Here is a 56599-nt window from a genome sequence, read left to right as displayed (position 1 = left end):
TGCTTGTCGGGCCGCTGGGGATCTGGATCGGCAGCGGCATCTCTGCGCTGGTCTACACCATTCACGGCTATCTGGGCTGGCTCTCAGTCGCCATTATGGGCGCACTCTGGCCGCTGCTGGTGATGACCGGTATGCACCGCGTTTTTACCCCTACTATCATTCAGACCATCGCTGAAACCGGCAAAGAGGGCATGGTGATGCCGTCAGAGATTGGTGCCAACCTCTCGCTTGGCGGCGCGTCGCTGGCAGTCGCGTTTAAAACCAAAAACCCGGAGCTGCGTCAGACCGCTTTTGCCGCCGCCGCCTCTGCCATTGTCGCCGGTATTTCCGAGCCGGCGCTGTACGGTGTGGCCGTGCGGCTGCGCCGTCCGCTGATCGCCAGTCTGATCAGCGGTTTTATCTGCGGCGCGGTGGCCGGCATCGGCGGACTCGCCAGCCACTCTATGGCCTCACCGGGCCTGTTTACCAGCGTCCAGTTTTTTGATCCTGCTAACCCCATGAGCATTGTCTGGGTGGGCGGCGTTATGGTGCTTTCCGTGGTGGTTTCATTTGTGCTGACGCTGCTGCTCGGCTTTGAGGATATTCCTGTTACCACACCAGCAGAAAAGCCGCAGCCGGCCACCGGCAATGTCGCCATCCCTACCCGTTAATGATTGAGGTTTTTTATGTCTGACACGCCATTCCCGGCCGGTTTTTTATGGGGCGGCGCTTTAGCCGCCAACCAGTCTGAAGGAAGTTACCTGGCCGATGGTAAAGGGCTGACCACGGTGGATATGATCCCACACGGCGCTAACCGTATGGCGGTTAAGCTGGGGCTGGAGAAGCGGTTTACGCTGCGCGAAGAGGAGTTCTATCCCAGCCATGACGCTATCGATTTTTATCATCGCTATAAAGAAGATATCGCGCTGATGGCTGAGATGGGCTTTACCGTTTTTCGTACCTCTATCGCCTGGAGCCGGCTCTTTCCCGACGGCGATGAGCTGACGCCGAATGCGGACGGGATCGCTTTTTATCATAAAGTATTCACCGAGTGCCGAAAATATGGCATTGAGCCGCTGGTTACGCTCTCTCACTTTGATGTGCCAATGCATCTGGTCATTGAATATGGCTCATGGCGCAATCGTAAAATGATCGATTTCTTTGCGCGGTACGCGCGAACCTGCTTTGAAGCGTTTGATGGCCTGGTGAAGTACTGGCTGACCTTCAATGAAATCAATATCCTGCTGCACAGTCCCTTCTCAGGCGCTGGCCTGGTATTTGAACCCGGCGAGAATCATGAGCAGGTGAAGTATCAGGCGGCGCATCATGAACTGGTCGCCAGCGCGCTGGTGACAAAGATTGCGCATGAGGTTAATCCGCAGAACCAGGTGGGCTGTATGCTGGCGGGCGGTAACTTTTATCCATGGTCGTGCAAGCCAGAGGATGTCTGGGCCGCGCTGCAGAAAGATCGTGAAAACCTGTTCTTTATTGATGTTCAGGCGCGCGGAGCCTACCCTGCCTACAGCGCACGACTGTTCCGTGAAAAAGGCGTAACCCTTGAAATAACGGATGAAGACGCAGCCATTCTGCGTCACACGGTAGATTTTATCTCGTTCAGCTATTACGCCTCGCGCTGCGCCTCGGCAGAGATGAATGAGCAGAACAGCAGCGCCGCCAACGTTGTTAAATCGCTGACCAACCCGCACATTGCGCGCAGCGCCTGGGGCTGGGGAATTGATCCGCTGGGCCTGCGCATCACCATGAATATGATGTATGACCGTTATCAGAAGCCGTTGTTTCTGGTGGAGAATGGCCTCGGCGCACGTGATGAGCTTACCGCCGCCGGTGAAATTCATGATGACTACCGCATCAGCTATCTGCAGCAGCATATTGAGGCTATGGCAGAGGCTATCGCCGATGGCATACCGGTGATGGGCTACACCACCTGGGGCTGTATCGATCTGGTCGCCGCTTCTACAGGTGAGATGAGTAAGCGTTATGGCCTGGTCTACGTTGATCGGGATGACATGGGCAACGGGACCCTGCAGCGCACGCGCAAAAAATCCTTCTGGTGGTATAAAAAAGTCATCGCCAGTAACGGACGCGACCTCAGTTCTGAATAATATGCGCAGGCCAGCCAGCTGGCCTGCTGCTCCCCCGAAATAGATCTGCTATTTCACAATAAACCACGTAATTAATTTTTTTATGAGCGATTTACTGTATTAGGCGTTCATCTAACCTGGTTACTTTCTTCACATCCGGTTTTATACCCCCTGGCGGCATCCAGGAATTGTATTACCGACTCACTAATCCCCTCTTCTAACTGCAAACAGTAAAGTCATAATTTTCACACCAACCTCAGGGCGATATTAACTATGGAACAAAATCCTCTTAATAAACTTTCACTTTGCGAAGCAACAGCGCATTTCCGGCCAGAGATAAATGCGCTGGTAGATATATTAAACCCGCCTGAATCAATCTGGGCCCGTTTAAAGTCCGTAGTAAATGCCTGGCAACTCTTTGAAAAAGAAAGCACTAAGTATGCTTTCATGAAAAAGTCACATTTAATAGCAACTCTTTACCGTGAACATACTTCAGGCATCTCTCTTGGGCGGTGCAATATTAAAAGAAGAGAGGTGGATAATGAAGGGACTGTGCGTGGCTCATTAAGATACAAATTGCCTGATGTTATTTCCATGGACGCCCCCCTTCCATTACATATGGTCGATGAAGCCGTTAATTTATTTAATGCCGGTGGAACACCAGATTTCAGACGAAATAGCTATGAAGAATTGTGCAGTTTCAGAATTACGCTCGATCAGCGAGCGCGTCTTCTGCGCGAGCATAAAAAACTCCCGGCAACCGACTCTCTTTTAACTGAAGATAAGCATATCAATTTTCGCAAGCTGAAATTGGATAACATATATATTCCCAAAGATATGTTCGAAAAGGCTGATTTTAGCTACAGCTCCCTTGGGAAACGAGATATTACAGGGCATAATCTTTCTTGGGCCATATTTAAAAATAGTTTAATGCAGCTTGATTTTTCCAGACTCTCTGACGAAGAGAGAGATATCGATTTATTCTTTAATCATCATAATAACCCAGAAGGAACGCCATTAACGGCATTACAGAGTATCGATAATCGCTTTGCTGATTTTAAAAAACAGCTGGCGCGAGAAATTATCAATGAGTTATCGCGTCAGGATATCACTTTGCAACAGCTGATTAGCACAGCCATACCGATACTTGAGGTTTTTGGCAAAGAACCTTTCTGTTCAGATCCCAGTATCAGGCAATGGCACGACAGGCTGACGGAAGAGTGGTTTTATTCTAATAGACATATCTCAGGCAGCAATCTGAACCTCTTATCTCATGCAACAATTGAAAATTTCCTTCGCCTTATAACGCATGACTCATCTTTATTGTCGCAAAAAAATGCATTATTTCATCAAATAATTGATCTTACAGTTTCTGAGAACCATGAAAATTCCAGTATTGCCGCTCGCGCTCAGGAAAGCTATGACCGCTATCTTCAGAGCAGAGAAGTTACGCCTTATACGCGCTTTGAACACTTCAGCCGCACCAGTGCCCTCTCTGAACCTACACAAGTTAATCTGCAGGGGAGTGATGCGGTAAATCTCGTGTTGATGCCTGCGAATCCAGGCGGCCCGGTTCTGTTAATGAGTCTTGATACCATGCGCGGCATGTTGAGGCCCGATCCGCTGAACCCCGTCTGGAACCATTTTTATCAAATGGATACGCCGCAAAACTGCTTAAAAATGGTTGAAATGAACCCGGAAAACCTGTTTCGCCGCAACTTTCCTCAGTTTCTTACTCCATTTCTGGCATAACAGCAGAAAAATACGTTAAGCAAATTGCTGGACCTGCTCAAACTGGGAAAGTTCCGTAAAGCTTTTGACAACGCAACCGAAGCAAAGTCCTCAACTGAAAAAATGATCGATAAAGCCACCGAATTTAAGCTGGAAGCGCACTTTCGCCCTATGCTGTACCCTGACGAGTACTGGAGTCAACTGACGCAACAACATGCGCGGGCAGTTACAGAAGCTTATGGGATAGCAGATGCATCGCCGCGAAACAAAGCAGAGTATTTTCTCTGCATATCTGCAGTATTTACGCGCCTCTCTTCCAGTTTTTACTTTGGAACAGAAACAGAATCGCCTTTGCCACTGCGCGCCTACGCTCATGCTTTAATGCTTCAGGCGGCAAAATTTGACCCAACAATTTTTGACTCGCCTTCTTTGCTTATCAAGTGGCAGAATCAATTTCAGGGAAGTAACGGATTACTTGAATGCACGGCGGCTTTGTCCCAGGGCATGTTTGACTATTTGAACAGAGTCTGTCCGCAAACCCTGGCCACGGTTCGCCCGCTGGCGTGGAGTTAACGTCGCGGCTCGCACAACCTGTGGCTACAAATGAGCGGTGGCAATAGACCGGTTTAAAAGCTTCATCCCGTACTGGTTACGCATTTCATGGCGTAAATGGTACTATCCCGCCTTTACTGACCAGGAAGAGTGCCATGCAGATAAAAGGATTTCCTGCCCCGTATTCAAAAGGATCCTGCCTTTGGCTGTGCTGCGCACTGCCTGCGCTGCTGGTGCTGCTTAGCTGGCCGATGGCATACGCCGCTGAGCATACTGCCGCTGACAATCGCGCTAACCGCATTGTCAGCGGTATCCTGAGTTTTACCCGCTGGCCACCTCCGGTGCAGGTGCCGCAGCTCTGCATCCTGGCCTCCGCCCGACACCTCACGCTTTCATCAGCCGACGCGCCGCCTGCCACGCCGTTCAGCGTCGTGCGCGCTGACAGCGCTGGCAGGTTATCCGCGCTGCACTGCGACGCGGTCTATTTCGGCACGGAAACTCCGGCTCAGCAGCACGCTGCTCTGGCAGCAATGCCTGATAAAGCGGTGCTCAGCATGGCGGAAAATAACCCTGACTGCGCAACCGGCGCCACTTTCTGTATGATTTTTGGTGAGGAACGTACCCGTTTTTCGGTGAATCTCGATTCACTGGCACGCAGCGGCGTCAAAGTCAGTCCCGATGTGCTGATGCTGTCGCGTAAAGAGAACCAATAAGATGAAATTTTTACTGAGAAAACGTCAGGGTTCATCACTGCGCGGTCGCCTGCGCCGCATCAGCACCATAAATGCGGCGGTGATCCTGCTGCTGTGCTGGCTGCTGATGACCTCGACCTCTCTCTACTTTATTAAGCGTTACGAAAACCGCAATCTGGCGCTGACGGCAACCACGCTGAGCACCAGTCTTACTGCGGCAACGGTATTTGAAGACAGCTATGATGCGCACAGTAAGATTGCCATGCTGGGTGACAAAGAGATGTTTGCGTCGGCGCAGCTGGTCACCGCCAGCCATACCGTACTGGTTGACTGGGTCAACCGCCGCGAGCACAGCGGCTTCTATGAAAAACAGCTGCGGCAGTGGATCTACGCCAGTCCGGTCACTGTTGATATACAGCACGCGGGTACCCGGGCCGGCAGCCTGACGCTGGCCGGAACGGTGAATGGCGCCAGCGAGTTTATCCACTACTCCATCCTGATCCTGACCTGCGGCATGCTATGCGTGCTGGTGATCTCTTTTATGCTGAGCGAGTTTCTCCATCGCGGCATTCTGCTCTCCATGCGCACTATCACGCGCGCCATTCACTATGTGATCCGCACCGGTGATTTTACCCAGCGCGTGCCGCCTGAGCCGATCAATGAGTTTCAGCTGCTCTCCAGCGATCTGAACGCGCTGCTGAGTGAGATGCAGACGCTGAAAGCATCGCTGCTGCGTGATAACCGTTCGCTGGCAGAAAAAGCGCTGACCGACCCGCTTACGGGTCTTGCGAACCGTTCTGCTTTTGTGGCGCGGCTGGCGCAATTGCTCGATCGTCCGTTAACGCCGCCGCGCTTTGCGCTGCTGTTTCTGGATGGTGACCGCTTTAAATGCATTAACGACAGCTGGGGACACGCTGCCGGGGATGAAGTGCTGAAAGCCACCGCTGAACGCCTGGCTGGCCTGATCTCAGAGGGCGATCTGGTTGCACGCATGGGGGGCGATGAGTTCGCAATGGTCCTGACCAGCCGCACCACCCCTGCCCGGCTGCAGGAACTTCGGGATGCCATACAGCATGCGGTACGCCAGCCTATCGCGCTCAGTGAAGACCGCACTATTACCACCTCAGTCACCATCGGCTACGCCTGGGCGCAGTCTGGCGACAGCGTGGCCTCACTGCTGGAGCGGGCAGATTTGCATATGTATAAAAACAAAAAACTGAATAAGGATCGGCTGTGAAAATCTATGGTTGCCTGATGGCGCTGATACTCACCTGCGCGGGCTGCCAGTCCGGCGGCTTTACCCGTGCCCAGGTTGCAGCGCTGCAGCAGGAGGGCTTTAGTCAGAACAGCGAAGGCTGGGGGCTGGGATTACCCAACCGCATCCTGTTTGGCATTAATGAGTCAGACCTTACCGCGGCCAGTAAACAGCGCATCGCCTCCACGGCAAGCCTGCTGGCAGCCACCGGCATTACGCATCTGCGTATCGACGGTCACACCGATAACTACGGCGAAGCGGGCTATAATCAGCAGCTTTCACTTAAACGCGCCAATGCCGTCGCGCAGCAGTGGGCCGCCGGCAGCGGCGTCCCGCGCGCGAATATTGTGACGCGCGGGCTGGGTATGCGGGTGCCGGTTGCCAGCAACAGTACCTCGCAGGGGCGTGCGCAGAACCGCCGCGTCGCTATTGTGATCGCGGCGCCGTAGCGTGACCACCGCGCTCCAGCGCATAGAAATAGAGCCGGTCGCGGGCGAGATTTTTCATTTTGACTTCGCACATGATATCGAACCGGTCAAACGAGAGCGCCCAGTCGTTTAGCGTCTGATTAAAGAAGTAGTCCGAATGCGCGCGCAGCTTCATTTTGGAGGCTGCCAGTGCGTTCTGATCGGGAAAACCGCTATCGGGGATCAATCCTTCCTGCGCAATCGAGTAGTGCAGCACCGGACGCACGCCGCGCCAGGAGTCGATAATCTGTGCAATCCGGCCATCGTCAGGTTTGATAAAGGCATTCTCTTTTACCCAGTGATGGTGAATATCCAGCACCACCGCGCACAGCTCGCGCGCCTGAAGCACATCATCCAGCGCGCAGGAAACCTCATCATTCTCTACCGTGAGCATATTACGCGCCTCAGGGCTGAGCCGCATAAACGCATCGCGAAAACCAGCAAACCCCTTTTTGCCGTTCATATGGATATTGATTTTAAAATCCTGAAAACGCTGTCCATAGCCCATCAGAACGGCACAGGTGGCATGATATTCAACATCCTCAATTGCACGCTCCACCACCCCCTCATTATCAGACGCCAGCACGGTATATTGTCCGGGATGAAACGAGAGCCGAATATTGCTGGCGCGCGCCAGTTCGCCACAGCGGGCAAAGAGCGGCGCCAGCTCCGGCATCGCCTCGCGGTAGAGTGGCGTAGCCTGCGGAACGGTATAGAGCGGCAGCAGATCGCTGCCGATACGCATCATGCGCAGTGCATCAGGCAGCGTGGCGAGCTGTTCCAGCAGAGCATAAAGATTGGTGAGGTTAGTACGGGCCAGCCCAATTAGCAGCGTGGCGGCGGCATCACCCTGCATGCCCAGAAAGCGGGTACGGGTGGTGCTTTTGAATGGAAAAGGCTGCTTCGCCTCATGATCGAAATACTTACACGCAAAACCCAGTTTCATAGAATTCCCCTTAACAGCAGCTAGTGAGTCTAGCTCTCGGACAGGAATGCGCGAGGCGGAGAGAAAAGAAAACGGGCAGCTGCATGGTCGCAGCTGCCCAGAGGGTTACATCTCGGGGAAGGTCAGATTACTGCCCGGTGCTTCACGATGCAGATGGATAAAGTTCAGGTGACGCTCATAGTGATCGAGAATATCGATAATCACCTGCTCCTTGTTGTAGTCCATCAAATCGTTGCCCTGGCTTCCTTCCAGTAAAAAGGTCTCCAGCCGGTAGTAGTGCGATTTACCGCTGCGGGCGCGGTAGGTAAAGCCGGGAATTGAATATTGCTGTGGCCAGACCTGATACATAAAGCTCTGCTCTTCACCCAGATCAACGCGCAGCTCAAGGTGCCCCAGCGCCTGCCCCTCTTCAGCCGGCATTTTCTCCAGCATTACGTGCGCCCCGCGCAGCTCCAGCTCTTTCGCCACATCTTCCATCGCCGGATAGATAACCGTTTCCATCATCCGCTGCGTGTAGCGCGTACCCGGATAGTTCATCAGGCGTGACAGCCGCTTCTTCCAGCTCAGGCGATCGCTGCTTGAGGGAATATAGGGCGCGGTTTCACGCACGGCACTGGCGCGGCGATGATCTTCTACCTTCAGCGATTTCCACAGGCCGGCCATCACAAAGAAGATCACAAAGCTAAACGGCAGCCCCATGATGACCGTGGTGTTCTGCAGTGCAGAAATCCCGTTGGTCATCAGCATGCCCATGGTCAGCACCCCAATCGCAATTGACCAGAAGATGCGCAGCCAGTTAGGCGCATCGCTGTTGATATCCTTGAGCTTTGAAGTGAAATTGCCCAGTACCAGTGAACCGGAATCCGCTGAGGTAACGTAGAACAGCATCCCGGTAATGGTGGCAACGGACGCGCTGAGTTTAAACGCCGGATATTGCGCCAGCAGACTGTAGAAACCGCGTTCGGCATGCGCCATCACTTCCTGCGCAAAGCCGGCATCGCCGTGAATAATTTCATACAGCGAGGCGTTACCGAATACAGAGAGCCACAGCAGCGTAAACGTAAAGGGAATGATCAGCGTGCCGAGCACAAACTGGCGAATGGTGCGGCCGCGTGAGATACGCGCCAGGAACAGGCCAACAAACGGCGACCAGGCGACCCACCATGCCCAGAAAAACAGCGTCCAGCTGTTCATCCACTGGGTCGGACGATCGAACGCAAAGGTATTCAGCGTCATCCCCATAAAGCGGTTGATATAGTCGCCAACGTTCAGCACCAGCGCGTTCAGCAGGAAGTCTGTTTTGCCCATAAACAGCACAAACAGGATCAAGCCGAGCGCCAGCGCCACGTTCAGCTCAGACAGAATCCGGATACCTTTGTCGACGCCCGATGTGACGGAGATCGTCGCAATGATCACCGACAGGACAATCAGCGCCATCTGCGCGGTCAGTCCTTCAGGGACGTCAAACAGCACCTTCAGGCCATAGTTCAGCTGCACTACCCCGATACCCAGCGTGGTAGCGATACCAAAAATGGTGCCGACTACCGCAGCGATATCCACGGTATGGCCAATCGGTCCATTGATGCGTTTACCAAAGATCGGATAGAGCGCTGAGCGAATGGTGAGCGGCAGATTATAGCGGTAGCTGAAGTAACCGAGCGCGATCCCCATCAATGCGTACATTGACCAGCCGGTCAGCCCGTAGTGAAACAGCGTCCAGACCATCGCCTGACGCGCCGCTTCCATGGTTTGTCCGGCCCCCTCCGGCGGCTGCATATATTGCGACACCGGCTCTGCAACGGAGAAAAACATCAAATCGATTCCGATACCGGCGGCAAACAGCATCGCCGACCAGCTCAGCAGGCTGAACTCCGGTTTGGATTGCTCCGGCCCGAGCTTAATCGCGCCATAGCGCGAGCAGGCCATATAGACCACAAAAACGATATAGAGCGTGGCGGCCAGCATGTAATACCAGCCAAACGTGGTTGAGACCCAGTTTACCGCTGTCTGGATCCAGGCGCCCGCAAGGTCGCTATAGAGAATGGTGACAAGTGAAAATGTCAGAATCAGTCCGGCCGAGGTGAAGAACACCACGGGATTAATTCTGTCCTTTTCACTGGCAGGTGGATTAATCATCGATAACCTCTGGTTAATTTCCTGTAACTACTCAATAAATTGATGCGATCAGTGTGGCTGATCTTGTTGTTGTACTCCCTGCTTTACCTCCGTTAGTTGGGCACGGTGATAAATCGCTACCAAGCGTAGCTCACCGTTTGGCTTTTGTAACAAACGAAGCACACCATCCTAACAACTTTCTTTTTTATATTGAACGTGCAATCAAAAAAAGTTTTAATAGGGGTCTCGATTTGAGGTGGAGCGGTAGTGATGCCAAAGGTAGGAATGCAGCCGATACGTCGCCGGCAACTGATTGATGCGACGCTTGATACCATCAACGACGTAGGGATTAACTACGCCACCATCGCGCAAATTGCCCGACGGGCTGGCGTCTCTACCGGCATCATCAGTCACTATTTCAAAGATAAAAATGGCCTGCTCGAAGCCACCATGCGTGATGTCACGCGCCAGCTGCGCGAAGCCGTTTCCATGCGGCTTAAACCGCTGGCAGACGCCAGCACCGAAGCGCGCCTGCTGGCCATTGTGGAAGGTAACTTTGATGATACCCAGCTGCACAGTGCCGCCATGAAAGCGTGGCTCGACTTCTGGGCAAGCAGCATGCATCAGCCGCAGCTGGGCCGGTTAGAGCGGGTCAGCAGTCGCCGCCTGTTCTCCAGCCTGGCTGCAGAGTTTCGCCGGGAAATGCCGCGCGAGCAGGCCCGACTGGCAGCTTACGGTTTGGCTTCTATGATTGATGGCTTGTGGCTGCGTGCCGCATTGAGTGGCAAGCCCTTTGATTTAGCGATTGCCAGAACGCTTACCACCCAATTTATTCGTCAGCAACTGGCTGACTCACCGAATCACTGAGGAAGGAGAAACCATGTCCCGATTCACCGAACAGCACCTCTACATTGATGGCAAATTTGTCCCCTCTGCAGCAGGTAACACCTTCCAGAGTATCAACCCTGCTAATGGCGATGTGCTGGCAGAAGTCCATGAAGCTGAGCGTGCGGATGTCGATCGCGCCGTTGAAGCCGCGAAAAAAGGCCAGAAAATCTGGGCTGCGATGACGGCGATGGAGCGCTCGCGCATCTTACGGCGTGCGGTGGAGATCCTGCGTGAACGTAATGACGAACTGGCGGAACTCGAAACGCTGGACACCGGTAAACCGTTCAGCGAAACCCAGGCGGTAGATATTGTCACCGGTGCTGATGTACTGGAGTACTATGCCGGGCTGATCCCTTCACTGGAAGGCCAGCAGATCCCGCTGCGCGACACCTCTTTTGTCTATACCCGCCGCGAACCGCTCGGCGTGGTGGCCGGGATCGGCGCGTGGAACTATCCCATCCAGATTGCGCTGTGGAAATCGGCACCGGCACTGGCTGCGGGTAACGCCATGATTTTCAAACCCAGTGAAGTCACTCCGCTGACCGCGCTGAAGCTGGCTGAGATCTACACCGCGGCCGGCGTGCCGGATGGTGTTTTCAACGTGCTGAACGGACGCGGTGCGGTGACCGGTCAGCTGCTGACCGATCATCCTGGTATCGACAAAGTTTCCTTCACCGGCGGCGTGGCCAGCGGTAAGAAAGTGATGGCAAACGCTGCCGGCTCGACACTGAAAGATGTCACGATGGAGCTGGGCGGTAAATCTCCGCTGATTATCTTTGATGATGCCGATCTCGACCTCGCTGCTGACATCGCCATGATGGCAAACTTCTACAGCTCCGGTCAGGTCTGCACCAACGGCACCCGCGTCTTTATTCCTGCAGCGGTAAAAGCGGAATTCGAGGCCAAAATCAGCGAACGCGTGGCGCGTATCAAAGCGGGCGACCTCGCCGATCCGGCCACGAACTTTGGTCCGCTGGTGAGCTTTGCCCATCGCGACAACGTAATGCGCTATATCGAATCGGGCATCAGCGAAGGGGCTACGCTGCTGTGCGGCGGTAAGCGCATGAGCGGCGCTGAATTTGATCAGGGCGCGTGGGTTGAACCAACCGTCTTTACCGACTGCCGCGACGAAATGACCATCGTACAGGAAGAGATTTTTGGCCCGGTAATGTCCATTCTCACCTATGAGAGCGAAGAAGAGGTCGTGCGTCGCGCTAATGCCACCGAATATGGTCTGGCCGCGGGCGTGGTCACGCAGGATCTTAACCGCGCGCACCGCGTTATTCACCAGATTGAAGCCGGTATTTGCTGGATCAACACCTGGGGTGAATCCGCCGCTGAAATGCCGGTAGGCGGCTATAAGCACTCCGGCATCGGCCGTGAAAACGGCGTGATGACGCTGCAGAATTACACCCAGGTTAAATCGGTGCAGATCGAAATGACCCGTTTTCAGTCAGTATTTTAATTGAGCTTACCTGAGGAGCGACTAATGGAATTTGATTACGTCATTATCGGAGCCGGATCCGCAGGAAACGTACTGGCTACCCGTCTGACCGAAGATAGCAATGTCAACGTACTGCTGCTGGAGGCGGGTGGTCCCGATTACCGCTTTGACTTCCGCACTCAGATGCCTGCGGCCCTGGCTTACCCGCTGCAGGGTAAGCGCTACAACTGGGCGTATGAGACCGAGCCGGAACCTTATATGAATAACCGCCGCATGGAGTGCGGGCGCGGTAAAGGGCTGGGTGGCTCTTCGCTGATCAACGGCATGTGCTATATCCGCGGCAATGCGATGGATCTCGACAACTGGGCCAAAGCGCCCGGTCTTGAGCAGTGGAGCTATCTCGACTGCCTGCCCTACTATCGCAAGTCAGAAACGCGTGATATCGGCGCAAATGACTATCACGGCGGCGAAGGTCCGGTCAGCATCACCACCTGTAAGCCGGATAACAACGTCCTGTTTGCGGCAATGATTGAAGCAGGCGTGCAGGCGGGTTATCCGCGCACCGACGATCTGAACGGCTATCAGCAGGAAGGCTTTGGCCCGATGGATCGCTTTGTTACGCCAAAAGGCCGCCGTTCCAGCACGGCACGCGGCTATCTTGATACCGCGAAGAAACGTCCGAACCTGAAGATCATTACCCATGCGACCACCGATCGCATTCTGTTTGACGGCAAGCGCGCGACCGGCGTTGAATACCTTGAGGGCGGCAGTAACACCCCGAAAACGGTCTATGCGCGACGTGAAGTACTGCTGTGCGCTGGCGCCATCGCCTCGCCGCAGATCCTGCAGCGTTCAGGCGTCGGTCCGGCAGAGCTGTTGCAGCAGTTTGATATTCCGGTCGTGCACGACCTGCCCGGCGTGGGTGAGAATCTGCAGGACCACCTGGAGATGTATCTGCAGTATGAGTGCAAAGAGCCGGTCTCTCTTTATCCGGCGCTGAAGTGGTGGAACCAGCCGAAAATCGGCGCCGAATGGCTGTTCAACGGTACCGGCGTCGGCGCCAGCAACCAGTTTGAAGGCGGCGGCTTTATTCGCAGCCGGGAAGAGTTCGACTGGCCTAACATCCAGTATCACTTCCTGCCGGTTGCCATTAACTACAACGGCTCTAACGCGGTTGAAGCGCACGGCTTCCAGTGCCATGTTGGCTCTATGCGCTCGCCAAGCCGGGGTCACGTGCGGATCAAATCACGCGATCCGCGCCGCCATCCGGCCATTCTGTTCAACTACATGTCGCATGAACAGGACTGGCATGAGTTCCGCGATGCGATTCGCATTACGCGTCAAATCATCAACCAGCCGGCGCTGGATAAATATCGCGGTCGCGAAATCAGTCCGGGAATCGACTGCCAGACCGATGAGCAGCTGGATGAGTTTGTGCGTAACCACGGTGAAACCGCTTACCACCCTTGCGGCACCTGTAAAATGGGCAGCGATGAGATGGCCGTGGTCGATGGTGAAGGTCGCGTGCATGGCCTGCAGGGGCTGCGCGTGGTCGATGCCTCCATCATGCCGCTGATCATTACCGGCAACCTGAATGCGACAACCATTATGATTGGCGAGAAGATTGCGGATAACATTCGCGGTCGCGATCCGCTGCCACGCAGCACTGCCGACTACTATGTTGCCGGCGAGCGCCCGGTGCGCGGTGAGCCTGTACGGGCATAACCTCTCTGCAGGGCAGCGCAATGCTGCCCTGCTTCATACCGTCTTATCCTCGCTGTGAAACATGCCACGACGAATGCCCGATCGGACCAGCCGACACTGAAGCTGAATGAGTTAGTTGATCAACTAACAGTATGTTGTAATTATGATAGTGTGGCAGCTTCATTTTCCGCGCCTGCTGCTGCCAGAAAATGCTGCAGAATGGCATTCCGGCGCTCTCCCTGCCGGGTCACAATCGCGATTTGGCTGCCGAAGCGCAGCCGCGAAGGCGCAATTGCACGCATCTGCTGCAGCTCACACCAGCGTGCCGCATAGTGATCGGGCAGAAAGCCGATATAGCGTCCGGTTAAGATCAGAAAAGCGATACCTTCCCGGTCAGAGGCTGTGGCCGTACAGTTAAGTGACCGATGCAGGGCAGCGGCTTCCGCGCTCAGACGGTAGCCAGGCGCTATCGCTTCATAGCGATGCAGCACCGCTGGATCCGCCTCATGCGCCTGGCTGAAAAGCGGGTGCGTACTGCTGCAGTAAAGACAGGAGATCTCTTCATAGAGCGGCGTATAGACCAGGCCCGACACCGGCGCGGTATAGGGCAGCGCGCCCACGTGCAGACGTCCGTCAAGCAAACCCTGCTCAATATCAGCGGCCGTAAGCATACTGATATTAATGCGGACTTCCGCACCCTTTTCGCGTAACGCTTCCAGCGCCTGCGTAATCTGCATACGCGGCTGCGTCACCAGATTATTGATAATGCCGATATTAAGTTCACCGCGCAGCTGTTTATGCATCTGATTTATTTGCTGGCGAAAATCCTCAACCGCCGCCATCAGGCTGGCGCTGTGGCGCAGGATCTCGCGCCCCTCATCCGTCAGGGCAAATCCCGCCCTTCCGCGCTGACAGAGCCGCATCCCGAGACGCTTCTCCAGATCGCTCATATGCAGGCTGATCGCCGAACGGGTAATGCCCAGCCTGCTCTCGGCAGCCGTAAAGCTGCCGCATTCGCTAACGACTTTAAACAGCCGCAGCAGACGCAGATCGAAATCGGTAACCTGCGCCAGGGTTTTAGGTTTCATTCAGGTGAGTTTTCCGCTGACTAAACTTAAGTTAATTAGCATTTAACTTAACCGATGCCTGATTGCAAACTCTGGCTATACACTCTGGAGAACCCGCCATGTCCGAACGCATAGATACCGCTTCCCTGAACCTGCAGTCGCACTGGATGCCCTCCAGCGCCAATCGTAATTTCCAGCGCGATCCGCGCTTTATCGTGGCAGCGGAGGGACGCTGGCTTACCGATGATCAAGGGCGACACATTTATGACAGTCTGTCAGGGCTGTGGACCTGTGGCGCTGGCCACACGCGCAGTGAGATCCAGCAGGCGGTAAGCCGGCAGCTCGGCGTGCTTGATTACTCCCCCGGCTTTCAGTATGGCCATCCGCTCTCGTTTCAGCTGGCAGAACGTATCACGCAGTACATGCCGGGCGATCTCAACCATATCTTTTTCACCGGCTCCGGTTCTGAAGCGGCAGACACCGCGGTAAAAATGGCGCGCGGCTACTGGCGCGCCAAAGGCCAGCCGGCCAAAACCAAACTGATCGGTCGCGCCCGCGGTTATCACGGTGTGAACATCGCCGGCACCAGCCTCGGCGGCATTGGCGGCAACCGCAAAATGTTTGGTCAGTTTATGGATGTGGATCACCTGCCGCATACGCTGCAAAGCGACCTCGCCTTCACGCCGGGTCAGGCTGAAACCGGCGGCGAGGCGCTGGCCAATGAGATGCTGAAACTGATTGAGCTGCACGATGCGTCAAACATCGCCGCGCTGATTGTTGAGCCGCTTTCCGGCTCCGCCGGAGCCATCATTCCGCCACGGGGTTATCTGCAGCGCCTGCGTGAGATCTGCACGCAGCACAACATCCTGCTGATTTTTGATGAGGTGATCACCGGCTTTGGCCGCATGGGACGCTGGACCGGCGCAGAGTACTTTGGCGTGACGCCGGATCTGCTTAACTTTGCCAAGCAGATCACCAACGGCGCCATCCCGCTGGGGGGCGTGGCCGCCAGCAGCGAAATCTATCACGCCTATATGTCACAGCCGCTGCCAGAGCATGCGGTGGAGTTTGCGCATGGCTATACCTATTCCGCCCATCCGGTCGCCTGCGCAGCGGCTATCGCCACGCTTGACCTGCTGGAAAAGGAGTCGCTGATAGCGCAGTCGGCTGAGCTGGCACCGCTGTTTGAACAGCAGCTCCACGCGCTGCGCGGTTGTCCGCACGTGGTGGATATTCGCAACTGCGGGCTGGTCGGGGCGATTCAGCTGGCGCCGCGTGAAGGTGATGCCACGCTGCGCCCTTTTGAAGCGGGCATGCTGTTATGGAAGGCGGGATTCTATGTTCGCTTTGGCGGCGACACGCTGCAGTTTGGTCCGATGTTTTCTGCTCAGCCTGACGAACTTGACAGGCTGTTTAATGCGGTAAGCGATGCGCTGTATCGCCTTGCTTAAGCGATTACGCCAGCGCTTTCGCCTGCTGCAGACGGTAATAGAGCAGCGACAGTAATATCAGCAGGCAGCCGAGCATCTGCCGGGCCGACATCGCTTCGCCATACCAGAGGGCCGCCGCCAGCACCGTCAGCAGCGGTTCCAGGATCATGATCAGTGCGGCATTTGCCGCGCTGGTCATGCTCTGTCCTTTCAGCTGCAGCCAGAAGCGCAGGCTGGTCGCCAGCAGCGCGCTGGCCGCCAGCCAGCTCCAGGAAGCCAGCGTGATCTCCTGCGGCCAGCTTTCAGAGAGCAGCGACAGCACGCCTGCTACCGCGCCGGTGCAGGCGAGCTGTACCGTGGCCAGCGGACAGACAGGGACCGTCGCGGCAAAGCGGGTGGTGAAACAGAAGTAGACTGCCTGAACCAGCGCGGCGCCGAGGAACAGGAGCTGGCTCAGTTCAAAATGGAGATCCTGCCTGAGCGTCAGCAGCGCCAGCCCCGCGATGCCCACCGGCAGGGAGAGCCAGAACGCACGCGCTGGCCGGCTGCGCAGAATAACCCAGGCAAAAAGCGGCACAAACAGCATTGAGAGGCTCATAATAAAAGCCCCCTCACCCAGCGAGCGCGTGGTGGCGACGGCATAAATCCACAGCAGCATATAAGCAGACTGCAGCAGCCCGCTCATCAGAACCGGCCTGATATTCCGCAGCGTATGGCGCAGCTCGGCGGCACGGCACAGCAGCAGCAGTACCACGCTGGCCGAAAGAAAGCGCAGCGCAACAAAGGCCAGCGCGGGCATACCAGCTATCGCTTCGCGTGAGCAGATCCAGCCAAATGCCGCGATGAGCGTGGTGCTCACCAGCAGGGCATCCGCCTGACGTTGTCTGGCTATCATTTATCTCTCCGCAGCGTGCGTAGTTGCCATCAGCTCTGGGCGCTCACCAGCCGGACGGCAAAACCAAAGAACAGCATACCGGTCAGCATGTTGGCAAATTTAACCAGCCGCGTGCGGCTGCGCAGGAAGCGGACCATCACCGCGCCCGCCACCAGCAGCACGGAGTAGTAGCTGAAGCTGATAAGCTGAATCAGCGCACCCAGCGTGGCGAACGCCGGCGCGGTATGAGTGACTTTGGGGTCGATAAACTGAATAAAGAAAGAGACGTAGAACAGGATAGCTTTAGGGTTAGTCACCCCCAGCAGTACCGCACGCAGAAAGTAGTTTTCTGCTTTGACCGGCTCAGCAGGCTGCGCATCCGCGCGCTGGCGCAGTGCGCCCATGATGATTTTGATACCCAGATAAAGTAAAAACATCGCGCCCAGATAGCGCACCATCATAAAAATGTGCGGGCTGGTGCGGATCAGCGTAGCAACCCCCGCCCAGGCAAGAAAAATCAGGATCAGATCGCCTGCCATGACGCCCGCAATCGCTTTAGACGCAGCTTTCATGCCGCGGCCCATGCCGGTGCGTAAAACATAGAGGCTGTTCGGGCCGGGTAACAGAATAATCACCAGCGCACCTGCCAGAAACGTCCATAAATCGATAATGCCTAAATCTTGCAACATCAGTGCCATAGCTCCATTCGCCGCGCGTTATTCGCACGGCGTAATCATAATATTTATACCGGGTTAACCAGACGACAGCGCGCCGCTGCCGCGCGCTATGTTAGCAGGTATCCCGCATAAATCGCACCTCTGTTGCGTGCGGTTGCCGTGCATGAGAAGGTCGCAGACAGCAGCACGTTCGTTGCTAAAGCGGGAAGCAGACCGGGGCATCCCTGCCCGGTTATTACACTTTGCTTTCAGGCAGTACGGTCAATACCGGCTGATGCCTGCGATGAAACAGCGGATAGGCGATGCTGGTTACAACCAGACTGATAATCCATGAGATATCCACGCCCGGGATCAGTTTTGCATAGGGACCGGAGAAAAACGCATTTTCGATGAAAGGAACCTGCACCAGGATCCCGGCAAAATAGACCAGCAGCGCCTGTGTATTAAGCCGCCCATAGCGTCCTCCGTCCGCCTGAAATATGGCTGCCACGTCGTAGTGCTGTTTATTGACGTAGTAGAAGTCGAGCAGGTTGATCACAATCCACGGGATCAGTACGGCGATCAGCGCCAGAATCAGGTTGATAAAAAATGCGACAAAGTTCTGCGACGCCGCCAGCGCAATCAAAATGCTGCCTGTCAATACCAGAGCGGACACCACCAGCCGCACCGCCGCCCCCGGCGTCCAGTGCGGACGGAAGGTCTGCACGGCCGTTATCAGCGATAACACCGCCCCGTACAGGTTCATGGAGTTATGACAAATGATATTCACCAGAAACAGGATCATCAGCAGCGGTCCCAGCCAGCCGGTGGCATGACGCACCGCCATCATGGCGTCATCCGCCGGAGCAATACTGACGGCCATCATGCCAAAGACAAACGCCAGGATAGTTCCGCCGCAGGCGCCGAGGTAAGTCGCCCAGAAAGGACGGGCGATCCCCACATCCGCAGGCAGATAGCGCGAATAATCTGAGGTATAAGGTGAAAAGCTGATTTGCCACACCGCACCAATGCAAAAGGTCCCGAACCAGCCTGCCGCGCTCAGCGATCCGCGCTGCCAGAAGTCTGCCGGTAGTGGCTGCGATAGCATCAGCGTCAGTCCCAGCAGCAGGGCCGCGCCCATGATCCATGCGCCAATTTTATTGATCCGGTGAATAAAGCGGTAACCTATCACGCCGATCGCTGTTGCCAGCACGGCGCCTAAAATCGTTGCGCTCGCCACCGGCAGCGCCGGAATGACATTGTTAATTACCCGGCCCGAAAGCGAGATATTGGAGATAAAGAACCCCAGATAGATCACGGTAGTAAAACTGATTACCAGCAGCGAACCATAGCGCCCGAACTGCGCGCGGCTCTGTACCATCTGCGGAATGCCGGTTTTCGGCCCCTGCGCTGAGGTCAGCGCAAGAAAGATGCCACCAAAGAGATGGCCGGCGATAATCGCAGAGAGCGCGGAAATTACATTAAGGTGAAACGTTTCGGTTGCGATCGCCCCGCTGACCACCGCCAGCGGAGCAATATTGGTACAGAACCAGAGCGTGAACAGGCTGTGCGATTTGCCGTGCCGCTCAGACACCGGCACATAATCCACCGACTTGTTCTCGATAAACGGCCCCTGACGTGATGATTTTTCCACCTTACCCTCCAGTTGAGATGCAGAATTATTATGTGTTGCAGATACATCACTGGCGTTGTCATGCCATAGCCATCCCGACGATGTGCGTCTCGTCTTCTCGCAGGAGAAACTGCTGGCGGTAAGACTCCTGATACTTAGCGATCCGGCGGGCGAGGATGTGAATGGCCAGCGCCGGAAAGGGAATTAACGCATGATAAATGGGTCGTCGATGGGCTCATCGCTGGTGCGCAGCCATACCGTTTTGGTTGTGGTGTACTCCAGCGCGGCGTCAGTGCCGCCCTCGCGCCCGAATCCTGATTTGCCATAGCCCCCAAAGGGTGCCAGCGGTGAGACCGCCCGATAGGTGTTCAGCCAGACCACACCGCTGCGCAGCTGGCGCGTGATGCGATGCGCGCGCGTCAGATTTTGCGTAAAGACGCCGGCGGCAAGACCATATTCGGTGCCGTTAGCCAGCCGCAGCGCGTCCGCTTCCCCGCTGAAAGTCAGCACCGAAAGCACCGGACCAAACAGCTCCTGCACGACACTCTCTGCTGCCGGTACGCTGCTGCAATCAAGAATAGTAGGCGGATAATAGAAGCCAGGCTTGTGAACAGGCTCATGCCCGATAATCAGCTTAGCGCCCTGCTCCAGCGTGCGGCTGACGACCTGTTCAATGTTCTGTTTCTGGCGCAGCGTGCAGAGCGGGCCAAACTGCGTTTCAGGCTGCTGCGGACAGCCGATCACAATGCTGCGCACTTTACTCACCAGCCTCTCAATAAACGCCTCTTTAATACTGGCTTCTACCAGCAGGCGCGAGCCTGCAACGCAGCTCTGACCCGAGGCTGAGAAGATCGCAGCCACCTGAGCGTTCGCCGCACTCTCCAGATCGGCATCGGCAAAAACAATAAACGGTGACTTGCCCCCCAGCTCCAGTGAGGTGCTGGCGAGATTCTCCGCGCTGCCGCGTATAATATGGCGTGCGGTTTCTGCGCCGCCGGTAAAAGCGATATGATCGATAAGCGGGTGTGCGGTGAGCCGTGCACCGCACTGCTCAGCAAAGCCGGTGATGACGTTAATCACGCCGGGCGGAAAACCCGCTTCATCAATCAGTTCTGCCAGCGCCAGAAGGGGAGCCGGAGCCACCTCTGCTGCCTTCACTACCAGCGTACAGCCAGCGGCGATCGCCGGGCCGATTTTAACCGCTGACAGAAACAGCTGGCTGTTCCAGGGGATGATTGCCGCCACCACGCCCACCGGCTCACGTCTGACCCACGTTTCCATATCGGGCTTATCGATACTTAACGTGGCCCCCTCCATTTTGTCGGCCATGCCCGCGTAATAGCGGTAATACTCCGCCACATAGGCGATCTGCGCCTGCGTCTCGCGAATAATTTTGCCGGTATCCAGCGTTTCAATGCGTGCCAGCCGCGCCGCATCCCGCTCAATCAGATCGGCCAGCCGCAGCAGCAGTTTACCGCGCGCGCTGGCGGTAAGCGCGCGCCATGCCTCTGACGTAAACGCGCGGGCAGCCGCCTCCACCGCGCGGTCAGTCTCCTGCTGTTCTGCGCCAGCGATAGTTGCCCAGGGCTCTGCGGTCGCCGGATTCAGGGATGTGAACGAGGCTGCGCCGGTTACAAACTGCCCGTCAATATAGAGTTTAAACGCGTCCATCTCTCTCTCCGCTTAGTGGAATTCCGGAACGACCTGCTCAATAAAGCGCATCAGCGAAGCTTTTTTGCGCTCAAAGGTCATACCGCTGTCGAGCCATAGCGCATATTCGTCATAGCCCAGTGCTTCATAGTTTTTCAGCCGGGCGATCACTTCGTCCGCCGTACCGATAGCCAGGTTCTGGCGCATTTTTTCCGCGCTGTAATAGGTGTTAGCGGCAATCTCTTCATCACTGAGTGGCGCAATAAGCCCCTGCGTCACCGGACGCTCGTTTTTAAACCAGGCGCCAAAGTAGTGGTAGAAGCGGTTCAGCTCCTGCGCTGCCTGCTGTGCATCCGCTTCATCCGCCGCCAAGAAACCGTGCTGCAGCAGCATAATTTTTAGCGGCTGCTCCGGAGCGTATTCCCGGCACGCCTCTTTAAACGTGGTAATCAGGCGCACAATCTCCTCGTCTCCCTGATGCAGCGGCGTGCACTGCACGTTACAACCCTGCTTAACGGCAAACTCATGGCTGTTGGGATCGCGGGCAGCCACCCAGATGGGGGGATGCGGCTGCTGTTTGGGTAACGGCGAGGACGTAGTGGACGGGAACTGCCAGAACTCGCCCTGATGAGCATAATCACCGCGCCAGAGCGCTTTTACTGCCGGCACCAGCTCCCGCATGCGCTGACCGGCTCCCCAGGCATCAAGGCCCGGCAGCAGACGCTCATACTCAAACGCATAGGCGCCGCGCGCAATACCCAGCTCCAGCCGTCCGTTAGTGATGATATCGGTCATTGCCGCCTCACCGGCAAGGCGAATCGGATGGGTAAACGGCGCAATAATGGTGCCGGTACCGAGGCGCACATGTCGGGTGCGGTGCGCAATATCCACCAGATTGATGAAAGGGTTCGGTGCAATGGTGAAGTTCATACCGTGATGCTCACCGGTCCAGATCGCATGCAGCCCGCCGCGATCGGCGATTTCGCACAGCGTCATCATCTCTTCGTAGAGCTTATCCTGTGCATCATCAGCCGAAACGCGCTCCATATGCAGAAACAGAGAAAGCTTCATACCACCTCCTGATGGGCTGGCACAGAGAACTGGCGCACCGAACCTTGCGCTTCATCGCCGTAATAGAGGCCATAATTACCCGCCGCATATTCACGCATGTAGCGTCCCAGCAGCGCCTGCAGCGCACCGTTAGCCACCGGTACTGCAGCCAGATCCTGCAGATCGCGCCACTCTCCCTGGTCAACTGCGGGTAGCGTACCGCCGGTGGGCTGAGCGCATAAAAAGACAATATGCTGCTGCTTTTTCTGCCGATCCTCCCACATGGAGTAGATAAAGCCCGGACTGGCGGCAATCTGCAGCGTGCTGAATACCTGCGTCAGCGTTTCATCGACGCTGCGGCCGCGCATGGTTTGTGCCGGTAGCTCATACCCCTCTGACTGCCTGACCAGCAGCACCTTACCGGCGGACTCGATAAGCGCACTGACCACAACATCCGGCCCGCTAATCAGCGACTCTGCCTGCTGATAAGGGGTAAAATAGGCGCCGCGATAGTAGCCCAGACCCGCCGTGCCGCTGGAAGCGAACTGCAGCACGTTACCAATCAGAATTGCGTGGTCGCCCGCGTCAATCACCTGATGCAGCGAACACTCAAACCAGGCCGAACTCTCATCAATCAGCGGCGTGCCCTGCTCTCCGCGATGCCAGCTGACGCGCGCAAACCGGTCGGCAATTTTCTGCGCAAACACGTTTGACGTCTCTTTCTGCTGTTCTGCCAGAATATTGACGGCAAAATGGCGGCACTGCGTAAAATGTTCAAAGTTAGCCGAACGTTTGTCGATGCTGACCAGCAGCAGCGCCGGGTCGAGTGATACCGATGAAAAAGAGTTTGCGGTGAAACCAATCGGCTCACCTTTAGCATCCCGGGTCGTGACCACGGTTACGCCCGTCATAAAGGCGCCAAAGGCGTCGCGCAACTCTCTGCGTTTATCTGCGTCCATAAGTTACTCCTGAATAGGCTCTTGTGACGTGACGGGGGCTGCAACCGGCTCAAGGAAAGAGAGCATCTCTTGCGTGACCCGTTCAGCATCGGTCAGATTCAACATGTGTCTGGCGTTATCGATAACCACCGCCTCACCGTAAGGTGCTGCGCCGGCCATCTGGCGTGTCATTTCCGGACTGGAGTTGGCATCCAGTTCGCCCGTCATGACCAGCACCGGACAGCGCATCTCTGCCCAGCGATCGGCATACAGCGAGTCGCCTTCAGCAAACGCCTGATAGGCGCGCGCATAGCCTGCCGGGCTGACCTGCTGCAGCCACTCGCCGACTTTGTGACGCAGCGGCTGCTCCTCCGGGGTGGCGCTGAACCAGCGCTCCAGTGGCGCATCCAGCTGGACATCACCGCTTGCCAGCTCGTGAGCGCGCTGCAGGACCGCAGCGCGGGCCGCAGCTGAGCGCCTGAAGACGCCGCTCATGACGATGGCGCGGCTGACAGAGTGCGGATAATCAATTGCCAGTCCGGCGGTGATCAGGGCACCCATTGAGTGCCCGGCAACCGCAAAACGCTGCTCTGGCTGAGTGGCGAGAAAGGCTGCCAGCCAGGAAACGTAGTCGGTCAGCGTCGCGTGATGCCCGAAGCCTGTGCTGTCGCCATGCCCGGGCATATCCACTGCGATAACCCGAAAATGGCGGCTCAGTACCGCTATCTGGGGAAACCAGGCTTCCGCATTCATGCCCACGCCGTGAATCAGCACCAGCGGAGTGCCGGCTCCCGCTTCGAGATAGCTGACCTGTGCTGACGCCTCAGACAGCGGCTGGATTTTTCTGATCATGGCCAAGCTCTTTAAGATCAAGATAACGGTTACCGATGCGATGATGCGGGCGGCCGCCCAGCGCAGCGCCCAGCGCAATCACGATCTCGTCGCTGAACGGGGCATCATTGATGGTGAACTGCATGGTCAGATAATGTTCGCGCGAGCCCTCATCTTCTGTTCCCATCATCGGGACGAGAATCGGGGTGTTGGCCGGGCCGCGCGTATTGTTGAATGCCAGATAGGTTTTGCCCTGCACCGCAGAACGGTAGTGATTACCAAAATGCAGCGTATGAATCAGCGCTGAGGCATGCTCCAGCTCGCCGTTCAGTCCGGTAACGGCACATTTGCCATAGGCGACCACACGATCGCCGCCCCCCGCTTCTTTAACGATTAATCCGGTCAGCAATTCGCCTAATACCGGCGCCATCTCACGGATTTCTGGTGCCAGATCTTCAACAAAGCCTCTGCCAGCCCACGGATTTTTGACCACGGCTGCAGCGGCAATCATCACCAGCGGCGTGCCCGCCGCTTTGCCGCCATCGGTATACACGGTTTCAGTGGTGACGACGGTTTTACGAATATCCGGATGCATGTAAACCCCTTTCAAGTTAACGGTTTGTTAATTGCTACTGATGAAAGGGGTATAGCATCGCCACTTTTGGGATGTCAAAACATGGTATACCATCATACAGTCATACCTTAATTGCCTGCTTTTTATGCGCCAGGATGCGCCAGACGCGGTCCTGGGCCATTTTTAGCGGGCTGCCAGTGCAGGTTTTAGCGGGTAGAAAATCAGCTATCGGAGTGTGACTGGCATCATAAAAGTGATGCAGGCCAGCGCAGCGGAAAAAAATCATGTGATTGATAAATATGCATTATTTTTAAAGCCCGCGCGGGAAAAGGGAATACTTCAGCGATAAGTGATAAAAATGTGAGCAATAACAAATTCCGGGTATGGCGGCGTCAGACGAAATCACAGCGCCGCTGAGGGCTTTATGACCTCAGACTCTGTTGCAGCCACGTCCGCGACGTTGCGTTAACTGCCGGAACAGTGCTAATAGTAAAAAAGAGCGCGCGCAGGGGGCTTCGCGCAACGGTTCTTAACGCGGGACAATAGGGAAGATCATGATTGCGATTCACTCCTTAAGGATTGAAAACACGCCGGTGACACTGCGGGAACTGGCGCTGGTCAAAGTAAGACAGGCAATCATCTCAGGCTATTTTAAAGCGGGCGATCGTCTGGTTGAACGCTCATTGTGTGATGAGCTGGGCGTCAGTCGTACCGTGGTGCGGGAAGTGATCCGTTATCTTGAAGCGGAAGGACTGATCGAAAACCTGCCTAAAAAAGGGCCTATTGTGGCGCGGCTCACCTGGGAGATTGCGCAGCAGATCTACAGCATACGTCAGCTGCTTGAATCTGCAGCTGCAGAAGATTGCGCCCGCAAAGCCACAACGGAAGATAAGCAGAAGCTGCACACCCGGCTGATGCGAATTGCCAGAGCATCTGAACATCATGACGATATTGAACGGGTTGAAGCGTCTCAGGCGTTTTATGAAACGCTGTTTTCGATTGCGGAGCATCATATCGCCTGGGAAATCGTGCAGCGGCTCAACAGCCGTATCAGCCGGCTGCGCGCCATGACGCTGCGCAGCCCTGAACGCCAGGTTGCCGGATTTGAACGTATGTCGCGTATCTGTGCAGCAGTTGAAGCCAGCGATCCGCAGCAGGCCAGAGAAGCGGTGATACAGCATCTGACGGAAGCTGCGCAGCTGGCAAAAACGATTCTGACAACGGAGGAGTAACCATGACCGCTTACTGGATAGCACACGTGACGGTGCATGATGCTGAGCGCTATCAGCGTTACCGGGATCTTGCACCGGCGGCCTTTAATAAATATCAGGCAACATTTCTCGCGCGGAGCGAGCAGGCGCTGACGCTGGAAGGCGAGAGCTATGGCCGGCATGTGTTAATCGCGTTTCCCGATTATCAGACGGCCGTGGCGTGTTACCACTCACCCGAATATCAGCAGGCGCGTGCTGCGCGTGCTGATATTGCTGACGCAACGATTGTCATTACCGAAGGATTAGCCTGAACCGGCCCGGCTGCATAAATTACTTATCTGTTCAGCAAAATTAACTCATCGAACAAAATTCGTACGTTCGCTGAAACGTTGCTATTATAGTGACGCTAAACAGCAATGCGTTGCTGACGAGAAAGTTTACCGGTTATCGTTCGCCTGCCCGCCTCGCGGGCTTTTTTTTGTCTGCAATTCAGACTTTGCCGGTCAGACGCGGGCGTTCCGGGCGAAATCCCAGTCCGATAAGACGCCCAAACAGGTGACGCAGGAACGGGTAGCGGCTGATGAACTGCGGCACTTTTGACGGCGCGCTGCGCGTGCGTTTTTTACTGCTCATCTTTATCTGCAGAAACTGCGTGGCAACCGTCGGAAACTGACGCCGCCGCTGGACTTTCTGTAGCGTTTTCAGGCTCACCCTGCCCCTGAGCAGTGAAGGCGTGAGCAGATTAGCGGTGGCCACCGCATCCTGGATAGCCAGATTCACCCCTACGCCACCGATGGGCGACATCGCATGCGCCGCATCTCCGATGCAAAGTACCCCTGCCCGGCACCAGCTGTCGAGCCGATCGATCCGGATCGACAGCAGGCGGAACATTTCCCAGTGCGTCAGCACCTGAAGCCGCGCTTCGCTAAAGGGGGCCACCTCAGCAAGCCGCGTAATAAATGCAGCGACATCGCCCGTTTTGAGCCGCTCAAACTCACCTTTTTCGATGGTATAGCCGCACTGCCAGTAGTCACCGCGATCGATCACAATAAAATTCTGCTTCGGTCCTTTATGGCCCATGCCGAGCGCCGGATCGTCGGGAAGCTTAGGGAGTGAAAACCACAGCACGTCACGCGGTGCGCCAAAACTCTGGCTGGTCAATCCGGCTTTAGCGCGTACCTGTGAGTGACGGCCATCAGCCCCGATCACAAGCGGTGCGTGAATAGTCTCTCCCTGTAACGTCGTCAGGCCGGTAACCCGGTCGCCCTCTCTGATAAAGTCAGCAAAGCCGGTCTCCTGCAGCAGCGTAAAATTGTCATACGCGCGGGCTTTGCGCGCCAGAAAATCAAGAAAATCCCACTGCGGCATAAAGGCGATAAAACGGCAGCGCACCGGCAGGCGGGAAAAGTCCGCCATGGTGATCTCTTCCCCACCTACTTCCGCCTGCAGCTTTTCAGCCCGCTGATGCGGCAGCGTTAACAGCTCATCCAGCAGACCAAGCTGGTGCATCACTTCCAGCGTTGAAGGATGAATAGTGTCACCGCGAAAATCACGCAAAAAGTCAGCATGTTTTTCAATCACAATCACATTTACGCCGGCACGCGCCAGCAGGTATCCCAGCATCAATCCGGCCGGACCGCCGCCTGCAATACAGCAGTCAGTATGGAGAGTTTTACCGTTGTGCATTCTGTCAGTTCCGCATCAATTTACTGATAATAATTATCATTTATATAGCATGTTATAGCGGTAAGGCGAGAATCCGATGCGCTTATATGCCCGTTTAGCAATCGCAGCGCTGCAATATTCTGTAAACATTAAAATAACCTGTTTTAAATAGTTTCCTTGCGGACCCGGCAGCTTATTCCAGGCTTATGAGATAATTTTTTACGCGAGATAAGCAGCCATGAAAGAGCAGAATCGGGATGTCGGCATTAAACCTTATGGCGGCTCAGCCGGCGGCTGGGGTGCACTGAAAGCGGTAGCAGATGCCATTCGCCGTCAGATGGCGGTGAAACAGGATGTGATTGCGTTATTTAAGGTCAATCAGCCGGAGGGATTTGACTGTCCGGGCTGCGCCTGGCCCGATCCGCGTCACGCCTCGTCGTTTGAGTTTTGTGAAAATGGTGCCAAAGCTGTCTCCTGGGAAGCGACCAGCAAACGCACCACGCCCGCCTTTTTCGCCGCGCACACCGTCAGCGAACTCTGGCAGCGCAGCGCGTTTGAACTGGAAGGTGAAGGCCGGCTCACGCATCCGATGAAATATGATGCCGTCAGCGATACTTATCAGCCCATTGAGTGGGAGACCGCGCTGCAGGAGATTGGCGCGCTGCTGCGCGGTTATGACGATCCCGATAGCGTGGAATTTTATACTTCCGGACGCGCTTCCAATGAAGCGGCCTTTCTCTGGCAGCTCTTTGCCCGCGAATATGGCACCAACAATTTTCCCGACTGCTCCAATATGTGCCATGAGCCCACCAGCGTAGGCCTGCCTGAATCCATCGGCGTCGGCAAAGGCACGGTAGAGCTGGAGGATTTCGATCACGCCGATCTGGTGATCTGTATTGGTCACAACCCTGGCACCAACCATCCGCGTATGCTGGGGACGCTGCGGGAGGTCTCTAAGCGTGGTGCAAAAATTGTGGCCATTAACCCGCTGCGCGAGCGCGGGCTGGAGCGTTTTACCTCTCCGCAAAGCCCGATTGAAATGCTCTCGATGGGGTCCACGCAGCTGGCCTCAACCTACTATAAAGTGCGCGTTGGCGGCGATGCGGCCATGCTCAAAGGGGTGATGAAAACGCTGCTGGCTATGCATGATAACGCGCTTGAAGCCGGCGAGCCGCCGGTTCTGGATGAGACGTTTATCCGTGAACATACTGAAGGCTTCGCGGCGCTGAAAGCGGATCTGGATGACACCAGCTGGGATCATATTCTGAAAGTCTCCGGCATGGATATCGCCGAAATCCAGAATATTGCCCACCTCTACGCCGCCGCGGAAAACACCATTATCTGCTACGGAATGGGCATCACCCAGCATCAGTACGGCACGCAAAATGTGCAGCAGATTGCGAACCTGCTACTGCTGCGCGGCAATATTGGCCGGCGCGGCGCAGGCATCTGCCCGCTGCGCGGACACTCCAACGTACAGGGCGATCGCACCGTGGGCATTACAGAGATCCCCTCGCAGACGCTGCTGGACAGTCTGCAGAAGGTCTTTGGCTTCACGCCCCCGCAGCAGCACGGGCACGGCGCGGTGGCGGCGATTCAGGCGATTCGTGACGGACGCTCAAAGGCGCTGCTTTGCCTGGGCGGCAACCTTGCTGAAGCGATCTCCGATCCGCAAATCACCTTTGAAGCGATGCGCAAGCTCGATCTGGTGGTGCATATGGCGACGAAGCTCAACCGCTCTCATCTGTTGATGGCTAAACATAGTTACCTGCTGCCTGTGCTGGGCCGCACGGAGCGGGATCGCCAGGCGTCGGGCGACCAGAGCGTCACCGTGGAAGATTCGATGTCGATGGTGCACGCCTCGCGCGGCACGCTGGAGCCTGCCTCGCCGCATCTAAAATCGGAACCGGCGCTGGTAGCAGGGCTGGCAAAAGCGACGCTGCCGGCTTCCCGCGTAAACTGGGATAAAATGGTCAGCGACTACAGTAACATTCGTGATGCGATTGAGGCCGTCTTCCCCGCTTTTGAGAACTTTAACCAGCGCGTAATGCAGCCTGGCGGTTTCCGCCTGTACAACGCGGCTTCTGAACGTGTCTGGCTGACGCCGTCGAAGCGCGCGCAGTTTAAAGTGATGCAGGGCATCAATGAGGATCCGCGCTCGCTACAGTGTCACGATCTGGTGCTGACCACGCTGCGCAGTCACGATCAATACAACACGACGCTTTACGGGCTGAACGATCGTTATCGCGGCATTACCGGCCGGCGCGACGTACTCTTTATTTCTGCCGATGAAGCGGAGAGCCGGCAGCTGCGCTCCGGCGATACGGTCAATATGACCGCGCTCGATCCGCAGGGCAACCGCACGCAGCGCCGTATGGAGAACCTGACCCTCGTGATTTATGACATGGCGCCCGGTTCGGTAGCCGCTTACTATCCGGAAGCGAATATCATGGTGCCGCTCGACAGCCACGATACGCAAAGCGGTATTCCCGCGTATAAAAGTATTCCGGTGGTGATTGAGCCTTCCGGTGCCGCGCAGGCTGATAGCAGCGGCGTGCTGCGTTAAGTGCAGGGCTCCGGATACCCATTCATGCTGTCCGGAGCCGCGCTTTAGTGGCGAATCGCGCAGCCACATTGCGACATTTCGCCCGGGATATATTTTCCCTGATGGGAATGCCGCACTTCCAGTGCACCCTGCTGCCAGACGCTGCTGTCAGCACGCTGCTCCAGTAACCGGTTCAGCGTTTCTGCGATCTGTAACTCGCTGCGCGGTGCCCAGCGGGTAAGATGCCAGGTGGATGTCGCCGCTTCGGGCACGCTGCCATACCCCGTTACCGCCACGTGCGCACCCTGACCAAAATCACGCACGGCCTGTAGCGCGCCAAACGCCAGCTCATCGCTGCTGCACACCAGCGCGTTAATACGTTCAGCGGCACGGGTTTTCTTCAGGTAGGTCATCATACTTTGATACGCCGCTTCGCGCCGCTCACTGCCGGCCGTCAGTAAGAGCTGTATCTCTCTCTCGTGCGTCTGCAAAGCGGCATTCACGCCTGCCAGCTGCTGGCTTATAGCCGGCGTTTCGCCGGCGTGCATAAAGCCTGTCCGCTGATGCCCCTGCGAAAGCAGCAGCAGGGCGAGCGCTTCGCCGGCGCTATAGCGATCGCTGGCCAGCGCATCAGCATGAAACTGCGCGACCGCAGGCAGGATCTCTGTGGCCAGAGTCTGCTCATCATCACAGACAGATGAGAGGAACAGCAGATGCGTAACGGGCAGCGCGGCGGCATTATGCAGCGCCTGCTGCAGCTCCTCGCGTGACTGCGCGTGAATCAATAGGCTGACCATGCCGCGTTTGTTGAGCTGAGCGCTGAATACGCTGAGCTGACGCGCGGTTGCCGCATTTTCAGGCGCGCGACAGATCAGCGCGACAAGTGAAGAGGAAGCTGACATCAAAGAGGCTCCTGCCAGTCCGGGCTGGCCTGATGAATAAAACGGTGAGTATTCCACGTTACCCGAATAATGCGCTATCGCCAACAACCGGCGGTACGCTCTGATTAAGACCGGTGCACCGGACGGCTTTCAGCCGCGCCTTAACGATCACTTTGAGCCGGCAACTGTTACACTGTTGCCACTTATCTTCTGTTTGCGGAACCCTTATGCACGTGATTATCGATCCGGCCGATCGGCCTTTTATCCACCGACTGCTGGGCAGTGAACCTGACACCATCGACGCCAGCTCTGCTGAAGCGCAGCGCCTGCAGCAGGCTCTGGTTATCGCTCGTCAGCAGAAAAACCACGAAGCCGATCTCGACTGGAAACGTAACGCGCTCTATCTGGTGCTGTTTCTGTTTTTATATGGCGTACTCGGCGCGTCGTTAACCCTGGATCTCACCGGTCTGGCACAGGATTCGCTGCATAAAAGTATCGCTTATGCTCTGGCGGCAGTACCGGTGCTGATCGCTTTCTCAGGCCTGTTTATCTCACTGCTGTTTCTGTTTGTGACACGCGGCAGCGCGCGTCGTCTGCGCAGCTGGGACCAGGGCATCTGGGTACTTGAGAAATACACAGGGTGCAACCTCAGTATGCAGATCAACGAAATGGGCGCGCGCACGACCAATTATTCACAGTCCGCTATCAGCGTAGCGCTGGCGCTGTTTATCTGTGTCACCTGGGTAGTGATGTATAACTTCTTTACCTTTACCACCAGCGGCGTTATTGGCAGCGTTATCTCTCTGTTTATCACCACCATGACTTACGTCATGCTCGATATTCAGCTGCTGAAGTCCGGTAAGTCGATTGCCATTGATGAACCTCAGTTCCCGGCGGACGACGAGAAAACGCCATAGTCCTTGCAGGCAAAGGCGCGGGCGGAACGCATCTGCCCGCGCCCGCCACGCCTCGTCAATCCTTAACTATACTCAGCATGGGATTTTTACGATGTTGTGTAAGGAGAGACAATGAAGATTTGGCCTCTGGTTGCTGTCACCGCGCTTTCACTGACGCTGGTGGCCTGCAAATCGCCTACCCCGCCCAAAGGTGTTAAGCCGGTTACCGGTTTTGATGCACAGCGCTATCTGGGCAAGTGGTATGAAATTGCGCGTCTCGATCATCGCTTTGAGCGTGGTAAAGATCACGTGACCGCCACGTATAAAAAGCGCAGCGATGGCGGACTGGTTGTTATCAATCGCGGTTACGATCCGGAGAAGAAATCCTGGAGTGAAAGCGAGGGTAAAGCCTATTTCACCGGACGCTCTGACGTTGCGGCGCTGAAGGTTTCGTTCTTCGGGCCTTTTTACGGCGGCTACAACGTTATCGCGCTGGATGAAGATTATCAGTATGCGCTGGTCAGCGGCCCGAATCGCAGCTACTTGTGGATACTGTCGCGCCAGCCGCAGATCCCGGAGCAGGTCAAACGGGACTACGTTAATCTCGCCAGAGAGCTGGGCTTTGCCACCGATAAACTCATCTGGGTCGATCAATCCTGACAAACACGTTTCACCACGGGGTGGTTTGCGGTTACCGTATGTTTACGGTAACCTTGGCGCCCCTTTTTGCCCTGTGAGACGCAACCTGATATGCATTCAAATGACCCTCTGCACGGCGTAACGCTGGAAATGATAGTGACTGCGCTGGCAGAACATTACGGCTGGGCAGAACTGGCAAAAAAGATCAATATCAACTGCTTTAAAAGCGATCCCAGTATAAAGTCGAGCCTTAAATTTTTGCGACGTACACCCTGGGCGCGTACAGAAGTTGAAGCGCTCTATCGGGAGATGTTAACTGAACAGCCTGAGAAAGATCTTGCTGACTCCGGATTTAATCCGTGGACGCAGGGAAATAAAGAGAAGCACTGAGCGCGCTCAGGCAGGGCTAAATAGCGCCCTGCCCAATAAGTATTACTGCGTATTTTTATTCGCTTCTTTCTCTTTTTTATTCGCCATGTGATGACCTACTGCACATCCTGCTGCCGCACCGGCTACACCGTGATGCTTAAGATGCCCTGCCACACCGCCTACCGCAGCCCCTTTCAGACAGCCTTTAGCCTGAACCTGAGCAGTCGCTGATAACAGCACGCCGGCAGTTAATAAAGCAAACGCTATTTTACGCATATTCTTATCCCCGAAAATAAATGCAGATTGCATTCATGCTGAATATAGTAATGAAATTCCGGAATATCGAATGAATTACCTGAGTTGCGCCGCAATAATGTGTAACCAGAAATAAGTTACTAAAGGTTAAAATTCGCGTTGAAGCGTGTCATTGCTATGCGTTCTGCAGTCAGGGAATAAAATAGAATAAAAATGAGGCGAATAGATAGATCGGCCTGGCACAGTTAAACGTGCGCCTTACCTGACAAAGAGAGTGGATTATGCTTGCGAGTTTATCCACATTCCGCGTGAAAAGAGCAGGCGCAAACCTGTGGATAACCTTCTGCAGGCCGCATGGCAGATACGCCGCCATCGATTGGTTATTTTTTAACCACAAGAACAGCAAAGCCGCCCGAAGGCGGCCTTAACGCTTATTCACGCCAGATTATTTATAGAGCTCAGCGGTCATATGCACACGGTTGTTTGTATTGGCTTCAGTAATTTTGTACTGCGCGCCCTGCTCCTGCGCCTGAGCGGCAATTTTCGCTTCTGCACCATCCAGCGTACCGGAGGTCACAGAGATGCTCTGTGCAAAGCTTGCGCCGGATACCAGGGTCAGAGCGGTTACAGCAGCAATTGAGAGAGCTTTCATGGTTTTCATAATCTTTTCCTTAATATCTGTTTTAAAGGCCGCACGCCTTTGATGAGAAATATAGTAACACTGTAAACTATATACATTTTGATAATTAATGCTGTTACTGTGATCTTGCTAACTAAATTCACAAGCAAGTCAAGCAGTTTATTTCACTTAAGAAAGCAGCTGGAGAATCACTCCGGAAACGCTATCAGCGCTGCCTCTGTTGCGATGAAGAGAGAATAAAGGTGTTGAGGAGAGTTTAAAAGCTAAGCATTTTGCCGTTTATGTTCATATTTTTTGAATAAAAACAGGCGTAAAAAAACCGCCATCAGGCGGTTTTACTCAGCAGGCGGAGAGGGGTACGGCTGTTATTCCTGGATCAGAGAAGCAGGTAGCGATCAGACTTTGTTTTTATAGTTGAAGCTGATTTGCGAACCCTGTTCGCGGGGCAGTCGCCGCGCCTGGAGATAGACAGACTTCCAGTAAGGATTGTTGAGGGATGAACGCATCACACCCTGACTCACCGACGCATGCAGGAACTGGCGGTCAGTATCATAGAAGCCGACATGCAGCTCATGCCTGATGCGGAAAAAGACCAGATCGCCCGGCTGCAGATGGGCCTGATCGACCGGCTTGCCCATGGCGATGAGTTCACGTGTCGTCACGCGCTCCATCGGAATATTAAAGCGATCTTTCAGCGTGCGCCAGACAAAGCCTGAACAGTCCACGCCGGAGAGCTGCGTGCCGCCCCACTGATATTTTGTGCCCTGCCAGGAGTGCATCTGATCGTGCAGTGCAGCAATAACCGGGATTAAATCGGGCTGTTTATCACCAGAGAGATTCATTTCAGCGCTGTCAGGCGGAGGCGCTTCATGATGCTTTTTCGCGCATCCAGCCAGCGTAAAGAGCAGCAGACTGGTAAAAAGAGTACGGCTTGCGGTGATAGTCATGGGTTGTCGTTTCGCCCGGCTTATTGGTGAAAGATTTATACCGTAAAAAAGCAGCACAGTTAAACCCGCAGCGGGAAAATCCTCACTCTCTCCCTGTTATTTACCTTAATTTACATAAAGGTAACATCATGTTTATACGTATAAAAACAGGATAAACAGTAATTTTGACAGGTGCCGTGGGTCGCGCGTGCTGAACGAGCTAATTTTAGCGGGTGTTTGAGAAAAGAGGAGGAGGGAAAAGAAAAATTTCAGCCGTCTTGTGAAGTGATAAAGAGGATGTCCCGGTTAACTCTGACAGCCAGCCGGGACTCAATCGCTACTCTTCTGCAGCGGCGACGGCCAGCGACTCAATTTGCTGCCAGAAATTCTCAGGCAGAGACTGAACCAGCGGAACCGGATCGCTGACAGCATGTTCGATGACGGCCAAAAGTTGCTGTGTGTCACTGTTGTTGTTTTTCAGAAGTGTTGTCATAACGCAATAACCTGGTGAAATGTATCAGCGGGTTATTGTAAGGATCTGGTACTAAAAATAAATAAACGAACCGCACTAATCTGCCGCTGGCTTAAGGCATTTGTGCGTTTTGCACGTAACTTCACAGGCTGAAAACAGACCAGGCACGTCAGTTTTACAAAATAAAAACAGTGCGGTAAAAAATAGCGTTTATGCGCAACGTCTGCCGCTCGCCAGAGGCGGCGGCAGAACCTGAGTGCATCAGCGCGGGATGATATTTTCCGCTTTGAGGCGATCGAACAGCTGGATAAAAGAGTCAACGGACGAACGATAGCCGGTAAAACCTGCTTTGCGGCTTTTGCTCATATCTGTAAACACTTCCATCGGGCGACCGAGATCGGCATCGGTATGCCACCATGACGCCAGCTTACTGATATCCGCCTCACGTAACTGATAGCGTGCAGCGATCTCCTGCCAGATTTCAGCCGCCTCCTGCATTCTCTCTTCCAGCGGCAGCGTCTGAGCCGGCAAGTCTGCAGCTTCGATACCAAAATAGGCTGCCAGCTGCGGCCACATCCAGTTCCAGCGGAAAACGTCGCCGTTTACTGCGTTAAAGTCCTGATTCGCTGCGCCTTCTGCTGTAGCCGCCCAGACCAGCTGCTCAGCCAGCAAACCAGCATCCGTCACATCGACCAAACCATTCCACTGCTCAGGCGAGCCGGGGAAGATAAACGGCCAGCCTTTCTCACGGCACAGGGTGGCATAGACGGCCAGCGTCTGGCCCATATTCATCGCATTACCCAGTGCAAAGCCGACGATGGTGTGCGGACGGTGCACGCTCCAGCGATAATCATATTTTTCGGCCCCGGCAAACAGCTCATCCTCCTGAGCATAATAGAAGTTATCTACCGGCTGGCGGCCCTGCTCTTCGCGGAACGGCGTAACCGGTACGGCTCCTTTACCATAGGCTTCAAAAGGCCCCAGATAGTGCTTAAGGCCGGTTACCAGCGCCACGTGAGCACCCTGCAGCCGTTCGCCCAGCGCCTCAATGACGTTACGCACCATGCCGCCATTAACGCGAATGTTCTCTTTCTCATTTTCCTGACGTGCCCAGACGCTGAAAAACAGCGCATCGGGTTTTTCCTGCGCCAGCGCATCGCGTACCGCGTCGCTGTCGGTAAGGTCAGCAGTCAGGCTACGGCAGCCATCCGGTACTGCACCACGTCCGCGCGATAAGCCGGTAACGTCCCAGCCCTCTTTCTGCAGCTGTTCTGCCAGCGCACGTCCGATAACGCCACTGATCCCTACAATGAGTGCCTGTTTTTTCATCATTATCCTCCCGTCGGTTTATTAATATTTAGCCTAATAGAGAAATCAGTTCTTATCTCTGGTAAAAATTCACTTCATTTCTGAATTGAGTTCATGAATAGATGCACGATCATCGCCTGAAAGATATTGTTCCTTTTGTTGCCAGCGTGGAATGCGGCAGCTTTGCTGCGGCGGCGCAGCGGCTGCATCTGACCGGTTCAGCGATCAGTAAAAGCGTTACCCGGCTGGAAACGCGTCTCGGCTCACGCCTGCTGGAGCGCACCACGCGCAGTCTGAAGCTGACCGATGCCGGCAGCGCCTACTATCAGACCTGCCTGCGCGTCATGGAGGAGCTGGCCGAAGCGGAATCGGTACTGGCCGCGCAGCGAACGATCCCGTCAGGGCGCCTGCGACTGGCCCTGCCCAGCACCTACGGCCGGCTGGCGGTGATGCCGCTGCTGATCGCTTTTTGCCAGCAGCACGCGGAAGTGGAGCTAAGCCTGACGTTTTCCGATCGCTTTATCGATCTGTTTGAGGAGGGAATCGATCTGGCCGTGCGCATCGGCGGCTCGCCGGATCTGCCCGCGTCACTGGGCTGCCGTCATCTCGGGCGTGAACGTATGGTATTTTGCGCAGCGCCGGACTATCTGGCACATCACGGCTATCCCGCAACGGAAAATGAGCTGCTGCTGCATCCGGCGGTAATGTATGAACGGGTTGATGGCACCACCAAGCCCTGGCTGCTGACTACCGCAGAGGGGCACGCTTACTGGCGTAATGTCCCGCATCGTATGGCGCTGGGCGATGTGGATGCACAGGTGCAGGCAGTCTGTGCCGGATTAGGCGTGGCGCAGATGCCCTCCTGGCTCATCGCCGGGCCGCTGCAGCGTGGCGAGCTCGAAATTATTCTCCCACAGCAGCAGCCAGACGGCTTTGCGCTGTCGCTGATCTGGCCGCGCCGCAAGCAGCTGTTACCGAAAGTTGATGCGCTGCTGACGGCGCTTGAACAGTTGCCTATCCGTTAGCCGCTCAGGGACGTTCTGTGGTCACAAATTTGATATCAGTTGGCGTGGCAATTTCTGCCGCCTTCCCTTTCGCCTCCAGCTCGCCGCTCTCTTCGTCGAAAGAAAACAGCGAAATGGCGTTAGTGAAGACATTGGTCACGTACAGATAGCGGCCGGTGGCGTCAAAAGATAACGCCCGCGGCTCAATGCCGCCTGCCGGGTAGCGTACGGGCGCCTCCGGTTTGCCGTCACGCCCAATCCGGAATACCAGCAGATGGTTATGCGAACCGCGGTTGGACACAATCAGAAATTTGCCCTGCGGGCTGAGCATGATTGCGCCGCCGCTTCTCTGATCCGCCGTAGCGTTATCGGGCGCTATGTCCGTACTCGCAATGCGTTCCGGTTTTTCTCCCGTAAACCGCCAGGTTTCGACCACCGCCGCCATTTCTGCAATGACCCAGGCGTAGTGACCATCGGCTGAAAATACCATATGACGCGGCCCGGCACCGGGTGAAAAGGTCATGTCGCGTGCCGGATCCGGCTGCAGCGGCGTGGCTGAATGCGCGTCGTAGCGATAAGCATAAAGCTTGTCACCCCCCAGGTCAGCGGCATAAAGCGTCTTTCCATCCGGCGTAAACGTGACTGAATGAGCATGTCCGCTCTCCTGACGCTCGTCCACGACGCCGCTGCCTTCAGCAAACGGAAAGTGCTGCACCGGCGCACCCAGCGATCCATCCTGGTTCACCGGCAGTACGGCAATGCCTGCACCGCCTTTATTACCGGAATAGTTGGCGACCAGCAGATAGCGGCCATCGGGGCTGAGCGTGGCGTGTGTTGGCTCATCGCCGTGGCTGGTTATCGTGTTGATCACTTTTACGGTGCCATCAGCCGCAACCGACAGTGCGGTTACGCTGCCCGCCTTCTCTTCGTTGGTGGTATAGAGAAAACGCCCGTCGGCAGATTTCACCAGCCATGACGGACTCTTCATCTTCACCACATCCAGCGGAGTAAGCGTGCCGTCACGGTTCAGCTTCAGCCGGTAGAGCCCCTCGCTTGGCTGCGCCGGTTTTTCAGCCGCCGGAGCATCAGGCACGCTGGTCCAGGTGCCCACCAGGGCGATTTGATCTTCGCTATTTTTTGCCATTACATTTCCCCCAAAAGTAAAAAGAGCCAGTGACAGTGCTACGGAAAGCGGCGTCAATGCGCCAGACGCAGCGGGTTTGAAAGGTATAGACATCGTTATGTTTATCCTGCAGACCAGAGGTGTGATACAGCGTAGTCAGGAAACGGGCAATCTGGCAACGATTCTGCAAGCCGTCTATAGGAGTTAGTCAACAATCTGATTCTGCGATTAACACTGCCTGCCAGAGATGATTTAATAGCTTTTTTACTGCCCGGGTCGGATCTATGTTGCCGTTTTCAAATGGATTTTTGCTTAGCCTCTCCTTATGTCTCGATATTGGTCTTGCCAATATCGCCATGCTGACCCTGGCGATGCAGCGCGGTTTTCTGCAGGGTTTCTGGCTGGGTGTCGGCACCTGCATTGGCGATTTGATCTATGCCCTGCTGGCGCTGGCGGGTATGGCTATGGTGCTGCAATTTGCGCCTGTGCGCTGGGCATTATGGATTGGCGGTGGCCTGCTACTGATCGGGTTTGCCGGGCGTATGCTTTACGCCGCGCTGATAAAGTCTGTTGCCATGCCGGCAGCTGAAACCGCGCCCCGACAGCCGCTGTCACGGGAATTCCGGCGCGGAGTGGTGCTGGCAATGTCATCGCCTACCGCCATTCTCTGGTTTGCCAGCGTGGGCGGCGCGCTGATTGCGCGTATGGGTAACCAGGGAGCAGGCGCCACGGCAGAATTCCTGAGCGGCTTCTTTATTGCAGGTTTGCTCTGGAGCGGCGTGATTTGCCTGACCGGCGCGCTGGGCGGCAAAATGCTGGGTGGGAAGCTGCTGAGGCTCTCTTATCTCGCCTCAGCGCTGATTTTCAGCTATTTCGCGGTGTATGTGATCTACTCCGGGTATCAGGAGTTTGTCATATCCTGAAGCGTGCTCTGCCGCTATCTGTGCGGCAGAGCAGCGCCTGTTAGCCAGCAAAATATTTATCTACCAGCGCATAGAGGATTGCGGCCGTTTCTGCATCCATTACGCCCGCATAATCCTGCTGACGAAAATGCAGCTGAAACGCCCTGACCAGCACACGATAGCCGTGAGCGGATGCAGCCTCCTGCGTGTTATAGCCATATGTTTTAAATTTGCTGATAATTTCATTTTTATCCGGCAATCCGGCAGCAAAACGCTCCCTATACATCTGTTTCGTACTTTCATCATACCAGGCACCCACGCCCGCTTCATATAATCGCTGCCACGGAAAGCTTGCGCCCGGATCGCTTTTGCGACCCGGAGCAATATCGCTGTGCCCTACTACCTGCGTAGGTGTAATATCGGGATAACGCTGCAGAATATTATATGCCAGAGAAATTATCGCCTCGATTTGACTGTCGGGATAAGGAGGAAAAATAAATCCTTCACTGCTACTTTTAGCCTCATTAACAATTTCTATGCCGATGGATGAGTCATTAATATTTGTTCGTCCGGCCCATGTGCTGACGCCGGCATGCCATGCGCGCTCGTGCTCATCCACCAGGTTAAATATACGTTCATCGGTAAATCCGGCGTCGATATACGTTTTGTCTGTAAAATCCGGGACCAGATAGTGGGCGCTGACGGAAGCGCCCGTTAGCGCATTCACTGAACCGTTAAAATTTAATGCAGTGTAATGCATAATAAGAAAGCGTACGCGGCGGTTAAAGCCTTTTACAGAACGATAGCTGTTATAATCAATTTTAATCATGATATTCTCCTTTTCGTGTAAGAGAAATCATTTTTATAGCACCTATATTAAACAAAAATAAAACGAAGGTTTGCGATGACAAATTTATACAATTTTAATTACGGAGTTTTTTAAGCGCTATTTCACGCCTTTACGCTATATTTTCTTGTTATATTTTTTTTAATAAAAAATAGCCTGATGAATCGGATATTTACTGATGCAGTATGCTGGCATACCAGCGTTCCGGTTACGTTAAAAAACGGATGCAATAATTTGCATCCGCTAACGGTAGTTACACGCCGGCAATCTGCCTGAGCTCGGTTTCAGCGCCTGGCGCCACTGCCAGCACCTGAGCGCCTTTCAGCAGGCGATCGCCTTCGGTATTAAACGGGTGATACCAGCCTCCCGCCTCTTTCACCAGACAATATCCCGCCAGACAATCCCAGGCGTGCATATAGGGTTCAAAATAGCCTACCACCCGTCCTGCAGCGACCCAGGCCAGCATCAGAGCGCCTGAGCCAATACGGATAAAGTTGCCGCCCGCCGCCAGCAGCGACGCGAGCAGCCTGCCCACCTCTTCCGGGCTGACGTGGCTGTTTGCACCAAAACCTGTAACGTGATTCTGCAAAGTGCGTGCGGGATCAACCTGCAGTGTTGTGCCATTCAGCGTGGCGCCAGCGCCGAGGGAGGCGGCATAACACTCTTCATAAACCGGCGCATAAATAATGCCAACCACCGGTATCCCCTCGTGCAGTACGGCCACCGACACGCACCAGTTAGGCATACCGTTCAGAAACGGGCTGGTGCCATCGATAGGGTCAACCACCCAGGTATAACCTGACGAACCAGGCTGCAGGCCATACTCCTCTCCCAGAAAACCATCCTGCGGAAACCGGAGGCGGATCTGCTCTGCTATCAGCTGCTCAACTTCACGATCGGCGCGTGAGACCACATCCTGCAGATCGTATTTTGTTTCCACCACCAGCGAATCGCGCTGCCGGAACCAGGCCAGAGCCTTTTCCCCCCCCGCCCGCGCAACCTGCTCAGCCAGCTCCCGTCGCGCCTGTAGCGCACTGCTTACTGTCTCATTCATGACGCTTCCTCTTGTCAGCCGGCAATCAGAGCCAGCCCCTGTGGTTTGAAATCGACGCCGACCCGTGCCGCCAGCGGCAGCTGCTGCTCCATCTGTGCATCGACGATAAACAAGGCGCCCAGCTCAGTGGTCACTTCATATTCGATATGGTCGCCCAACCAGGTGCAGTGCGTGATCTCCCCCGTCAGCGCCCCGGCGCGGTGAGTGCTGAGCGTAATAAACTGCGGGCGCACGGAGAGACGGGCGGTGCCGGCGAGGACGCCGTTGTCCGGCACGCGATAGCGCTGATTTCCCAGCCGAATCAGCGCCTCACTCTCTGCGACCTCTTCAACTTCACACGGCAGGATATTCGCCTCTCCCATAAAATCGGCAATAAACTCGGAGGCCGGACTGCGATAGAGCGCTTCCGGCGCGCCCTGCTGAGCGATATCTCCCTCTTTCATGACAATAATTTTGTCGGATACCGCCAGCGCCTCCTCCTGATCGTGCGTGACATACACTGCCGTAAAGCCAAGCCGCTGCTGCAAATCACGGATATCGGTCCGCACCCGGCGACGCAGCCGTTCATCCAGGTTAGAAAGCGGCTCATCCAGCAATAGCACCTGCGGCTCCAGCACCAGCGCGCGCGCCACCGCAATGCGCTGCTGCTGGCCACCTGACAATTCTGAAGGCAGACGCTGTCCCTGACTCTCCAGTCCTACCAGTTTCAGGCCTTCACGCGCGCGATCCTGCGCCTCACGCTTCGTCATCCCGGACGACTGCAGCCCGTACATGATATTTTCCAGCGCGCTCATATGGGGGAACAGCGCGTAGCTTTGAAAAACCATGGCCACATCGCGTTCGTTAGCGGGCAGATGGGTGACGTCTTTCCCGCCAATCAGTATCCGTCCGGAGGTAGGATGTTCCAGCCCGGCGAGCAGGCGCAGCGTCGTGGTTTTACCGCAGCCGGAAGGACCCAGCAGCGTTACCAGCGTACCCGGCTCCACGATGAGCGAGAGATCCGGCAGCGCGTTAAACCCGGCAAAACGCTTAGTGACGTGTTCAAATACAACGGAACCTGCTTTGATGGCACTCATACAGCACTCTCCTGGGTTAAGGATGGAGCAACGGGCGGAGCGGCGACATCTACCGGGCGCGCCACGCGGCGCAGCCGGCGCTCACCCACCAGCCACTGGAACAGGCCAATAATCAGCAGCATGACAAAGATCAGTACGGTGGAGTACGCGATAGCCACACCATATTCTCCGTTCTCCACCAGGCCAACGATGTAGGACGTCGCCATGTTGTACTGCGCGCTGACAAGGAAAATCACGGCGCTGATAGAGGTAATCGCGCGCACAAAGGCGTAGACCAGCGCGGCGCTGATGGCCGGTTTCAGCAGGGGCAGTACCACTTTGCGCAGCGTGCGGAAACTGCTGGCACCCAGCGTCAGCGACGCTTCATCCAGACTTTTATCGAGCTGGCTCATGGCGGCAATGCCGCCGCGCACGCCCACCGGCATATTACGGAAGACAAAACAGGCGATCAGGATCATCGCCGTCCCGGTGATCTCCAGCGGCGGCAGGTTATAAGCCATAACATAGCTCACGCCGATAACCGTACCGGGAATGGCAAAGCTCAGCATCAGCAGAAACTCAAACGTCTGCCGCCCGGCAAACTTCTGGCGCACAATCAGCCAGGCGGTCAGCAGCCCGACAATTGCGGTGAGCGGCGCGGCGAGCAGCGCTATCTCCAGCGTGGTCCAGAAGGAGTTCCATGCCACCCCGCTCCACAGCAGGTGTCCGTCGCTGATGCTCACGCGGAAAGCGCGCACGTAGTGCTCAACCGTCAGCGCACTGTTCAGGCCCCACGACTGCACAAAACCTCCGACCAGAATCATGCCGTAGACCACCAGGGTAAAGAGGCCCCACGGGATCACCAGCCCATAGACGCCGCCGCGCAGCAGCCGCGGCAGCTGGCTGTGCTGGCCACCATCCCCTTTGCCGGTTACGGTGGCAAAGTTTTTGCCCCCCAGCCACAGGCGCTGCAGCACAAAGGCCGCCAGCGTGAAGCAGAGCAGGATCATCGCCAGCACCGCCGCGCGGCTCGGATCGTTCTGGGCGCCTACCACCGAGAAGAAAATTTCTGTCGAGAGCACGCCGTGGCTGCCACCCAGCACCATCGGGTTGCCGAAATCGGCCATGCTTTCGATGAAGCTGATCAGAAAGGCGTTTGCCAGGCCCGGCGCCATCAGCGGCAGCGAAACGCGGCTGAAGGTGCGCCAGCGATCGGCACGCAGCGTCTGCGATGCCTCTTCCAGCGAGGGGCTGACGCCCTCGGCTACGCCAATCAGCACCAGAAAAGCGATGGGTGTAAAAGAGAGCACCTGCGCGATCCAGATCCCGGTCAGGCCATAGAGCCAGCGACCGGGCTCTATGCCAAACAGCGCGGCCAGATGTTCTGTCACCACTCCCGAACGGCCAAACAGCAGGATCAGCGCCAGTCCGATAACAAACGGTGGCGTGATAATGGGCAGAATGGTCAGCATGCGCAGCGCTTTTTTACAGGGCAGCGGCGTGCGCGTGGCGGCGAGCGCGAAAGCGAGCCCCAGCAGCGTGGAGCCGGTCGCCGTCATCAGCGCCAGCCAGAGCGTGCGCCAGGCTGTCCCGCAGCTGCCGCCCGCCAGACAGGAGAGGCTCCAGATTGAGGGATCCTGCAGGTTAGCTAACAGGCCATCGGGCTGAAAGCTGCCGTCAACATCCTGTACGGAGACCACAAACATACTCAGCACCGGATAGAGCACAAATACGCTGACCAGCGCGGTGATCAGCACCAGCGCCGCCACAACAAACGCATCCCCTCTCAGCACGCCGCGCTCGGCCAGCGCAAAGGCGAAAAGCAGCAGAAAGGTGGTCAGCAGTAAAATTGCGCCAGCTCCCATTGCAGGCTGCCCCTGTTCCAGCGTGCCAAACTGATTCTCCAGCCACAGCCAGCTCCAGCCGCTGTAGCCAATGGCATGGCCCTCAATCACCAGAAACAGAATCCCCAGCGCGCTGAATAACAGCAGCAGCGCGCTGCGCTGTCTGCCCGGCAGCAGGCCACTGACACCGCATAACAGCCAGAGCGTCAGCGCGCCCCACAGCCACGGATGTGCCGCGAGCTGCCACAGCGCCGGCGCGCTGGCCTCATCACGCCAGAGCGACAGGATCCAGCCGGTATCAAAAAAACCCGCTTCCAGGCTGTACCAGGGCAGCAGCGCCAGCGCTACGGCCCCCGATAGCAGAGCGCCTGTCAGACGGCGATTATGTGCATTCATATAACACCTCGAACGGGAGGGAGCGGGCTGGCGCGATCTGCACCAGCCCGGAATATCTGTCTGCATAGATGGGCTTACTGCGCGCCAGAGCCGATCTCTTTATCCCAGCGGCCGAGCAGCGCTTTACGTTTGGCCGTATCGCCATAGGTTTTAAAGTCGTAATCGATCAGTTTGATGTTCTCAAAACGCGGCGCATATTCTGAGATTTCCGCAGTGCGGTTAGAGGGCAGCTGGAATGACTTCGCCTCTTTCATATGCGACTGCGCTTCTGCGCTGAGCGCCCAGTCATACCAGACTTTGGCATTGGCCAGATTGCGTGCGCCTTTCACAATTGACATCGAGCCGATTTCGTAGCCGGTGCCTTCACACGGCGCAACGGTTTTTATCGGGAATCCATCAACCTGCATGGCGACGGCATCGTGCATAAACACAATACCGACCGTCGCTTCACCGCGCGCTGCGGCTTTCACCGGTGCCGAACCCGATTTGGTATATTGTGAGATATTGGCATTGAGTTTTTTCAGATAATCAAAAGCCTTGTCCTCACCCATAATCTGCACCAGCGTGGCCAGCGTGTTGTATGCCGTGCCGGATGAATTCGGATTAGCGATCTGAATTTCGCCTTTAAAGGCCGGGTCAAGCAGGTCCGCCCAGCAGGTAGGTTCTTTCAGTTTTTTCTCTGCCAGCAGTTTCGTGTTGTATCCCCAGCCCAGCGCCCCCGCATAGATCCCCACGGTGCGATAACCGGCATTTTCCGCCTGTTTCTGTGCCCACGGCTGCTGCTGATCGAGCAGCGGTGATTTGTAGACCTGCGTCAGTCCTTCCGCCGCCGCCTGCATATGCGGATCGCCGGTGCCGGCCCACCAGATATCGGTACGCGGATTACGCGCTTCACTGCGCAGACGAGCGTAGGCTTCACCGGCTGACAGCCGCACCATGCTCACTTTGATGTCAGAATGGCTCTGGCTGAAAATACGCGTCATCTGTTCGCACACCACGACATCCGCTGAACAGATCATATTAAGATTGCCTGCAGCTGAGGCGGTTATCGGCAGGCCAGCCGCTGAGAGGGTGAGAGCAACGGCAAGGGATAGGGTTCGCATAGTAGTCTCCTGTCGGGCAGAGGGTGCGCATTAATTGTTATTTGCACGTGTGTGCAAATTAGTAACGGACAGAAAATAGGCTGTCAAACGCCGTACTCTGCAATTGACTGCCTGCGTCACAAAAATGCAACATTTAAGCCGAAGGATAATTTGCACAGCTTTGCAATTTGCGGCAGACTCAGTTAAGCGACGGGAGTTGAGGATGTAACCATGCATAACGATAAAGCGGGCGTCAGCGCGCAGGATGTGGCAGCGCGGGCCGGAGTCTCCCGGTCAGCCGTTTCACGTGCTTTTACGCCGGGTGCCAGCGTCTCTGCCGCTACGCGGGCCAGAGTAATGAAAGCCGCAGAAGAGCTGGGGTATCACGTAAATCATCTGGCACGCGGCCTGGTGCGTAACCGCAGCGGCATTGTCTGTCTGATTGTCTCAGAGATCGCCACGCCCTACCGCGCGACGCTGGTGCGCTGGCTGACACAATTTTTGCAGGAGGCGGGCAAAGTGGCGATGGTGATCAATACCGATCGCTCTGACAGCAGCGTGTCGGCCGCGCTGCTGCAGGCGATCAATTTCCGCGCCGACGCCTCGATTATCCTGTCAGGCATGCCGGACCGTGCCATCACCGCCCAGTGCTACCGGCACGGACAGCGCATCATTCTGATTAACCGCGATGAAACGCTGCCAGGCTCGCTCAGCATTCATCTGGACGCGCAAAGCGCTGCTGAAACCGCCGTTATGGCCTTTCAGCGCGCAGGCTGCCGCCATCTTGCCTTTGCTAACTCGCTGGCCGGCACGCCCAGCCTGCAGAAGCGTGAAGCGGCGTTTCTGGCCGTTGCGCAAGACGCTGGCCTGCACGTTACCGTTGAGAGATTTGGTACAACCTCATATGAAAGCGGACAGATTCTGGCACACCGTCTGCTGACGCGCGCGCAGCGGCCTGATGCGATATTTTGCGTGACAGACCTTATCGCCTGCGGCGTGATGGATGAAGCGCGTCACCGCTTCCGGCTACGGGTGCCAGACGATCTCTGCCTGTTCGGCTATGACAACATTGCGCAGGCGGGCTGGGCGTCCTATAACCTGACAACCTTTGCACAGCCAGTAGAGCAGTTTGCACGTGACGCCGTGGCCTGGCTTAGCGCCACGGAATCGGGCGAGCATGACGCCTCCGGTACGGATGGAGAGCCGCCCGCGTCGCGTCTTTATCAGGCAGAGGTGATCTGGCGCGGCTCGGTGCGCGGCGGATGACGCCGCGTCAGCCGGGCTGACTACTCATGCAGCGCCAGCCCTTTGATCGCTTTGTCGACCGCTTTTTTCGGACCAAAAAGCGCCAGGCCAACCAGATTCATCTCCTGCGCGTTTTCTGCCAGAAACACCTCGCGGTTAGCCGCGTCGTTGCCGGTAGAAAACATCGCTTCTACATAGGGTATCAGCGTCAGTTCACGCTCCAGCCCCTGGCGATGCGCGCGCTGCAGGCCAGCGAGATTGCCGGAAAACACCCGCATCGGCTGTCCGGCGATCCGGCCATAGTGACGTCCCTGCGCATCGATGTAGGGTTCCCCCAGCATCTCCGGTGCCCCGGCGGCAAGGCCGGTAGCGATAAACGCCACCACGTTCAGACGCTGCCAGGTGGCTAAATCATCGCGTACGATCAGGGCAATTTTGGTGTCAGACATGGCATAACGCTCTCTTCAGACGGAAAAGGCTATCATTCCTGATGCGGCGGTGCGCCGTATAGAACGTTTGTGCACGCCCGCTGATAGGCCGCCGGCGTCATATGCCAGGCGCGCCGGAACCAGCGGCCGAGATGACTCTGATCGGCAAACCCGGTGCGGGCAGCGACTTCAACCGGTGCCACGCCCTGCGCCAGCAGCGCGCGCGCCGCGCGCAGCCGCAGGCGTACCAGATAAGCGTGCGGCGTCTGACCAAACGCCTGCCGGAACTGGCGCGTCAGGCGAAAGCGATCCAGCCCGGCCAGGCGTGAAAGCTCGTCGAGTCCGACATCCTGCGCCATAAAATCATGCAAATAGTCGCGCAGCAGCAGCATCTGACGCTGTGCCACCGTATCAGGTCGCTCCGGACGCCGCTCAAGATGCCGCGACAGAAGCGTTATCAACTGCTCCAGCGTCTGATCGCGCGCCAGACGCCCTTCGCGCTGGTGAATGGCATACCACGCCTCTTCCGTGGCGCGGGCAAGCTGCACGTCATCCGTCAGCGTATGCCGGAATGCGCCGCCGATCCGGGCGATATCTCCCTGTCCGCGCTGCTGCATCATGTCAGCCACCCACGGCTGCGGCAGGTAAAGCATGACATAGGTAAAACCCGCAGCCTCCGGCGCGTGGCCATCATGCACCGCGCCCGGTTCAATAAGAATGACGCGGCCGGGGGTGCTGGTATGCAGTGCGCGACGGCAGTTAAAGCGCTGCAGTCCCTGCCGGGTCACCCCGACCAGCAGCTCATCGTGATCGTGTGCGTCGTAAGCGTGACCGCTGAAGTGGGCGTTGATACTCTCAATGCCGGTCTCCTGGTCGCGTCGCAGCTCAACCCAATCTTTATTTTCTGACATAGTCTCGTCCCTTCCGGCAGCGGTGCAGATTATCTGGCTACAGCGTGCGGGTAAAATCAGGCGGCCGCAAGCGCAGTGAGCCACTCTATCAGCGCCCGGGCGTCGGGCTGCTGCAGCGTGCGCTGCGGCCAGGCGAGATAGTAGGGCTTACTGAGCGGCAGGCTGAAGCTATCTGCGATCGCCAGATCGCCCCGCGCCAGCTCAGCGGCAATAAGACGCCGCTGGCCCAGCAGCAGCCCGGCCCCCGCAACCGCAGCATCTATCGCCAGCGACGTGAGGTTAAAGGTGAAAGCGGGCTGCTGCGCGGGTTCGCCGTGGCCGCGCGCCTGCAGCCAGCTTTGCCAGTCCGGCAGAAAACGCCCCTCATTGCCCCAGTCGAGATGGATCAGCGGCGCCTGGTTAAATAGCCGATCGCGCGGGAAGCGCTGCAGCAGCGCCGGGCTGGCTACCGGCAGCACCTCGTCATGAAACAGCCGCTGTTTCTCCAGCTGCGGATAGCGATCGTCACCGAATACGATAGCGAAATCAGCCGGCGTGGCGCTGAAATCGACCTGTGCATGGGTGCCATGCAGGCAGAGGTCGCTCGCGGGACAGCACGCGCGCCAGTGGTTCAGCTGCGGCATCAGCCACTTTGACGCCAGCGCCGGCAGTGCGTACAGAGTCAGCGCAGGCCGGCTGGCCGCCTGGCGCAGACTGAGCTGTCCCATCCGCAGGATATCAAACGCTTCTGAAACATAGCGCAGATAGGCCCGGCCGCTCTCTGTCAGCATGACCCCGTTTTGCGTGCGCACAAACAGAGCGTGACCCAGCAGCGTCTCCAGCTGGCGGATCTGCTGGCTGATCGCCGCCGGCGTCAGCGCCAGGTGCGCGGCTGCTTTTGCAAGACTGCCCAGCTCTGCAGCAGCTTTGAACGCGAGAATAAGGCTGATCTTTGGCAGACGCGAAGCACTGACGGACATTAACGTTTCCTTAGCAGGGAAGTAATGATTTATCGTTACGCATTCCCGCCGCAGCAACGTAGAGTTTTATGACACTGTTGCTACCGGGAAACGCACTATGTCTGGATTAATACGTTTTGACCTGCATCCTCTGGCGGACGCTGACTGGCGCGCGCAGTGTCGCGCGCAGCTGGAACAACACGGCGCCCTGGTGCTGCGGCAGTTTCTGCAGCCGGCAGCGCTGCAGGCTATCATTACAGAAGGGAACGCGCAGCGCCATCTTGCCTGGCATACGCGCAGCAACCATAACGTCTATCTGCTGAAAACAGACGAGACATTGAGCGCAGATCATCCCCGTAACCGCGATGTCATCAGCACCAAAGGCTGTATTACCGATGAGGCGATTGCTCACGACTCACCGCTGCGTCAGCTGTACAACGATACGCTGTTTAAACAGTTTCTCTGCGAGGTGCTGAACGAGAGCGCCCTCTATCCTTATGCCGATCCGCTCTCGTCAATCAACCTGCACTATGCCGCACAGGGGCAGGAGCTGGGCTGGCATTTCGACAACTCCTCCTTTGCCATTACTCTGCTGCTGCAGAAGCCGCAGGCGGGCGGCATATTCCAATACGTGCGCGATCTGCGCGATGCTGACGCGGGCGAGATGAACTACGACGGCGTCGCCGCTGTGCTCAATGAAGCCTGCACGCCGGATGCGCTGGCGATTGAGGCGGGCGATCTGGTGCTGTTTCGCGGACGCAATTCGCTTCATCGCGTGACGCCGACCGAAGGTGATATCACCCGCATGCTGGCGGTGCTCGCTTACAATACGCAGCCGGGAATTGCGCTGTCAGAGACCGCCCGCATGACGTTTTACGGCCGGCTGTGACAGCAGCGCCTGCCAGCCGCGCCGGAAAATTTGCTGCGTGCGGAATGCCGTCAGCTCACGCCAGTCGCGGTCCTGTGGCCAGAATCCCTCAACCAGCTGCTGTTTGAGGGCCTGCCCGGCCGCACTCTGCACATCACCCTCTAAGTGCAGCCAGTGATCGTCCCGCACCCGCCGGTGCATCTCTTCACCTGCGTAAGTGCCACACTCCACCACCAGCGGCAGGATGGCACCGTGCGGCAGCTGATCCAGCAGAAACTGCGAGACGTAACCGGTGGCCGTTGCCGTGATGCCGGTGGCGCTCTCCTGCCCGCTGCCGGTATCGATCAGCGTCAGCCATTCACCATACAGCTCGCGTCCCCAGGCGTGCGCAGGAACCCGCTTCTGCGCAATGCCCAGCAGCATCGGATGTCCCCATGCGCCTGCGCCGGTATGCAGATCGAAACTCAGGATCTGTTCTGCCCGCAGCAGATGGCCGGTTACGATCTTCTGCAGCGTCCGCTGCGACCAGGTGGCGTGCTCTCCGCCATAAAACAGGCCATCAGCGTGCTGATACTGTCCGGCCTCCACCACCCGCTTGATCGCCGGCCAGCCGTCGCGCTGCAGCGCGGCAGCCAGCAGCCGATCCGCCTCTGCCCGCTCGCCGTGATAAAACGCGTGATAGCGTGCATAGTCAGCGTTATCCGGCAGCGGCGCGCTGAACGGAATAAAATTGCGGTTCAGATCGATATTCTCTTCATTGACGCGCCGCAGATGCGCCGCTCCCCACGGGTTCAGCAGATGAATCAGCATCACAGCACACTCTGCCGGTAAGCGGGCCGCATCCAGATCTTTCAGCCACTCTATCTGATTATCCGACCCGTAATATCCCTCCACGCCGTGCGTGCCGGAGATAATCAGCATGACGCGCGAGGCGTGCGGGTTGCCAATCACGGCAAGATCGGTAAACAGCGCTTCACCGGCCGGACCGCATAACGGATGCTGCCAGGTGTGCAGCGCCCCTTTTTTATGCTCAACGGCAGCCAGGAAGCGGGCCCGTTGCGTGCGGTAATCGGTCAGGTTACGCATAATTCTCCTGCTGGCAGATAACGGATTCACACATCCCGATCAGGGATAAACTTTATATTTGAAATACTTCTGCGCCAGGCGATCGTAGGTACCGTTGCGGTGCAGTTCTGCCAGGGCCGCATTAATCAGTTTAAGATTTGCGACATCATCTTTGCGCAGCCCGATTCCCACGCCGTTACCTAATACAGCTTTATCGGTCAGGGTCACTTTATTCACATATTTCTTTCCTTCTGCGGTATTCAGGAAGCCCTGATCGGCAGACACCGCATTCGCCAGCGTGCCATCAAGGCGTCCGGCAACGAGATCGGGATAAATCTCCATCTGGTTGGGATAGGAGACCACGCTGACGCCTTTGGGTGCCCAGTAAGTCTGCGCGTAGGTTTCCTGAATAGTCCCCTGCGCTACGCCGATGTTTTTACCGCGCAGCGTGGCGATGTCATCAGTCAGGGCGCTGTCAGCCGGGGTGATGAGCGCGCTGGGGGTGACATAAAGCATATCGCTGAATGCAACCTGCTCGCGTCGTTTCTCCGTCATCGACATGGCTGACAAAATCGCGTCAAACTTCTTTGCCTGCAGCGCCGGAATAGAGCCATCAAAGCCAATCTGAACCCATTTGCAACTCACTTTGGCCTGGGCACAAATGGCGTTGCCGAGATCGATGTCAAACCCCTGCAGCGAGCCATCGCTGGCTTTGGATTCAAAAGGGGGAAAGGTGGGATCGACGCCAAAACGCAGCGTCTGTTGCGCCGCGGCTGACTGAATAGCGCAGTACGAGAGCAGCAGAGCCAGTGAAATTCGCTTATACATAATTCTCTCCGGAAGGCTGAAAGCACAGAGAGCAGTCATATCATGACCCGCAGCATTCAGCCAGAGCGGCAGCCGCGATTTGCAGAGCAAATTCTTATAATAGTTAGGGGGTTAGCGAAAATTACGACGGCCATCAGATTAACTTAAGGCGGCGGGTGACGTTTTCCTGACTGAAACCCGGCACGAAGCGGCCGCTCCGTGCCGGGTGAATCACGTTATCAGAAACCGCTAAGCACCAGCTTGCCGCGCGCGCGTCCGCTCTCGATCAGCGCATGCGCTTTGCGCAGGTTAGCAGCATTGATGCTGCCGAGATGCTCCCCGGCGGTGGTCTGCAGGGTGCCATCATCAATCAGCTGGCTGATACGCTGCAGAATCTCATGCTGGCGCTGCATATCCGGCGTTTCAAACAGCGAGCGCGTAAACATCAGCTCCCAGTGTAATGAGATCGCTTTACGCTTGAGCGGCATGGCATCCAGCGTCTCCGGATCGTCAATCAGCGCCAGCTTACCCTGCGGCGCCAGCACCTCAATCAGCTGCGTATAGTAGCTGTCAGTATGGGTAAGCGACGCAACATACTTCACCGTGTCGATGCCGAGCGCACGCAGCTGCTCCGCCAGCGGCTGGTGATGATTGATAACGTGATGCGCGCCCTGCTGCTGCACCCACTCTTCAGTCTCAGGACGGGATGCCGTACCGATAATTGTCAGCCCGGTGAGTTTGCGTGCCAGCTGGGTGAGAATAGAACCCACTCCCCCGCCCGCGCCCACAATCAGCAGCGCTGCGTTCTCATCCGCCTGCACCTCAAGACGGTCAAACAGCAGCTCCCATGCGGTGAGTGACGTCAGCGGCAGCGCAGCCGCATCGGCATCGCTCAGGGAGCGCGGTTTGTGGCCGGCGATGCGCTCATCCACCAGACCATACTCTGCGTAGCTGCCGGCCCGACTGATATCGCCGGCATAAAACACCTCATCGCCCGGCCGGAACAGCCTAACCGCTTCACCCACCGCCTCTACCACACCGACGGCATCCCAGCCCAGAATGCGCGGCTGCTCAGTGGCGGCGCCTTTACGTACTTTGGTGTCGACCGGATTCACCGCAATGGCATTGATTTTGACCAGCAGATCGCGGGCGCCCGGCTGGGGTTTGGCAACGTCAGCGTCATACAGCGCATTTTCATCCGAAATGGGTAAGCCGTTCTGACTATAAACAATGGCTTTCATGCCTTATCTCCATGGTGATTGACAGATTTTCTGAATGCCCATCAAGCATAGCGGGCAATGGCGCATGGAAAAATCGACGTTGCAGGGGAAGACTTTCACTCGTAGAGTGAAAATCCGGTTTGCCAGGTAAAAACGTCATGGTTCGTCTCGAAGATATTACGCTGTTTGTCCGCTCAGCTGCGCTGGGCAGCTTCTCCCGTGCCGCGCGCGAAGCAAACCTGCTGCCGGGTCAGGTCAGCGCGGCAATTCAGCGGCTGGAGCGCGATCTCGATCGTCGCCTGTTTGCGCGCTCAACGCGCAGTCTGCGGCTGACCGCCGAGGGTGAGCGCTATCTGCCTTTTGCACAGGAGATGCTGGCGCTGATGCAGGCAGGTGCAGAGAGTCTGCAGCGTCATGACGACGAACTGCGCGGTGAACTGAAAATTGCGATGCCATCCGATATCGGGCGGCATATCCTGCTGCCGTTACTGACCCGTTTCTGCCGTCAGCATACCGGATTGCAGCTGCGCCTTTCACTCTCCGATCAGGTCAGTAACGTCTTCCGCGATCCGGTAGATATCGCTATTCGCTACGGCAAATTAGAGGAGAGCAGCTACGTTGCGCTGCCGCTGGCTGAAAATAACCGGCGGGTACTGGTCGCATCACCCGATTATCTTATTGAACATGGCCGGCCTGCCGCGCTGACCGATCTCACCCGCCATCACTGTCTGCCGTTTATGATGGGAGGCCACGTATATGATAAATGGAGCTTTCCGCAGGCGGAGGGCGCGCAGCTTATCACGGTAAAAAGCCGCCTTATGTGTGATGACGCGGAAGTCGCACGCCGCTGGGCGCTGGCAGGAATGGGTATCGCCTATAAGTCCTGGCTGGACGTGGCTGAGGATGTACATCAGGGGAGGCTGGAGTTGATTCTGCCTGAGGTAAAAGGTGAGGCGACGCCACTGCATCTGATCTGTCCGCACCGCAGGCAATTCTCGCCAGCGATTCGCGCCCTGCACCATCACTTACGTGAGCATCTGCAAAACAGCGTGTCGCTGCCGGGCAAAGATTAATGGGTGAGCCAGCGGTTAACCGCTACTCTCACGCTTATCAGCGCCAGCATCACGAATAATCCCGTTCGGATTTCTCTCTATTCTCTGCTGCCTTTACGCTATCAAACCAGAGCCGGTCAGCTTTTCCTGACGCGTAACCCTTGTCCGCCTCCGGTTTAAGATGGCCTGGCATGGTATTCTTATTCTGAATCAGTAATAGTAAGCCACAGCACATATTTGTCAGGCTAACTATTCAGGATAGATAATGTCTTATTCCAGACCCCGATCGCGCAACCTGCTCACACACATCGTGCTGTTTATTGTGGTAATCAATGTCATTGATGTTATTCATGCGCTGCTGAGCTGATGTCAGACAGCCAGATGAATATCGCGGGAGGGAGCGGTGCTGCAGCACCGCACTTTATCAGGAGTTATCGGGAGGCGTACTGCTTTCACTGAACTGCGGACGCTGGCGGGTCACTGAATAAACCACATGTTTCGGCTTAGCCGTATCCGTGGTGATATCAACGCCCGGAATGGTGACTTTGCCAAAACCAAACAGCGTCTGTACATAGCCGCCGATTTCATGCTTGCCTGCCGCCACGCGGATCTCTTTATTCTCACCTTTTTTCAGCATGCCCGCTTCCTGGCCGTCAACGGTAACATACACTGCCGATCCATCATCCGTGCGCGTAACCAGGTGTGAAACGTTGATTACCGTAGGTCCGCTGGCAAAGGGCGTGTCGGTGTTGCTGTTCTCAATCGGTGCGGCAGCACTCACCTCTGCCGGCGCGGTGCTGGCAGTCTCATCAGCGTGATGACGGGCGCAGCCGGTAAGCAGTAAGGCAGCGGTTAAAGAAGCCAGTGTAAAACGTGAAAGCATTGTGACGATCATCCCTTAGCAAAATGAGAAGCGTTTAGTTTAGCGTGGCTTCTCATGTGATAACAGTCACAGGATTCCAGTATTTTCCGAAAAACCTGCCGCCGGCTAACTGCTGCTGGCCGCCAGAATCGCCAGGTCCGTATAGCCCCGCTCCGCCAGCTCGCTGGCCGCCTGTGCGGCGCGTATACCGCTGGCGCAAACCAGCACGATGCGCCGCCCAGTGGGTGGCTGCCAGGCCGCCAGATCTGCCGGCAAAATACGCTCAGCCTGGCTTGCCACGCTGTGGGGCGCTTCATCCCGGCTGCGTAGCTCGACAATACAATCTGCCGGGGTAAGCAGCGAGCAGTCGATAAAGGGCACGCCCGGCACGACAGGCTCCTGCGCTTCATCAAAGCGAAACGCGCGAAAGTGCCAGTTCACAAAATCGCAGTTGACCAGTAGTCCCAGCGGAGACGGCTGCAGATCAAGCAGCACCGTAAGCGCCATCTGCGCCTGTATGGCGCCAAGCGCGGCCACAGCCGGCCCCATCACCCCTGCCGTGTTGCAGCTGGCAGCCGTACGCGGCAGCCGGGGAAACAGCGCCCGGTAGCTGGGCGCACCTCCGCAAAATCCGCCCGCATAGCCCTGCCGGCCCAGCACTGAAGCGCTGATAAACGGTGTACCGGTCGCATAGCAGGCGTCTGAAAGCTGCCAGGTCACGGCAAAATTGTCGGCCGCGTCGATGACCAGCGAACAGTCAGCCATAGCCTGCGCGATGTTGCTGGCCGTCAGGGCCTGTGCGCAGGTTTCGATATTGACCTCAGGATTGCGCTGCGTCAGCGCCTGACGCGCGCTGAGCACTTTTGACTGCCCGATATCCTGCTGCGTAAAGAGCGTCTGGCGATGCAGATTATGCAGCGCCACTTCATCGGCATCATAAATACGCAGCGTCCCCACGCCGGCCCCCACCAGCTGCGGCAGAAGCGTCGCGCTCAGACCGCCCGCGCCGGCTACCAGCACGCGCGCCTGCGCCAGCTTACGCTGCCCTGACGCACCAATTTCCGGCAGTACCATCTGTCGCTGATAGCGTTCCATCCTGTTCTCCTCAGCTTAGTGTGGCCAGACCGAATACCGGCGTTGATGCCATCGCCATATCGCGCTTTTCCATCAGCCCTGCCTCACAGGCACTGCGCCCCGCAGCAATGGCCTGGCTGAACGCCGCTGCCATGCGGATGGGATCGCCCGCTTTCGCGACGGCGGTATTAAGCAGAATGCCGTCAAAGCCCAGCTCCATCGCCTGCGCCGCCTGGGAAGGAGCACCGATCCCGGCATCGATAATCAGCGGCGTATCCGGGAACCACGCCCGCATGGCGCGCAATCCGTCAATATTACGCAGGCCCTGCCCTGAGCCAATCGGTGCGCCCCAGGGCATCAGTAGCTCGCAGCCGGCAGCCAGCAGTTTCTCGCCAACAATCAGATCTTCCGTGGTATAGGGAAATACGCTAAATCCT

55 protein-coding genes (2 of these 55 only partly in view) are annotated in these 56599 nt (G+C 56.4%); 22 read left to right on the top strand and 33 right to left on the bottom strand.

All coding sequences use genetic code 11. The features are described 5' to 3' along the window. From ascF to B4M48_RS03945, 7 genes are all read left to right on the top strand, one after another. Positions 1–650 carry the 3' portion of a PTS cellobiose/arbutin/salicin transporter subunit IIBC gene (ascF, locus tag B4M48_RS03975; protein ID WP_040113527.1) on the top strand. 793 nt of this gene lie to the left of the window's left edge, so the window shows 650 of its 1443 coding nt (coding positions 794–1443); its start codon lies beyond the left edge, outside the window; it ends in the stop codon at positions 648–650. A gap of 15 nt (positions 651–665) precedes the next feature. Next, positions 666–2102 (top strand): 6-phospho-beta-glucosidase, encoded by a 1437-nt coding sequence (locus tag B4M48_RS03970; protein ID WP_071668364.1) that lies wholly within the window; start codon positions 666–668, stop codon positions 2100–2102. Positions 2103–2354: 252 nt separating this feature from the next. Next, a complete protein-coding gene (locus B4M48_RS03965) occupies positions 2355–3833 on the top strand; it encodes a hypothetical protein (RefSeq protein ID WP_288656004.1) in 1479 nt (492 codons plus the stop codon). A gap of 24 nt (positions 3834–3857) precedes the next feature. Beyond that, positions 3858–4385 carry a hypothetical protein gene (locus B4M48_RS03960; RefSeq protein WP_288656002.1) on the top strand — a complete coding sequence of 176 codons (528 nt, stop codon included), beginning with the start codon at positions 3858–3860 and terminating at the stop codon, positions 4383–4385. Between the two features lie 134 nt (positions 4386–4519). Next, complete coding sequence (locus B4M48_RS03955; protein WP_040113531.1) at positions 4520–5077, top strand: YfiR family protein; 558 nt, start codon at positions 4520–4522, stop codon at positions 5075–5077. A gap of 1 nt (position 5078) precedes the next feature. Next, on the top strand, positions 5079–6293 hold the full coding sequence (locus B4M48_RS03950; RefSeq protein ID WP_250341425.1) for a diguanylate cyclase domain-containing protein: 1215 nt from the start codon (positions 5079–5081) through the stop codon (positions 6291–6293). Next, positions 6290–6760 carry an OmpA family protein gene (locus B4M48_RS03945; RefSeq protein WP_414692657.1) on the top strand — a complete coding sequence of 157 codons (471 nt, stop codon included), beginning with the start codon at positions 6290–6292 and terminating at the stop codon, positions 6758–6760. The genes B4M48_RS03950 and B4M48_RS03945 overlap by 4 nt, the downstream gene beginning before the upstream one ends. Here the strand turns inward: B4M48_RS03945 and B4M48_RS03940 are convergent. Together B4M48_RS03940 and B4M48_RS03935 are read right to left on the bottom strand one after the other, a co-directional pair. Continuing rightward, positions 6738–7724 carry a UV damage endonuclease UvsE gene (locus B4M48_RS03940; protein WP_283341040.1) on the bottom strand — a complete coding sequence of 329 codons (987 nt, stop codon included), beginning with the start codon at positions 7722–7724 and terminating at the stop codon, positions 6738–6740. The genes B4M48_RS03945 and B4M48_RS03940 overlap by 23 nt on opposite strands. A gap of 105 nt (positions 7725–7829) precedes the next feature. Then, positions 7830–9860, bottom strand: a complete 2031-nt coding sequence (locus B4M48_RS03935) for a choline transporter (protein WP_040113536.1) — start codon at positions 9858–9860, stop codon at positions 7830–7832. A 249-nt stretch (positions 9861–10109) separates the two neighbouring features. On the opposite strand from B4M48_RS03935, the gene betI reads away from it, so the two are divergent. Genes betI through betA form a run of 3 tightly spaced genes read left to right on the top strand, consistent with a single transcriptional unit; the run spans position 10110 to position 13896 of the window. After that, the gene (gene betI / locus B4M48_RS03930) at positions 10110–10706 is read left to right on the top strand and encodes a transcriptional regulator BetI (RefSeq protein ID WP_040113539.1); all 597 of its coding nucleotides are present in this window, start codon (positions 10110–10112) and stop codon (positions 10704–10706) included. 13 nt (positions 10707–10719) lie between these two features. Then, positions 10720–12192 carry a betaine-aldehyde dehydrogenase gene (gene betB / locus B4M48_RS03925; protein ID WP_071668368.1) on the top strand — a complete coding sequence of 491 codons (1473 nt, stop codon included), beginning with the start codon at positions 10720–10722 and terminating at the stop codon, positions 12190–12192. A gap of 24 nt (positions 12193–12216) precedes the next feature. After that, complete coding sequence (gene betA / locus B4M48_RS03920) at positions 12217–13896, top strand: choline dehydrogenase (RefSeq protein ID WP_071668369.1); 1680 nt, start codon at positions 12217–12219, stop codon at positions 13894–13896. Positions 13897–14036: 140 nt separating this feature from the next. On the opposite strand, the gene B4M48_RS03915 is transcribed toward betA, so the two are convergent. Beyond that, the gene (locus B4M48_RS03915; protein ID WP_040113544.1) at positions 14037–14963 is read right to left on the bottom strand and encodes a LysR family transcriptional regulator; all 927 of its coding nucleotides are present in this window, start codon (positions 14961–14963) and stop codon (positions 14037–14039) included. 98 nt (positions 14964–15061) lie between these two features. Here B4M48_RS03915 and B4M48_RS03910 point away from each other — a divergent pair, with 98 nt between their 5' ends. Further along, positions 15062–16393 (top strand): aspartate aminotransferase family protein, encoded by a 1332-nt coding sequence (locus B4M48_RS03910; protein ID WP_040113546.1) that lies wholly within the window; start codon positions 15062–15064, stop codon positions 16391–16393. Between the two features lie 4 nt (positions 16394–16397). Here B4M48_RS03910 and B4M48_RS03905 read toward each other — a convergent pair whose 3' ends face one another. The 8 genes from B4M48_RS03905 to B4M48_RS03870 form a co-directional block, all read right to left on the bottom strand. Then, complete coding sequence (locus tag B4M48_RS03905; RefSeq protein ID WP_071668429.1) at positions 16398–17264, bottom strand: DMT family transporter; 867 nt, start codon at positions 17262–17264, stop codon at positions 16398–16400. Positions 17265–17296: 32 nt separating this feature from the next. Further along, a complete protein-coding gene (gene leuE, locus B4M48_RS03900; RefSeq protein WP_040113891.1) occupies positions 17297–17935 on the bottom strand; it encodes a leucine efflux protein LeuE in 639 nt (212 codons plus the stop codon). Between the two features lie 223 nt (positions 17936–18158). After that, positions 18159–19556 (bottom strand): purine-cytosine permease family protein, encoded by a 1398-nt coding sequence (locus B4M48_RS03895; protein WP_071668371.1) that lies wholly within the window; start codon positions 19554–19556, stop codon positions 18159–18161. Between the two features lie 183 nt (positions 19557–19739). Next, complete coding sequence (locus B4M48_RS03890; protein WP_040113550.1) at positions 19740–21206, bottom strand: aldehyde dehydrogenase; 1467 nt, start codon at positions 21204–21206, stop codon at positions 19740–19742. 12 nt (positions 21207–21218) lie between these two features. Beyond that, positions 21219–22256, bottom strand: a complete 1038-nt coding sequence (locus B4M48_RS03885; RefSeq protein WP_283341039.1) for an LLM class flavin-dependent oxidoreductase — start codon at positions 22254–22256, stop codon at positions 21219–21221. Continuing rightward, positions 22253–23194: a flavin reductase family protein gene (locus B4M48_RS03880; RefSeq protein WP_040113554.1), complete on the bottom strand. Its 942-nt coding sequence runs from the start codon at positions 23192–23194 to the stop codon at positions 22253–22255. Before B4M48_RS03880 ends, B4M48_RS03885 begins: the two co-directional genes overlap by 4 nt. Positions 23195–23197: 3 nt before the next feature. Continuing rightward, positions 23198–24025, bottom strand: coding sequence for an alpha/beta fold hydrolase (locus B4M48_RS03875; protein ID WP_094111821.1), 828 nt, complete (start codon positions 24023–24025; stop codon positions 23198–23200). Next, entirely contained in the window at positions 23997–24599 is a 603-nt protein-coding gene (locus tag B4M48_RS03870; protein ID WP_040113559.1) for an amino acid synthesis family protein, read from the bottom strand. The genes B4M48_RS03875 and B4M48_RS03870 overlap by 29 nt, the downstream gene beginning before the upstream one ends. A 533-nt stretch (positions 24600–25132) precedes the next feature. On the opposite strand from B4M48_RS03870, the gene B4M48_RS03865 reads away from it, so the two are divergent. Both B4M48_RS03865 and B4M48_RS03860 read left to right on the top strand, forming a co-directional pair. After that, positions 25133–25810: a GntR family transcriptional regulator gene (locus B4M48_RS03865; RefSeq protein WP_040113561.1), complete on the top strand. Its 678-nt coding sequence runs from the start codon at positions 25133–25135 to the stop codon at positions 25808–25810. A gap of 2 nt (positions 25811–25812) precedes the next feature. After that, the gene (locus B4M48_RS03860) at positions 25813–26100 is read left to right on the top strand and encodes a DUF1330 domain-containing protein (RefSeq protein WP_040113562.1); all 288 of its coding nucleotides are present in this window, start codon (positions 25813–25815) and stop codon (positions 26098–26100) included. Between the two features lie 178 nt (positions 26101–26278). On the opposite strand, the gene B4M48_RS03855 is transcribed toward B4M48_RS03860, so the two are convergent. Beyond that, positions 26279–27475 carry an FAD-dependent oxidoreductase gene (locus B4M48_RS03855; RefSeq protein WP_250341422.1) on the bottom strand — a complete coding sequence of 399 codons (1197 nt, stop codon included), beginning with the start codon at positions 27473–27475 and terminating at the stop codon, positions 26279–26281. Between the two features lie 217 nt (positions 27476–27692). On the opposite strand from B4M48_RS03855, the gene B4M48_RS03850 reads away from it, so the two are divergent. Continuing rightward, complete coding sequence (locus B4M48_RS03850) at positions 27693–30020, top strand: FdhF/YdeP family oxidoreductase (RefSeq protein ID WP_040113566.1); 2328 nt, start codon at positions 27693–27695, stop codon at positions 30018–30020. A 44-nt stretch (positions 30021–30064) separates the two neighbouring features. On the opposite strand, the gene B4M48_RS03845 is transcribed toward B4M48_RS03850, so the two are convergent. Beyond that, the gene (locus tag B4M48_RS03845; RefSeq protein WP_040113568.1) at positions 30065–30901 is read right to left on the bottom strand and encodes a substrate-binding domain-containing protein; all 837 of its coding nucleotides are present in this window, start codon (positions 30899–30901) and stop codon (positions 30065–30067) included. 206 nt (positions 30902–31107) lie between these two features. Here B4M48_RS03845 and B4M48_RS03840 point away from each other — a divergent pair, with 206 nt between their 5' ends. The 3 genes from B4M48_RS03840 (at position 31108) to B4M48_RS03830 (ending at position 32805) form a co-directional block, all read left to right on the top strand. Continuing rightward, the gene (locus tag B4M48_RS03840; RefSeq protein ID WP_040113570.1) at positions 31108–31797 is read left to right on the top strand and encodes a hypothetical protein; all 690 of its coding nucleotides are present in this window, start codon (positions 31108–31110) and stop codon (positions 31795–31797) included. 111 nt (positions 31798–31908) lie between these two features. Continuing rightward, positions 31909–32436 carry an outer membrane lipoprotein Blc gene (gene blc, locus B4M48_RS03835; protein ID WP_040113572.1) on the top strand — a complete coding sequence of 176 codons (528 nt, stop codon included), beginning with the start codon at positions 31909–31911 and terminating at the stop codon, positions 32434–32436. Positions 32437–32526: 90 nt separating this feature from the next. Further along, positions 32527–32805: a VF530 family protein gene (locus B4M48_RS03830; protein ID WP_283341035.1), complete on the top strand. Its 279-nt coding sequence runs from the start codon at positions 32527–32529 to the stop codon at positions 32803–32805. Positions 32806–32847: 42 nt separating this feature from the next. On the opposite strand, the gene B4M48_RS03825 is transcribed toward B4M48_RS03830, so the two are convergent. From B4M48_RS03825 to B4M48_RS03805, 5 genes are all read right to left on the bottom strand, one after another. Beyond that, positions 32848–33060: a hypothetical protein gene (locus B4M48_RS03825; protein ID WP_040113892.1), complete on the bottom strand. Its 213-nt coding sequence runs from the start codon at positions 33058–33060 to the stop codon at positions 32848–32850. 424 nt (positions 33061–33484) lie between these two features. Next, complete coding sequence (locus B4M48_RS03820; RefSeq protein WP_040113576.1) at positions 33485–33700, bottom strand: YdgH/BhsA/McbA-like domain containing protein; 216 nt, start codon at positions 33698–33700, stop codon at positions 33485–33487. A gap of 374 nt (positions 33701–34074) precedes the next feature. After that, positions 34075–34626 (bottom strand): C40 family peptidase, encoded by a 552-nt coding sequence (locus B4M48_RS03815; protein WP_040113578.1) that lies wholly within the window; start codon positions 34624–34626, stop codon positions 34075–34077. A 316-nt stretch (positions 34627–34942) separates the two neighbouring features. Next, on the bottom strand, positions 34943–35098 hold the full coding sequence (locus B4M48_RS03810; protein ID WP_158249873.1) for a hypothetical protein: 156 nt from the start codon (positions 35096–35098) through the stop codon (positions 34943–34945). Positions 35099–35338: 240 nt separating this feature from the next. After that, complete coding sequence (locus B4M48_RS03805) at positions 35339–36406, bottom strand: SDR family oxidoreductase (RefSeq protein WP_071668378.1); 1068 nt, start codon at positions 36404–36406, stop codon at positions 35339–35341. A 101-nt stretch (positions 36407–36507) separates the two neighbouring features. Here B4M48_RS03805 and B4M48_RS03800 point away from each other — a divergent pair, with 101 nt between their 5' ends. Continuing rightward, positions 36508–37410 (top strand): LysR family transcriptional regulator, encoded by a 903-nt coding sequence (locus B4M48_RS03800; RefSeq protein WP_040113582.1) that lies wholly within the window; start codon positions 36508–36510, stop codon positions 37408–37410. 4 nt (positions 37411–37414) lie between these two features. On the opposite strand, the gene B4M48_RS03795 is transcribed toward B4M48_RS03800, so the two are convergent. Beyond that, complete coding sequence (locus B4M48_RS03795; protein WP_288655995.1) at positions 37415–38533, bottom strand: lactonase family protein; 1119 nt, start codon at positions 38531–38533, stop codon at positions 37415–37417. A 263-nt stretch (positions 38534–38796) separates the two neighbouring features. On the opposite strand from B4M48_RS03795, the gene B4M48_RS03790 reads away from it, so the two are divergent. Then, on the top strand, positions 38797–39435 hold the full coding sequence (locus tag B4M48_RS03790; RefSeq protein WP_040113586.1) for a LysE family translocator: 639 nt from the start codon (positions 38797–38799) through the stop codon (positions 39433–39435). A gap of 40 nt (positions 39436–39475) precedes the next feature. Here the strand turns inward: B4M48_RS03790 and B4M48_RS03785 are convergent, their stop codons facing one another. The 5 genes from B4M48_RS03785 to B4M48_RS03765 form a co-directional block, all read right to left on the bottom strand. Further along, a complete protein-coding gene (locus B4M48_RS03785; protein ID WP_040113588.1) occupies positions 39476–40243 on the bottom strand; it encodes an N-acetylmuramoyl-L-alanine amidase in 768 nt (255 codons plus the stop codon). A 271-nt stretch (positions 40244–40514) separates the two neighbouring features. Beyond that, on the bottom strand, positions 40515–41315 hold the full coding sequence (locus B4M48_RS03780; RefSeq protein ID WP_288655992.1) for an inositol monophosphatase family protein: 801 nt from the start codon (positions 41313–41315) through the stop codon (positions 40515–40517). A gap of 14 nt (positions 41316–41329) precedes the next feature. Further along, positions 41330–42391: an ABC transporter ATP-binding protein gene (locus tag B4M48_RS03775; protein WP_288655991.1), complete on the bottom strand. Its 1062-nt coding sequence runs from the start codon at positions 42389–42391 to the stop codon at positions 41330–41332. After that, positions 42388–44610, bottom strand: a complete 2223-nt coding sequence (locus B4M48_RS03770; RefSeq protein ID WP_288655988.1) for an ABC transporter permease — start codon at positions 44608–44610, stop codon at positions 42388–42390. The genes B4M48_RS03775 and B4M48_RS03770 overlap by 4 nt, the downstream gene beginning before the upstream one ends. 74 nt (positions 44611–44684) lie before the next feature. Then, complete coding sequence (locus B4M48_RS03765; RefSeq protein WP_288655985.1) at positions 44685–45713, bottom strand: ABC transporter substrate-binding protein; 1029 nt, start codon at positions 45711–45713, stop codon at positions 44685–44687. A gap of 210 nt (positions 45714–45923) precedes the next feature. Here B4M48_RS03765 and B4M48_RS03760 point away from each other — a divergent pair, with 210 nt between their 5' ends. Next, complete coding sequence (locus B4M48_RS03760; RefSeq protein WP_104085801.1) at positions 45924–46958, top strand: LacI family DNA-binding transcriptional regulator; 1035 nt, start codon at positions 45924–45926, stop codon at positions 46956–46958. 20 nt (positions 46959–46978) lie between these two features. On the opposite strand, the gene B4M48_RS03755 is transcribed toward B4M48_RS03760, so the two are convergent. Genes B4M48_RS03755 through B4M48_RS03745 form a run of 3 tightly spaced genes read right to left on the bottom strand, consistent with a single transcriptional unit; the run spans position 46979 to position 49235 of the window. Continuing rightward, positions 46979–47386, bottom strand: a complete 408-nt coding sequence (locus tag B4M48_RS03755) for a DUF2000 domain-containing protein (RefSeq protein ID WP_040113600.1) — start codon at positions 47384–47386, stop codon at positions 46979–46981. 32 nt (positions 47387–47418) lie between these two features. Then, positions 47419–48276: an AraC family transcriptional regulator gene (locus B4M48_RS03750; RefSeq protein ID WP_166714212.1), complete on the bottom strand. Its 858-nt coding sequence runs from the start codon at positions 48274–48276 to the stop codon at positions 47419–47421. A 56-nt stretch (positions 48277–48332) separates the two neighbouring features. Continuing rightward, positions 48333–49235, bottom strand: a complete 903-nt coding sequence (locus B4M48_RS03745; protein ID WP_040113604.1) for a LysR substrate-binding domain-containing protein — start codon at positions 49233–49235, stop codon at positions 48333–48335. 97 nt (positions 49236–49332) lie between these two features. Here B4M48_RS03745 and B4M48_RS03740 point away from each other — a divergent pair, with 97 nt between their 5' ends. Further along, entirely contained in the window at positions 49333–50103 is a 771-nt protein-coding gene (locus B4M48_RS03740) for a 2OG-Fe(II) oxygenase family protein (RefSeq protein ID WP_104085800.1), read from the top strand. Here B4M48_RS03740 and B4M48_RS03735 read toward each other — a convergent pair. The 3 genes from B4M48_RS03735 to B4M48_RS03725 form a co-directional block, all read right to left on the bottom strand. Beyond that, positions 50065–51168, bottom strand: a complete 1104-nt coding sequence (locus B4M48_RS03735; RefSeq protein ID WP_040113609.1) for a DUF2817 domain-containing protein — start codon at positions 51166–51168, stop codon at positions 50065–50067. The two genes, B4M48_RS03740 and B4M48_RS03735, sit on opposite strands and share 39 nt — an antisense overlap. Positions 51169–51207: 39 nt before the next feature. Then, positions 51208–51975 (bottom strand): transporter substrate-binding domain-containing protein, encoded by a 768-nt coding sequence (locus B4M48_RS03730; protein WP_071668388.1) that lies wholly within the window; start codon positions 51973–51975, stop codon positions 51208–51210. A gap of 218 nt (positions 51976–52193) precedes the next feature. Further along, positions 52194–53195 (bottom strand): zinc-binding alcohol dehydrogenase family protein, encoded by a 1002-nt coding sequence (locus B4M48_RS03725; protein WP_150034839.1) that lies wholly within the window; start codon positions 53193–53195, stop codon positions 52194–52196. A 137-nt stretch (positions 53196–53332) separates the two neighbouring features. Between B4M48_RS03725 and B4M48_RS03720 the strand changes: the two genes are divergently transcribed. Continuing rightward, positions 53333–54247 carry a LysR family transcriptional regulator gene (locus tag B4M48_RS03720; RefSeq protein WP_040113614.1) on the top strand — a complete coding sequence of 305 codons (915 nt, stop codon included), beginning with the start codon at positions 53333–53335 and terminating at the stop codon, positions 54245–54247. A gap of 403 nt (positions 54248–54650) precedes the next feature. On the opposite strand, the gene B4M48_RS03715 is transcribed toward B4M48_RS03720, so the two are convergent. The 3 genes from B4M48_RS03715 to B4M48_RS03705 form a co-directional block, all read right to left on the bottom strand. Continuing rightward, positions 54651–55109: a hypothetical protein gene (locus B4M48_RS03715; RefSeq protein ID WP_040113616.1), complete on the bottom strand. Its 459-nt coding sequence runs from the start codon at positions 55107–55109 to the stop codon at positions 54651–54653. A 105-nt stretch (positions 55110–55214) separates the two neighbouring features. Beyond that, entirely contained in the window at positions 55215–56183 is a 969-nt protein-coding gene (locus B4M48_RS03710) for a HesA/MoeB/ThiF family protein (RefSeq protein WP_192415493.1), read from the bottom strand. Between the two features lie 10 nt (positions 56184–56193). Continuing rightward, positions 56194–56599 carry the 3' portion of a thiazole synthase gene (locus B4M48_RS03705; protein ID WP_040113620.1) on the bottom strand. It continues 353 nt past the right edge of the window, so the window shows 406 of its 759 coding nt (coding positions 354–759); its start codon lies beyond the right edge, outside the window — the gene reads right to left on this strand; it ends in the stop codon at positions 56194–56196.

It is taken from the genome of Pantoea sp. UBA6567 (assembly GCF_002434165.1).
GTDB classification, from domain to species: Bacteria; Pseudomonadota; Gammaproteobacteria; order Enterobacterales; family Enterobacteriaceae; genus Pantoea; species Pantoea eucrina.
This window is presented reverse-complemented; position numbering and strand designations above follow the sequence as displayed.

Bases quoted from the DNA above. Each gene is read 5' to 3' on its own strand.
- B4M48_RS03970 (WP_071668364.1), top strand. From the start codon at position 666: ATGTCTGACACGCCATTCCCGGCCGGTTTTTTATGGGGCGGCGCTTTA.
- B4M48_RS03840 (WP_040113570.1), top strand. From the start codon at position 31,108: ATGCACGTGATTATCGATCCGGCCGATCGGCCTTTTATCCACCGACTG.
- B4M48_RS03765 (WP_288655985.1), bottom strand. From the start codon at position 45,713: ATGCGAACCCTATCCCTTGCCGTTGCTCTCACCCTCTCAGCGGCTGGC.
- B4M48_RS03965 (WP_288656004.1), top strand. From the start codon at position 2,355: ATGGAACAAAATCCTCTTAATAAACTTTCACTTTGCGAAGCAACAGCG.
- B4M48_RS03855 (WP_250341422.1), bottom strand. From the start codon at position 27,475: ATGCACAACGGTAAAACTCTCCATACTGACTGCTGTATTGCAGGCGGC.
- B4M48_RS03910 (WP_040113546.1), top strand. From the start codon at position 15,062: ATGTCCGAACGCATAGATACCGCTTCCCTGAACCTGCAGTCGCACTGG.
- B4M48_RS03715 (WP_040113616.1), bottom strand. From the start codon at position 55,109: ATGCTTTCACGTTTTACACTGGCTTCTTTAACCGCTGCCTTACTGCTT.
- B4M48_RS03730 (WP_071668388.1), bottom strand. From the start codon at position 51,975: ATGTATAAGCGAATTTCACTGGCTCTGCTGCTCTCGTACTGCGCTATT.
- betI (WP_040113539.1), top strand. From the start codon at position 10,110: ATGCCAAAGGTAGGAATGCAGCCGATACGTCGCCGGCAACTGATTGAT.
- B4M48_RS03955 (WP_040113531.1), top strand. From the start codon at position 4,520: ATGCAGATAAAAGGATTTCCTGCCCCGTATTCAAAAGGATCCTGCCTT.
- B4M48_RS03885 (WP_283341039.1), bottom strand. From the start codon at position 22,256: ATGAAGCTTTCTCTGTTTCTGCATATGGAGCGCGTTTCGGCTGATGAT.
- B4M48_RS03720 (WP_040113614.1), top strand. From the start codon at position 53,333: ATGGTTCGTCTCGAAGATATTACGCTGTTTGTCCGCTCAGCTGCGCTG.
- B4M48_RS03755 (WP_040113600.1), bottom strand. From the start codon at position 47,386: ATGTCTGACACCAAAATTGCCCTGATCGTACGCGATGATTTAGCCACC.
- B4M48_RS03710 (WP_192415493.1), bottom strand. From the start codon at position 56,183: ATGGAACGCTATCAGCGACAGATGGTACTGCCGGAAATTGGTGCGTCA.
- B4M48_RS03860 (WP_040113562.1), top strand. From the start codon at position 25,813: ATGACCGCTTACTGGATAGCACACGTGACGGTGCATGATGCTGAGCGC.
- B4M48_RS03745 (WP_040113604.1), bottom strand. From the start codon at position 49,235: ATGTCCGTCAGTGCTTCGCGTCTGCCAAAGATCAGCCTTATTCTCGCG.
- B4M48_RS03830 (WP_283341035.1), top strand. From the start codon at position 32,527: ATGCATTCAAATGACCCTCTGCACGGCGTAACGCTGGAAATGATAGTG.
- leuE (WP_040113891.1), bottom strand. From the start codon at position 17,935: ATGTTGCAAGATTTAGGCATTATCGATTTATGGACGTTTCTGGCAGGT.
- B4M48_RS03750 (WP_166714212.1), bottom strand. From the start codon at position 48,276: ATGTCAGAAAATAAAGATTGGGTTGAGCTGCGACGCGACCAGGAGACC.
- B4M48_RS03800 (WP_040113582.1), top strand. From the start codon at position 36,508: ATGCACGATCATCGCCTGAAAGATATTGTTCCTTTTGTTGCCAGCGTG.
- B4M48_RS03805 (WP_071668378.1), bottom strand. From the start codon at position 36,406: ATGAAAAAACAGGCACTCATTGTAGGGATCAGTGGCGTTATCGGACGT.
- B4M48_RS03950 (WP_250341425.1), top strand. From the start codon at position 5,079: ATGAAATTTTTACTGAGAAAACGTCAGGGTTCATCACTGCGCGGTCGC.
- B4M48_RS03935 (WP_040113536.1), bottom strand. From the start codon at position 9,860: ATGATTAATCCACCTGCCAGTGAAAAGGACAGAATTAATCCCGTGGTG.
- B4M48_RS03735 (WP_040113609.1), bottom strand. From the start codon at position 51,168: ATGCGTAACCTGACCGATTACCGCACGCAACGGGCCCGCTTCCTGGCT.
- B4M48_RS03790 (WP_040113586.1), top strand. From the start codon at position 38,797: ATGTTGCCGTTTTCAAATGGATTTTTGCTTAGCCTCTCCTTATGTCTC.
- betA (WP_071668369.1), top strand. From the start codon at position 12,217: ATGGAATTTGATTACGTCATTATCGGAGCCGGATCCGCAGGAAACGTA.
- B4M48_RS03785 (WP_040113588.1), bottom strand. From the start codon at position 40,243: ATGATTAAAATTGATTATAACAGCTATCGTTCTGTAAAAGGCTTTAAC.
- B4M48_RS03845 (WP_040113568.1), bottom strand. From the start codon at position 30,901: ATGTCAGCTTCCTCTTCACTTGTCGCGCTGATCTGTCGCGCGCCTGAA.
- B4M48_RS03740 (WP_104085800.1), top strand. From the start codon at position 49,333: ATGTCTGGATTAATACGTTTTGACCTGCATCCTCTGGCGGACGCTGAC.
- B4M48_RS03915 (WP_040113544.1), bottom strand. From the start codon at position 14,963: ATGAAACCTAAAACCCTGGCGCAGGTTACCGATTTCGATCTGCGTCTG.
- B4M48_RS03875 (WP_094111821.1), bottom strand. From the start codon at position 24,025: ATGATCAGAAAAATCCAGCCGCTGTCTGAGGCGTCAGCACAGGTCAGC.
- B4M48_RS03850 (WP_040113566.1), top strand. From the start codon at position 27,693: ATGAAAGAGCAGAATCGGGATGTCGGCATTAAACCTTATGGCGGCTCA.
- B4M48_RS03890 (WP_040113550.1), bottom strand. From the start codon at position 21,206: ATGGACGCGTTTAAACTCTATATTGACGGGCAGTTTGTAACCGGCGCA.
- B4M48_RS03815 (WP_040113578.1), bottom strand. From the start codon at position 34,626: ATGACTATCACCGCAAGCCGTACTCTTTTTACCAGTCTGCTGCTCTTT.
- B4M48_RS03760 (WP_104085801.1), top strand. From the start codon at position 45,924: ATGCATAACGATAAAGCGGGCGTCAGCGCGCAGGATGTGGCAGCGCGG.
- betB (WP_071668368.1), top strand. From the start codon at position 10,720: ATGTCCCGATTCACCGAACAGCACCTCTACATTGATGGCAAATTTGTC.
- blc (WP_040113572.1), top strand. From the start codon at position 31,909: ATGAAGATTTGGCCTCTGGTTGCTGTCACCGCGCTTTCACTGACGCTG.
- B4M48_RS03780 (WP_288655992.1), bottom strand. From the start codon at position 41,315: ATGAATGAGACAGTAAGCAGTGCGCTACAGGCGCGACGGGAGCTGGCT.
- B4M48_RS03820 (WP_040113576.1), bottom strand. From the start codon at position 33,700: ATGAAAACCATGAAAGCTCTCTCAATTGCTGCTGTAACCGCTCTGACC.
- B4M48_RS03880 (WP_040113554.1), bottom strand. From the start codon at position 23,194: ATGGACGCAGATAAACGCAGAGAGTTGCGCGACGCCTTTGGCGCCTTT.
- B4M48_RS03795 (WP_288655995.1), bottom strand. From the start codon at position 38,533: ATGGCAAAAAATAGCGAAGATCAAATCGCCCTGGTGGGCACCTGGACC.
- B4M48_RS03870 (WP_040113559.1), bottom strand. From the start codon at position 24,599: ATGCATCCGGATATTCGTAAAACCGTCGTCACCACTGAAACCGTGTAT.
- B4M48_RS03770 (WP_288655988.1), bottom strand. From the start codon at position 44,610: ATGAATGCACATAATCGCCGTCTGACAGGCGCTCTGCTATCGGGGGCC.
- B4M48_RS03865 (WP_040113561.1), top strand. From the start codon at position 25,133: ATGATTGCGATTCACTCCTTAAGGATTGAAAACACGCCGGTGACACTG.
- B4M48_RS03775 (WP_288655991.1), bottom strand. From the start codon at position 42,391: ATGAGTGCCATCAAAGCAGGTTCCGTTGTATTTGAACACGTCACTAAG.
- B4M48_RS03725 (WP_150034839.1), bottom strand. From the start codon at position 53,195: ATGAAAGCCATTGTTTATAGTCAGAACGGCTTACCCATTTCGGATGAA.
- B4M48_RS03940 (WP_283341040.1), bottom strand. From the start codon at position 7,724: ATGAAACTGGGTTTTGCGTGTAAGTATTTCGATCATGAGGCGAAGCAG.
- B4M48_RS03825 (WP_040113892.1), bottom strand. From the start codon at position 33,060: ATGCGTAAAATAGCGTTTGCTTTATTAACTGCCGGCGTGCTGTTATCA.
- B4M48_RS03810 (WP_158249873.1), bottom strand. From the start codon at position 35,098: ATGACAACACTTCTGAAAAACAACAACAGTGACACACAGCAACTTTTG.